Source organism: Aquitalea magnusonii, from assembly GCF_002217795.2.
GTDB classification, from domain to species: Bacteria; Pseudomonadota; Gammaproteobacteria; order Burkholderiales; family Chromobacteriaceae; genus Aquitalea; species Aquitalea magnusonii_B.
Genome location: NZ_AP018823.1, coordinates 1838234 through 1895339, shown reverse-complemented (window position 1 = coordinate 1895339; position 57106 = coordinate 1838234). Strand labels below are relative to the sequence as shown.

Annotated in this window: 55 protein-coding genes (2 of these 55 cut by a window edge); 32 read left to right on the top strand and 23 right to left on the bottom strand. The window is 57.5% G+C overall.

Going from position 1 to position 57106, the window contains the following annotated elements; genetic code table 11:
- Positions 1-34: the final stretch of a crotonase/enoyl-CoA hydratase family protein gene (locus tag DLM_RS09110; protein ID WP_089083368.1), read on the top strand. The gene continues 779 nt to the left of window position 1, outside the view; the window shows 34 of its 813 coding nt (coding positions 780-813); the start codon falls outside the window, past its left edge; the stop codon is at positions 32-34.
- 64 nt (positions 35-98) lie between these two features.
- Here DLM_RS09110 and DLM_RS09105 read toward each other — a convergent pair whose 3' ends face one another.
- Positions 99-806, bottom strand: a complete 708-nt coding sequence (locus tag DLM_RS09105) for a FadR/GntR family transcriptional regulator (RefSeq protein WP_089083369.1) — start codon at positions 804-806, stop codon at positions 99-101.
- Between the two features lie 243 nt (positions 807-1049).
- On the opposite strand from DLM_RS09105, the gene DLM_RS09100 reads away from it, so the two are divergent.
- Genes DLM_RS09100 through DLM_RS09090 form a run of 3 tightly spaced genes read left to right on the top strand, consistent with a single transcriptional unit; the run spans position 1050 to position 4075 of the window.
- A complete protein-coding gene (locus tag DLM_RS09100; RefSeq protein ID WP_197715543.1) occupies positions 1050-1703 on the top strand; it encodes an RraA family protein in 654 nt (217 codons plus the stop codon).
- Between the two features lie 32 nt (positions 1704-1735).
- Complete coding sequence (locus tag DLM_RS09095) at positions 1736-2995, top strand: MFS transporter (protein WP_089083370.1); 1260 nt, start codon at positions 1736-1738, stop codon at positions 2993-2995.
- A 12-nt stretch (positions 2996-3007) separates the two neighbouring features.
- The gene (locus tag DLM_RS09090) at positions 3008-4075 is read left to right on the top strand and encodes a mannonate dehydratase (RefSeq protein ID WP_089083371.1); all 1068 of its coding nucleotides are present in this window, start codon (positions 3008-3010) and stop codon (positions 4073-4075) included.
- Positions 4076-4205: 130 nt separating this feature from the next.
- Here the strand turns inward: DLM_RS09090 and DLM_RS09085 are convergent, their stop codons facing one another.
- The 6 genes from DLM_RS09085 to DLM_RS09060 all read right to left on the bottom strand — a co-directional run bounded on the left by DLM_RS09085 (position 4206) and on the right by DLM_RS09060 (position 13108).
- Complete coding sequence (locus tag DLM_RS09085; RefSeq protein WP_089083372.1) at positions 4206-5402, bottom strand: branched-chain amino acid ABC transporter substrate-binding protein; 1197 nt, start codon at positions 5400-5402, stop codon at positions 4206-4208.
- A 279-nt stretch (positions 5403-5681) separates the two neighbouring features.
- Positions 5682-6896, bottom strand: coding sequence for a branched-chain amino acid ABC transporter substrate-binding protein (locus tag DLM_RS09080; protein WP_089083373.1), 1215 nt, complete (start codon positions 6894-6896; stop codon positions 5682-5684).
- A gap of 193 nt (positions 6897-7089) precedes the next feature.
- The gene (gene hemH, locus DLM_RS09075; protein WP_089083374.1) at positions 7090-8178 is read right to left on the bottom strand and encodes a ferrochelatase; all 1089 of its coding nucleotides are present in this window, start codon (positions 8176-8178) and stop codon (positions 7090-7092) included.
- Positions 8179-8266: 88 nt separating this feature from the next.
- A complete protein-coding gene (locus tag DLM_RS09070; RefSeq protein ID WP_089083375.1) occupies positions 8267-10567 on the bottom strand; it encodes a DNA translocase FtsK in 2301 nt (766 codons plus the stop codon).
- 94 nt (positions 10568-10661) lie between these two features.
- Positions 10662-11762 (bottom strand): anhydro-N-acetylmuramic acid kinase, encoded by a 1101-nt coding sequence (locus DLM_RS09065; RefSeq protein WP_089083376.1) that lies wholly within the window; start codon positions 11760-11762, stop codon positions 10662-10664.
- A 14-nt stretch (positions 11763-11776) separates the two neighbouring features.
- A complete protein-coding gene (locus tag DLM_RS09060; RefSeq protein WP_089083377.1) occupies positions 11777-13108 on the bottom strand; it encodes a M23 family metallopeptidase in 1332 nt (443 codons plus the stop codon).
- 166 nt (positions 13109-13274) lie between these two features.
- Between DLM_RS09060 and DLM_RS09055 the strand changes: the two genes are divergently transcribed.
- Together DLM_RS09055 and recJ are read left to right on the top strand one after the other, a co-directional pair.
- The gene (locus tag DLM_RS09055) at positions 13275-14297 is read left to right on the top strand and encodes a hypothetical protein (RefSeq protein ID WP_089083378.1); all 1023 of its coding nucleotides are present in this window, start codon (positions 13275-13277) and stop codon (positions 14295-14297) included.
- An 8-nt stretch (positions 14298-14305) separates the two neighbouring features.
- A complete protein-coding gene (recJ, locus tag DLM_RS09050; protein WP_089083541.1) occupies positions 14306-15997 on the top strand; it encodes a single-stranded-DNA-specific exonuclease RecJ in 1692 nt (563 codons plus the stop codon).
- A 265-nt stretch (positions 15998-16262) separates the two neighbouring features.
- Here the strand turns inward: recJ and gdhA are convergent, their stop codons facing one another.
- The gene (gene gdhA / locus DLM_RS09045; RefSeq protein WP_089083379.1) at positions 16263-17600 is read right to left on the bottom strand and encodes an NADP-specific glutamate dehydrogenase; all 1338 of its coding nucleotides are present in this window, start codon (positions 17598-17600) and stop codon (positions 16263-16265) included.
- Positions 17601-17837: 237 nt separating this feature from the next.
- Between gdhA and rmuC the strand changes: the two genes are divergently transcribed.
- Together rmuC and DLM_RS09035 are read left to right on the top strand one after the other, a co-directional pair.
- Entirely contained in the window at positions 17838-19319 is a 1482-nt protein-coding gene (gene rmuC, locus DLM_RS09040) for a DNA recombination protein RmuC (RefSeq protein ID WP_089083380.1), read from the top strand.
- Between the two features lie 106 nt (positions 19320-19425).
- On the top strand, positions 19426-19680 hold the full coding sequence (locus DLM_RS09035; RefSeq protein ID WP_089083381.1) for a hypothetical protein: 255 nt from the start codon (positions 19426-19428) through the stop codon (positions 19678-19680).
- A 60-nt stretch (positions 19681-19740) separates the two neighbouring features.
- Here DLM_RS09035 and DLM_RS09030 read toward each other — a convergent pair whose 3' ends face one another.
- Both DLM_RS09030 and DLM_RS09025 read right to left on the bottom strand, forming a co-directional pair.
- A complete protein-coding gene (locus DLM_RS09030; protein WP_089083382.1) occupies positions 19741-20793 on the bottom strand; it encodes an NADP(H)-dependent aldo-keto reductase in 1053 nt (350 codons plus the stop codon).
- A 150-nt stretch (positions 20794-20943) separates the two neighbouring features.
- Positions 20944-21297, bottom strand: coding sequence for a hypothetical protein (locus DLM_RS09025; protein ID WP_089083383.1), 354 nt, complete (start codon positions 21295-21297; stop codon positions 20944-20946).
- A gap of 215 nt (positions 21298-21512) precedes the next feature.
- Between DLM_RS09025 and DLM_RS09020 the strand changes: the two genes are divergently transcribed.
- The 9 genes from DLM_RS09020 (at position 21513) to DLM_RS08980 (ending at position 27525) form a co-directional block, all read left to right on the top strand.
- Complete coding sequence (locus DLM_RS09020) at positions 21513-21794, top strand: hypothetical protein (protein WP_089083384.1); 282 nt, start codon at positions 21513-21515, stop codon at positions 21792-21794.
- Positions 21791-22162, top strand: a complete 372-nt coding sequence (locus tag DLM_RS09015) for a hypothetical protein (RefSeq protein ID WP_089083385.1) — start codon at positions 21791-21793, stop codon at positions 22160-22162. Before DLM_RS09020 ends, DLM_RS09015 begins: the two co-directional genes overlap by 4 nt.
- Positions 22159-24282 carry a replication endonuclease gene (locus tag DLM_RS09010; RefSeq protein ID WP_089083386.1) on the top strand — a complete coding sequence of 708 codons (2124 nt, stop codon included), beginning with the start codon at positions 22159-22161 and terminating at the stop codon, positions 24280-24282. The genes DLM_RS09015 and DLM_RS09010 overlap by 4 nt, the downstream gene beginning before the upstream one ends.
- Positions 24264-24527: a hypothetical protein gene (locus tag DLM_RS09005; protein WP_145985815.1), complete on the top strand. Its 264-nt coding sequence runs from the start codon at positions 24264-24266 to the stop codon at positions 24525-24527. Before DLM_RS09010 ends, DLM_RS09005 begins: the two co-directional genes overlap by 19 nt.
- Positions 24528-24696: 169 nt before the next feature.
- Positions 24697-25203, top strand: a complete 507-nt coding sequence (locus DLM_RS09000) for a hypothetical protein (RefSeq protein WP_089083388.1) — start codon at positions 24697-24699, stop codon at positions 25201-25203.
- Complete coding sequence (locus DLM_RS08995; protein WP_089083389.1) at positions 25203-25808, top strand: hypothetical protein; 606 nt, start codon at positions 25203-25205, stop codon at positions 25806-25808. The genes DLM_RS09000 and DLM_RS08995 overlap by 1 nt, the downstream gene beginning before the upstream one ends.
- Positions 25809-26125: 317 nt before the next feature.
- Complete coding sequence (locus tag DLM_RS08990; protein ID WP_089083390.1) at positions 26126-26956, top strand: major capsid protein P2; 831 nt, start codon at positions 26126-26128, stop codon at positions 26954-26956.
- Positions 26957-26965: 9 nt separating this feature from the next.
- Positions 26966-27274 (top strand): hypothetical protein, encoded by a 309-nt coding sequence (locus DLM_RS08985; RefSeq protein WP_089083391.1) that lies wholly within the window; start codon positions 26966-26968, stop codon positions 27272-27274.
- A gap of 2 nt (positions 27275-27276) precedes the next feature.
- Positions 27277-27525, top strand: coding sequence for a hypothetical protein (locus DLM_RS08980; protein WP_089083392.1), 249 nt, complete (start codon positions 27277-27279; stop codon positions 27523-27525).
- Between the two features lie 38 nt (positions 27526-27563).
- Here the strand turns inward: DLM_RS08980 and DLM_RS23025 are convergent, their stop codons facing one another.
- The gene (locus tag DLM_RS23025) at positions 27564-27947 is read right to left on the bottom strand and encodes a hypothetical protein (RefSeq protein WP_145985814.1); all 384 of its coding nucleotides are present in this window, start codon (positions 27945-27947) and stop codon (positions 27564-27566) included.
- A gap of 31 nt (positions 27948-27978) precedes the next feature.
- On the opposite strand from DLM_RS23025, the gene DLM_RS08970 reads away from it, so the two are divergent.
- The 9 genes from DLM_RS08970 (at position 27979) to DLM_RS08930 (ending at position 31946) form a co-directional block, all read left to right on the top strand.
- Positions 27979-28332, top strand: a complete 354-nt coding sequence (locus tag DLM_RS08970) for a hypothetical protein (RefSeq protein WP_145985813.1) — start codon at positions 27979-27981, stop codon at positions 28330-28332.
- 1 nt (position 28333) lies between these two features.
- Positions 28334-28897: a hypothetical protein gene (locus tag DLM_RS08965; protein WP_089083395.1), complete on the top strand. Its 564-nt coding sequence runs from the start codon at positions 28334-28336 to the stop codon at positions 28895-28897.
- On the top strand, positions 28897-29424 hold the full coding sequence (locus DLM_RS08960) for a tail fiber protein (RefSeq protein WP_089083396.1): 528 nt from the start codon (positions 28897-28899) through the stop codon (positions 29422-29424). Before DLM_RS08965 ends, DLM_RS08960 begins: the two co-directional genes overlap by 1 nt.
- Positions 29425-29435: 11 nt before the next feature.
- Positions 29436-29669 carry a hypothetical protein gene (locus DLM_RS08955; protein WP_089083397.1) on the top strand — a complete coding sequence of 78 codons (234 nt, stop codon included), beginning with the start codon at positions 29436-29438 and terminating at the stop codon, positions 29667-29669.
- A complete protein-coding gene (locus DLM_RS08950) occupies positions 29666-30190 on the top strand; it encodes a lytic transglycosylase domain-containing protein (RefSeq protein ID WP_089083398.1) in 525 nt (174 codons plus the stop codon). The genes DLM_RS08955 and DLM_RS08950 overlap by 4 nt, the downstream gene beginning before the upstream one ends.
- A gap of 52 nt (positions 30191-30242) precedes the next feature.
- Positions 30243-30626, top strand: coding sequence for a hypothetical protein (locus DLM_RS08945; protein ID WP_089083399.1), 384 nt, complete (start codon positions 30243-30245; stop codon positions 30624-30626).
- Positions 30616-31035: a hypothetical protein gene (locus DLM_RS08940; protein WP_089083400.1), complete on the top strand. Its 420-nt coding sequence runs from the start codon at positions 30616-30618 to the stop codon at positions 31033-31035. Before DLM_RS08945 ends, DLM_RS08940 begins: the two co-directional genes overlap by 11 nt.
- 362 nt (positions 31036-31397) lie before the next feature.
- Complete coding sequence (locus DLM_RS23335; protein ID WP_167467074.1) at positions 31398-31565, top strand: hypothetical protein; 168 nt, start codon at positions 31398-31400, stop codon at positions 31563-31565.
- Between the two features lie 165 nt (positions 31566-31730).
- On the top strand, positions 31731-31946 hold the full coding sequence (locus tag DLM_RS08930; protein WP_089083402.1) for a hypothetical protein: 216 nt from the start codon (positions 31731-31733) through the stop codon (positions 31944-31946).
- On the opposite strand, the gene DLM_RS08925 is transcribed toward DLM_RS08930, so the two are convergent.
- Both DLM_RS08925 and DLM_RS08915 read right to left on the bottom strand, forming a co-directional pair.
- The gene (locus DLM_RS08925; RefSeq protein ID WP_089083403.1) at positions 31943-32479 is read right to left on the bottom strand and encodes a hypothetical protein; all 537 of its coding nucleotides are present in this window, start codon (positions 32477-32479) and stop codon (positions 31943-31945) included. The genes DLM_RS08930 and DLM_RS08925 overlap by 4 nt on opposite strands.
- Positions 32480-32805: 326 nt before the next feature.
- Complete coding sequence (locus DLM_RS08915; RefSeq protein ID WP_089083405.1) at positions 32806-33108, bottom strand: hypothetical protein; 303 nt, start codon at positions 33106-33108, stop codon at positions 32806-32808.
- A gap of 236 nt (positions 33109-33344) precedes the next feature.
- Here DLM_RS08915 and DLM_RS08910 point away from each other — a divergent pair, with 236 nt between their 5' ends.
- A complete protein-coding gene (locus tag DLM_RS08910; protein WP_089083406.1) occupies positions 33345-34538 on the top strand; it encodes a tyrosine-type recombinase/integrase in 1194 nt (397 codons plus the stop codon).
- A gap of 63 nt (positions 34539-34601) precedes the next feature.
- Here the strand turns inward: DLM_RS08910 and DLM_RS08905 are convergent, their stop codons facing one another.
- From DLM_RS08905 to typA, 7 genes are all read right to left on the bottom strand, one after another.
- The gene (locus DLM_RS08905) at positions 34602-36005 is read right to left on the bottom strand and encodes an EAL and HDOD domain-containing protein (protein WP_089083407.1); all 1404 of its coding nucleotides are present in this window, start codon (positions 36003-36005) and stop codon (positions 34602-34604) included.
- A 161-nt stretch (positions 36006-36166) separates the two neighbouring features.
- A complete protein-coding gene (locus DLM_RS23330) occupies positions 36167-36814 on the bottom strand; it encodes a TetR family transcriptional regulator (RefSeq protein ID WP_089083408.1) in 648 nt (215 codons plus the stop codon).
- Between the two features lie 100 nt (positions 36815-36914).
- On the bottom strand, positions 36915-38363 hold the full coding sequence (locus DLM_RS08895; protein ID WP_089083409.1) for an efflux transporter outer membrane subunit: 1449 nt from the start codon (positions 38361-38363) through the stop codon (positions 36915-36917).
- Complete coding sequence (locus DLM_RS08890) at positions 38363-41506, bottom strand: efflux RND transporter permease subunit (protein ID WP_089083410.1); 3144 nt, start codon at positions 41504-41506, stop codon at positions 38363-38365. Before DLM_RS08890 ends, DLM_RS08895 begins: the two co-directional genes overlap by 1 nt.
- A 15-nt stretch (positions 41507-41521) precedes the next feature.
- On the bottom strand, positions 41522-42685 hold the full coding sequence (locus tag DLM_RS08885) for an efflux RND transporter periplasmic adaptor subunit (protein ID WP_089083411.1): 1164 nt from the start codon (positions 42683-42685) through the stop codon (positions 41522-41524).
- A gap of 613 nt (positions 42686-43298) precedes the next feature.
- Positions 43299-44876 (bottom strand): ABC transporter substrate-binding protein, encoded by a 1578-nt coding sequence (locus tag DLM_RS08880; RefSeq protein WP_089083412.1) that lies wholly within the window; start codon positions 44874-44876, stop codon positions 43299-43301.
- A 423-nt stretch (positions 44877-45299) separates the two neighbouring features.
- Positions 45300-47114 carry a translational GTPase TypA gene (gene typA, locus DLM_RS08875; protein ID WP_089083413.1) on the bottom strand — a complete coding sequence of 605 codons (1815 nt, stop codon included), beginning with the start codon at positions 47112-47114 and terminating at the stop codon, positions 45300-45302.
- Positions 47115-47265: 151 nt separating this feature from the next.
- Between typA and DLM_RS08870 the strand changes: the two genes are divergently transcribed.
- A complete protein-coding gene (locus tag DLM_RS08870) occupies positions 47266-48153 on the top strand; it encodes a hypothetical protein (protein ID WP_089083414.1) in 888 nt (295 codons plus the stop codon).
- A 164-nt stretch (positions 48154-48317) separates the two neighbouring features.
- Here the strand turns inward: DLM_RS08870 and DLM_RS08865 are convergent, their stop codons facing one another.
- On the bottom strand, positions 48318-49307 hold the full coding sequence (locus DLM_RS08865; RefSeq protein WP_231960137.1) for an NAD(P)H-quinone oxidoreductase: 990 nt from the start codon (positions 49305-49307) through the stop codon (positions 48318-48320).
- Positions 49308-49413: 106 nt separating this feature from the next.
- Between DLM_RS08865 and DLM_RS08860 the strand changes: the two genes are divergently transcribed.
- The 4 genes from DLM_RS08860 (at position 49414) to DLM_RS08845 (ending at position 54138) form a co-directional block, all read left to right on the top strand.
- A complete protein-coding gene (locus DLM_RS08860; protein WP_089083416.1) occupies positions 49414-51849 on the top strand; it encodes a heavy metal translocating P-type ATPase in 2436 nt (811 codons plus the stop codon).
- Positions 51849-52031, top strand: a complete 183-nt coding sequence (gene ccoS, locus DLM_RS08855) for a cbb3-type cytochrome oxidase assembly protein CcoS (RefSeq protein WP_089083417.1) — start codon at positions 51849-51851, stop codon at positions 52029-52031. The genes DLM_RS08860 and ccoS overlap by 1 nt, the downstream gene beginning before the upstream one ends.
- Before the next feature lie 79 nt (positions 52032-52110).
- The gene (locus tag DLM_RS08850; protein ID WP_089083418.1) at positions 52111-53427 is read left to right on the top strand and encodes an MFS transporter; all 1317 of its coding nucleotides are present in this window, start codon (positions 52111-52113) and stop codon (positions 53425-53427) included.
- Between the two features lie 252 nt (positions 53428-53679).
- Positions 53680-54138: a VOC family protein gene (locus tag DLM_RS08845; RefSeq protein ID WP_089083419.1), complete on the top strand. Its 459-nt coding sequence runs from the start codon at positions 53680-53682 to the stop codon at positions 54136-54138.
- Here the strand turns inward: DLM_RS08845 and DLM_RS08840 are convergent.
- Together DLM_RS08840 and DLM_RS08835 are read right to left on the bottom strand one after the other, a co-directional pair.
- Positions 54069-56138: a putative bifunctional diguanylate cyclase/phosphodiesterase gene (locus DLM_RS08840; protein WP_089083420.1), complete on the bottom strand. Its 2070-nt coding sequence runs from the start codon at positions 56136-56138 to the stop codon at positions 54069-54071. The genes DLM_RS08845 and DLM_RS08840 overlap by 70 nt on opposite strands.
- A 207-nt stretch (positions 56139-56345) precedes the next feature.
- Positions 56346-57106, bottom strand: partial view of a methyl-accepting chemotaxis protein gene (locus DLM_RS08835; RefSeq protein ID WP_089083421.1) — the 3' portion only. 1285 nt of this gene lie beyond the right edge of the window; 761 of the gene's 2046 nt are visible here — the last part of the coding sequence; the start codon falls outside the window, past its right edge; its stop codon occupies positions 56346-56348.

Genomic DNA, 57106 nt, shown 5'->3' with positions numbered 1-57106 from the left:
CATGACGCGGCAGACGGTGGTTTTTCGCGACTGAGCAGCCCGTCTTTGATCAAGCCGCCTGCAAACTGCTGCAGGTGGCTCTCCTGCATATATTAATACTACGGCGCAGTGTCGCTGCGGCATGCTGCATCCCGCAAGGCTTGCGTCGCTGATGCAAAATGACGGGCGACTGCCAGCTTGGCCGCTGCGGGGTCGCGGTCGCATATCGCATCGACAATATATTGATGCAATTGAATGATTGACTCCCAGTCAGGACTGACATCGCGCGCATCCAATCCAGCAGAAATGGAGCTGGCCAGCGGCGTGCGCAATGCTTCAATCATCAATGAATAGAGCGGATTGCCGGATGCTTTGGCAATTTGCAAGTGAAACAAACTGTCCTGCAGAATGAATTGTTCATGATCACCAAGCGTATGGCGCAGCATTTTCATCTGCTGTTGCAAGGTGAAGAAATCCTCTGCTGAACCGCACTGCGCCGCCTGTTCGGCACATCCCATCTCCAATGCACAACGAACATCAAGAATTTGTTGTGCCGATATCTGCTGTGTTGCCATCGCATTACGGAAAATCGTTTCCATGGCCGTCGGTTTGCATCTATCGACTCGTGGGCGCTTTCCGCTGCTGATCTCCAGAATCCCAAGAGTGGAAAGCGAGCAAAATGCTTCGCGAATCACGCCACGACTGACGCCCAAGGTATCAATCAACTGCATTTCGCTGGGTACTTCCATTCCTGGAATAAGCTGGCGCTTGTCAATGAGGTTGAGCAAATAATTGCTAACCTGTGCTGATAATGTTGTCTTTTCCATTTTTCAGAAGCGGGTTGAGAACGTTTTGCCATATAAATATGAGTAACCTTTTATGTTGCTTATATTTTACTTGTTTTAGCAACTGGCAAAATATTCAGCTCCGCGCAGTCTCTCCTTGATTGTTTATCTGTCCCATTAGCCAATTGCACCTTATTTTTCATGACCATAACCTGTCTTACAGGCGGACATGTTAAAGAGAGGATGCTGATGCCTTGGTCTACTGATATGGAATTATTTTCCCTGATGAAACAAGAATTATTCCCTGCCGTTGCTGGGGATATTCTGGATGAAATGGGCTATCGACATCAATTTCTGAGTCAGACACTCCGGCCACTGCATCCGGATATGGTTATTGCTGGGCGTGCGATGCCAGTGCTGGAGGCAGATTATCCGGCTGCCATGATGGCTGATTCACCTGGCCCGCTTGCTGGCAAGGACTTCGGCCTGATGTTTGAGGCATTGGATAGTCTTAAAGCCGGAGAGGTATATATCGCTGCCGGCGCTTCGCCCAAGTATGCCTTATGGGGTGGTTTGATGACGGCCCGTGCAAAGTACTTAAAGGCTGCCGGTGCCATTCTGAATGGTTACTCCCGTGATACGCAAGAAATATTATCCATGAATTTCCCTGTTTTTTCTTATGGTTCTTATGCGCAAGATCAAAAAGTACGGGGAAAGGTACTGGATTATCGTGTGTCAATTGAAGTTGATCATATTGTCATTCATCCAGGAGATTTGGTGTTTTCAGATCGTGATGGTGTATTACTTATACCGCAGACCATCGAACGCGAAGTCATTCATTTGGCTCTGGAAAAGGTTCGTGCTGAAAATCATGTTCGCAATGCAATTGATCAAGGCATGGCTACCGTTGAAGCATACCATCGCTTTGGGGTGATGTAGAACTGTGTAGCAAGAACGTCAATGGAGCAGTCATGACAAAAGTACGCTGGTACATTGTTTTTTTCTTATCCTTGGGCGGGGCAATCAATTATCTTGATCGATCTGCATTTGCAATTGCAGCCCCGATGTTTGCCAAGGAGTTGGCATTAACACCCAGCCAGCTTGGTCTGGTGTTTAGTAGTTTCTCAATTGGCTACGCCGTGTTTAATCTTGCGGGTGGTTATGCAGCAGATCGCTGGGGACCGAAATTGGTTCTGAGCGTGAGCATGGCATGCTGGTCAACATTTTGTGCATTGATTGGCGTGGCCACCGGTTTTATTTCCATGGTGGTGATTCGTATTTTATTCGGTGCGGGTGAAGGTCCATTTTCCACAACGGTCAATAAAATGATCAATAATTGGTTTCCCAAACGTGAAGTGGCCAGCGCCATTGGGATGGCTACCGTGGGCAATCCATTGGGTGGGGCAATTGCCGGCCCGGCGGTAGGTATGCTGGCAATTACATTTGGCTGGAGAGTATCGTTTTTTATTATTGCACTACTCGGATTTGTATGGCTACTTGGGTGGCGAGGCATTGCTACTGATAAACCACAAGAACATCCCATGATCGATGCTGATGAGCTTGACTATATTCGAAAATATCAATCACAGGATCAGGTATTCGCCGGTGCTTCACTGCCATTGTCTTTTTATCTTAAGCAGCCAACCATCCTTGCTACGGCATTTGCATTTTTTGGATTGAATTATATTCTTTTCTTTTTTATGTCCTGGTTTCCCAGTTTTCTGTCGTCAACACAACATCTTGATCTAAAGGAAATGAGTATTGTCAGCACCATTCCGTGGCTGCTCGGTTGTCTGGGCATGGGGCTGGGTGGGTTTCTTTGCGACCATATCATGCGAAAAACAGGGAAGCCATTATTGTCACGCAAAATTGTATTAGTCAGTTGTTTGGGGAGTGCTGCTGTTTTTGTCGCACTATCTGGTAGTGCGCAAAGCGCAGCGCAGGCAGTTGTTATGATGGCGTGCGGTCTATTCTTTATGTATTTATCCGCCACTACCTATTGGGCTATTTTGCAAGATACGGTTGCACAGGGGAATATAGGGATGGTAGGTGGTCTTGTGCATGCCCTTGCCAATATTGCTGGCATTTTGGGACCTGCCATTACTGGCTATTTGATTGAGTGGACGGGCTCTTATCATAGTGCTTTTTTCTTGGCAGCTGGCATTGCCATCGGCGGCGCACTGAGTGTTGCCTTTTTTGTCAAGCCGCTTGAGTTTACGACGCAGGAGTAGAGGAGATTAACGATGAAACTGGGTTTTGGACTATATCGGCATATGCTGGATGAAAAACATTTCGATTTTGCGCGGCAATGTGGCGCTACCCATATTGTTGTGCATATGGCGGATTATTTTCGCGGCAGTCAAACTTTTTCAAAAACTGATCAGCCAATAGGTGACCAGCAGGGCTGGGGGGTGTCCGAGCCTGTTATCTGGACTGTGGATGAGTTGCTGGCGATTCGGCAGCAAATTGAAAGCCATGGCCTGGTATTTTATGCAATTGAAAATTTTGAGCCGGCACATTGGCATCATATTTTATTCGATGGGCCGCGCAAGCTGGAGCAGATGGAAGTAGTCAAACAGATTATTCGTAACGTTGGAGAGGCAGGCATTCCGGTATTCGGTTACAACTTTAGTCTTTCTGGTGTCGCTGGGCGGGTTATTGGTAACAAGGCTCGCGGGGGAGCGCAAACGGTGGGTTTGGAGGGGCGCAGTAAACAAACAGATAGCCTTCTGCCGCGCAGCATGGCATGGAATATGCTGGTTGACCCGGAGGCGCAAGGCTTCTGGCCTGCAACCAGCCAGGAACAGCTATGGCAAAGGCTGGAGTACTTCTTGAGGGAAATTATACCTGTTGCCGAGCAGGCGGGCGTTCGACTGGCTGCTCATCCGGACGACCCTCCACTAGAGGAGGTGCGTGGTCAGCCGCGTCTGGTTTATCAACCATATCTTTATCAGAAATTGCTGGATATTTATCCAAGCAAAGCGAATGCCTTGGAATTTTGTCTAGGAACGGTAGCAGAAATGTCGGAAGGCGATATTTATCGCGCGGTAGAGCAGTATGTCAGCCAGGGTGCCATATGCTATATCCATTTTCGCAATGTGCATGGGCGGGTGCCGCATTACCATGAAACCTTTATTGATGAAGGTGATATTGATATGGCACGTGTGCTGCGTATTTTGCAGAAATACCAGTTTGATGGTGTTCTCATTCCCGATCATTCGCCGCAAATGAGTTGCGCTGCTCCGTGGCATGCAGGAATGGCGTTTGCCATGGGGTATATGCGGGCATTAATGCAGCAAGGCCTTGATTGACACCCTGTCAGCGGCAGAGTGCAAGGCGTATTTGGCCAGGGTATTAGGTTGACTTGTCCGCCATACGAACAAACGCCACGCGGGTGACACGTGGCGTTTGTTTCACTCACTCAGGGCGGATGCCCCTATGCTATTGTGCTGCGCTTGCGGCAGCCGGCTTGGCTACCGATTCCCACTTGCCGTTCTTCAGCTGATACAGCGAAACGGTACCGTTGACAATATTGCCTTTCGGGTCGAAGGCGATGTCGCCGGTCACGCCTTGCAGCTTGGTCTTGGCGATTTCCGGCAGGTACTTGGCCGGATCGGCAGAGCCGGCACGCTTCATGGCTTCAATCAGCACGCGGGTGGCGTCATAGGTGTAAGGCGCATAGGCCTGGATGTCGGCATTGAAGCGCTTCTTGAACTTGTCGTTGAATGCTGCAAAGCCGGGCATGCTTTCCTTGGGTGCGCCGGCGCTGGAGGCATAGCTGCCTTCGGCATCCTTGCCACCCAGTTTGGCGAATTCGGCGGTATTCACACCGTCAGCACCCATGTAGTCGGCGGTGATGCCCAGTTTGCGCATCTGTTTGACCATCGGGCCGGCTTGTGCGTCCATGCCGCCGTAGAATACCAAATCAGGCTTCTCACCCTTGATGGAGGTGAGAATGGCCATGAAGTCGGTGGCGCTGTTGGTGGTGAATTCGCGCTTGATTACCTTGCCGCCGGCAGCTTCTACCGATTTGGCAAAGTCATCCGCCAGGCCCTGACCATAGGTGGTGCGATCGTCAATGATGGCAATGCGGCTACGCTTCAGATCGCCCACGGCAAACTTGGCCAGCGCCTGTCCCTGCTGCTGGTCGTTGGCAATGATGCGGAAGGTGTTCTTGAAGCCTTGCTCAGTGAACTTGGGGCTGGTAACCGAACCGGCAATCATCGGAATGCCTGCGTCCGAATAGATTTTGGATGCCGGAATGGCTGCGCCTGAGGTCAGGTGGCCGATTACGCCGGCAACCTTGTTGTCCACAAAGCGTTGTGCCACCTGGGTGGCGGTTTTCGGGTCGGCCTGGTCATCTTCCGAAACCACTTCGAACTTGACCGGCTTGCCGTCCAGTTTCAGGTTTTCAGCGGTGGCTTCTTCGGCAGCCAGCTTGACGCCATTGTCGGCATCGCGGCCCCAGTGCGCAAACGGGCCGGTCAGCGGATTGGCAGAGCCGATCTTCACGACCACGGCATCGGTGCTGGCTGCGGCGGCAGAGGCGTTTTGTTGCGAAGTGGCAGCGTCCTGCTTGCCGCAGGCGGTCAGTGCCAGCACGGCGGCAGTGATAAGGGTAATACGTGGGAGATACATGGAAATGCCCTGGTCTAATTAGAATTTGATGAGGGTCATTCGCCACGAAAGCTTTTGGCATTTCATGTCAGCACACCCCGGGGGTGGTGGGGTCTGTTGATGGCACCGAATGGATACAATCGACGCCACTGACTTGCACATTTTTGTTGTTCTGCCGCATTTCGTCAACCTTTGTGGCTGATCCAGATCAGATCGCAGTCAATACGGCCGAGTCATTGTCATGTCGGAAATGAAAAAAAGCGCAGCCTAGGCTGCGCTTTTTCAGAGGTGGAGCAGAACTTACTGCGCTGCGCTGGCTGCTGCCGGTGCGCCGCCAACGGTGGAGACCACTTCCCACTTGCCGTTCTTGACTTGGTAAACGGTAACGGCACCGTTCTTGATGTCGCCCTTGTCGTCAAAGGAGATCTTGCCGGTAACGCCGGTGTAGTCGGTCTTGCCAACTTCCGGCAGGTATACCTTGGGATCGGTGGACTTGGCGCGCTTCATGGCATCAACCAGTACACGTACGGCATCGTACTCATACGGAGCGTAGATCTGTACTTCGGTGTTGAACTTGGCCTTGAACTTGTCGTTGAAGGCAGCAAAACCCGGCATCTTGTCACGCGGTACGCCGCAACTGGAGGACAGTTGACCTTCAGCGGCTTCGCCAGCCAGCTTGATGAATTCCGGAGTCTGCCAGCCATCGCCACCCATCAGTTTGGCCTTGATGCCCAGGCGGGACATTTGCTTGGCCAGCGGGCCGGCTTGTGCGTCCATGCCGCCGTAGAAGATGACGTCCGGCTTGGTGGCCTTGATGGAAGTCAGAATGGCGTTGAAGTCGGTAGCGGTGTTGGTGGTAAATTCACGCTTCACCACTTCCAGACCCTTGGCCTTGACGGCTTTTTCGAACTCGTCAGCCAAGCCCTGACCGTAGGCGGTACGGTCGTCAATAATGGCAACCTTCTTGGCTTTCAGGCCGTCAGCAGCAAATTGACCCAGCGCAGTACCTTGTTGTACGTCGTTGGCAATTACGCGGAAGGTGGTTTTGAAGCCTTGCTTGGTGTAGTCCGGGTTGGTGGCGGACGGGGAGATTTGCGGCAGGCCGGCGTCGGAGTAAATCTTGGAGGCCGGGATGGTGGTGCCGGAGTTCAAGTGACCCACTACACCGACAACACCGGCGTCAACCAGGCGTTGTGCAACCTGGGTGCCGATTTTCGGATCACCCTGGTCATCTTCGGAAACCAGTTCGAATTTGACTTTCTTGCCACCGATCTCAACGCCTTCGGCGTTCAGGTCTTCAATGGCCAGCTTGGCACCAAATTCATTATCCTTGCCCAGATGCGAGATCGGGCCAGACATCGGGGATACCTGACCGATCTTCACGGTTACGTCACCACCGGCAGCAGCGGCTGCAGGAGCGGAGGCGGCACCGGCAGCCGGTTGCTCTTGTTTGCCGCAGGCGGCCAGGGTCATGGCAGCAGCAGCGATGAGGCTCAGACGAGCATACTTATTCATATTTTATTTCCCCTGATCTTATCTATGTAGACTTGGCGATCTCTGCGAGTAGTCCGATTAAAATTCAGACTTTACCCATTACTGATTCAGTCCATTCTTTTGGAATGGCCATCAGTTGCGCTGATTATGGGGAGCAGTTTGCGCGGGTGTCAACGGGGTTTATTCGTTGCCCCGCAATTTATTTTTATCGCCCTTAACAAGAGGCTCCAAGGGCTTGTGCGCGCTGCTGGCGGAGTGTGGCATCTTGTTCTATAACTTCCTGCCAGCCTTGAAGATTTTTCTCCACCAGGTCGGCCAGTGCGGCAATCCAGTGCGGGCTGTCATTCAGGCAGGGGATGTATCGGAATTCACCACCGCCGGCATGCTGGAAGGTGTGTTTTCCCTCCATGGCAATTTCTTCCAGTGTTTCCAGGCAGTCCCCGACAAAGCCCGGGCATATCACGTCCAGCGATTGGCAGCCTTGCTTGCCCAGTTGCTCGAATGTGGCGCTGGTATAGGGTTGCAGCCATTCCGCACGACCAAAGCGGCTTTGAAAGCTGATGACGTATTGCTCCTTGGTCAGTCCCAGACGTTCTGCCAGCAGGCGACCGGTCTTCAGGCATTCGCAGTGATAAGGGTCCCCTTTGTCCAGGGTAAAGCGTGGCACGCCATGAAAGCTCATCAGCAACTTTTGCGCACGGCCATTTTGCTGCCAATGTGCTTGCACTTGCTGGGCGAGGGCGTCGATGTAGCCCGGATCGTCGTGGAAGTGACGCACCGTGCGCAGCGTGGGCATGTTGCGCAACTTCATCAGCACCCGGAACACTTCATCCAGCGCTGTGGCGCTGGATGAGCCGGCATATTGTGGATACAAGGGCAGCACCAGCAGTTTGTCCACGCCCTTGGCACGCATCTGCGTGATGACCGACTCCACGGAAGGGTTGCCATAGCGCATGGCGTAGTCCACCACCACATTCCGCAGTCCGCGCTCACCCAGCAGGCCCTTGAGCAGGGCGGTCTGCTTGCGGGTATTTACCAGCAGCGGTGAGCCGTCCTTGGTCCAGATGCTGGCGTATTTTTCTGCCGACTGTTTGGGCCGGGTATTGAGGATGATGCCATTGAGAATCAGCCACCAGATGGCTTTGGGGATTTCAATGACGCGGGTATCGGACAGGAACTGCTTGAGATACGGGCGCAGTGCCTTGCCGGTGGGGGCTTCGGGCGTACCCAGATTGATCAGCAGGATGCCGGTGCTGGCTTGGCTGTCATGAGAGAAAGGTGGTTCTGGAAGGTATCCGGACATGGGGTTCTCGCTACCTGTTCAGGTGAAAGCTGCCGGCACAGTGGCCGGCAGTCATGGTGTCGTTGAGTGATTTGCCGGGCGGGCCGTGTCAGTCATCCCTGGCGGGGGCCAGCACGGTCCGGTTGCCATTGGTTTCCATGGCGGAAACCAATCCGGCGCTTTCCATCTGTTCTATCAAGCGCGCGGCACGGTTGTAGCCGATGCGCAGGTGACGCTGTACCGAGGAAATCGAGGCTTTGCGGGTTTTCACCACAATGGCCACGGCTTCGTCATATAGCGGGTCGGCTTCACCGCTGCCATCGACATCGCCGCCAGCGGGCGTGCCGGCTTCATCGGCTTCGGCCTGGCCGCTAAGTATGCCGTCGATATAATCCGGCTCGCCGGTGGTTTTCAGGAATTCCACCACGTGATGCACTTCATCGTCAGCCACAAAGGCCCCATGCACGCGATTGGGGTAGCCGGAACCTGGTGGCAGGTAAAGCATGTCACCTTGTCCCAGCAGGGCTTCGGCCCCCATTTGGTCCAGAATGGTGCGGCTGTCGATCTTGCTGGATACCTGGAAGGCAATGCGGGTGGGGATGTTGGCCTTGATCAGGCCGGTAATCACATCCACCGACGGGCGCTGGGTGGCCAGAATCAAATGAATGCCGGCGGCGCGGGCCTTCTGTGCCAGACGGGCGATCAGCTCTTCAATTTTCTTGCCGGCCACCATCATCAGGTCGGCCAGCTCGTCGATAACCACCACGATCAGTGGCAGGGTGTCCAGTGGCTCCGGGGTTTCCGGCGTCAGGCTGAAGGGGTTGGGGATTTTCTCGCCGGTCTTTTCCGCGTCCTTGATCTTCTGGTTGTAGCCCGCCAGATTACGCACGCCCAGTTTGGACATCAGGCGGTAGCGCCGTTCCATCTCGCCCACGCACCAGTTAAGCGCGTTGGCGGCCTGTTTCATATCGGTGACTACCGGGGCCAGCAGGTGCGGAATGCCTTCATACACCGACAGTTCCAGCATCTTGGGGTCCACCATGATCAGCCGGACTTCGCGCGCGGTGGATTTGTACAGCAAGGACAGAATCATGGCATTGATGGCTACCGATTTGCCAGAGCCAGTCGTGCCCGCTACCAGCACATGCGGCATCTTGGCCAGATCAACGGTGACCGGTTGGCCGGCAATGTCCTTGCCCACGGCAATGGCCAGGCGGGAAGTCATGTTCTGGTAGCCATCCGAGCCGATGATTTCCGACAGCCGCACAATCTGGCGTTTGGGGTTGGGCAGCTCCAAGCCCATATAGGTCTTGCCCGGTATGGTTTCCACCACCCGTACCGACACCAGTGACAGTGCGCGTGCCAGGTCTTTCATCAGATTGACGATTTGCGCACCTTTGACACCGACGGCCGGTTCGATTTCATAGCGGGTAATCACCGGCCCCGGGTAGGCGGCAATCACTTTTACATCCACACCAAAGTCCGCCAGCTTGCGCTCAATCAGGCGCGAGGTGTACTCCACGGTTTCAGCAGAAACCGGTTCGTGCTGATCCTTGGGTGCCTCCAGCAAGCTCAGTCCCGGCAGCTCGCCACTGGCTGGATCTGCAAACAGCGATTGCTGCACCGGCTTTTGCGCCTTGGGCGAGAGCGGGACTTCACTGAGCGTGGCCTCGATGCGTACCGGGGTCTTGTCTTCCTGCTTTTTCTTTTCCGTGCTGACCTTGGCCTCACGCTGCTGGGCGGTTTCCCGGCCGATTTCCCGGTCCTTGCGCGCCTGCCAGCCATGCCACAACTTGAGTACGGCATCCTCCAGCGTGCCACCGATCTTTTCCATGATGTCCAGCCAGGACAGGCCGGTAAACAATGAAAAACCGATTGCTCCAGTCACTGACAGCAGCAGGTAGGCCCCGGACTGGCCCAGCCCGTGACTCAGCGCCTTACCCAGCCAGTGGCCCAGCATGCCGCCAGGTGCCAGCGGCAGGTTTAGCTGTTTGCCTGACAGAACGATGCCTTCCACGCTGGAGCTGGAAAGCAGCAGCAAAAAAAAGCCTCCCATGGCGGCCAGCGTCATCGGATTCAGGCGGAAGCCCAGTGTTTCCATGCGGCGATAGCCCCAGGCAATGGCAACCAGGCAAAACACCACCAGCCACCAGGCGGACAGGCCAAAAATATACAGCAGCATGTCTGACAGCCAGGCACCAAAGGCCCCGCCGTAGTTGCGCACGGTAGGGTCGGAGGAGCTGTGGGACCAGGAAGGGTCTTGTGCCGAATAGCTGGCCAGTACTAGCACCAGGTAGACCGCAGCCACTGCCATCAGCAGCCACCAGGCTTCACGCAGCAGACTGGCTAGTTTGGGCGGCAATGGCGTCTGGCTGTTCTTGACGACGGCCTTTCTTTTGAAAAGTCGCATTTTTCTCGTTATGGGCTATGACAGTGGGTGATTATAGCCTGACAAGCCTGTCTGGCGTGTCGGCAGTTGTCAGCGGCATGCTGCATTTGCATGTTTACGCCGGGTAGAGTGCGCCCAGCACCCGCAATCCGGCGGCACCCGTGACTTCCGGCAGGTTGGCCGGCAAGCGATGACAGAAGCGCCATGCCAGCCAGGCGAAGGCGGCGGCTTCCACCTGATTGGCCGGCAGGCCGATTTCTGCCGTGCTGTGAATGGCGATGGCCGGCAGTTGCTGTTGCAGTGCCTGCATCAAGGCCCGGTTCAGTGCGCCGCCACCGCACACATAAATACTGGCGGTATCCGGGCAGTAACGATGGATGTCATGCGCAATGCTGATGGCGGTGAGCTGCAGCAAGCTGTGTTGGACATCCTGCGGCGCAATGGGCGGCTGTGTTGCCAGTTGCTGCTGCAGCCATTCTAGGCTGAACAGATCCCTGCCCGTGCTCTTGGGGGGCTGCTGCCGGAAGTAGGCATCGGCCAACATCTGTTGCAGCAAGGCTGGATGCAACTGGCCGCTGGCAGCCCAATTGCCATCGGCATCATATGCCGCGCCAGTATGTAGCTGGCACCAGGCATCCAGCAGCATATTGCCCGGACCGCAATCAAAGCCGCATGTCGGCAAGTTCTTGGCCAGGCGGGTCAGGTTGCTGATGCCGCCAATGTTCAGGATGACCCGGTTTTCAGCATCACTGGCAAAGATGTCCTGATGAAATGCCGGCACCAGTGGTGCGCCATGTCCGCCGGCAGCCACATCGCGGCTGCGGAAATCAGCAATCACATCAATGCCGCTCAGTTCGGCGAGCAGTGCGGCGTTGCCGATCTGCAAGGTGTAGCCCTCGTGCGGGGCGTGGCGAATGGTCTGGCCATGGCAGCCGATGGCACGGATGGCGGCAGCAGGTAGCGCACAAGCAGCCAGCAGACGGGCCACCACTTCGGCATACAGTCGGGCCAGCGCATTGCCCAGTTGGGCGGCGCGGTCCAGTTCGTTATTGCCCACTGCCTGCAACGCCAGTACCTGCTGCTTGATCGAGTCGGGGAAGGGCAGGAAGCTGTCCGCTTCCACATGGGGGCGTCCGTGTTCATCCATGCACAGCAAAACGGCATCCACGCCATCCAGGCTGGTTCCCGACATCAATCCTATATAGCGTTCCGTCATTTCAGTAGGTCTTCTCAAGAATCCAATTGCGCAATATTGGCCGGCGTTGCTTGCAACAGCGCCAGCTTGGCCTGCCACTGCCTGCTGCTGGCGATGAAATCCGCCTTTTGTCGGCCAGCCAGCGCCGGTGCCGGCAAAATCGCAGTGGCCGGATCTACCGCCAAGCCATTCAGGCGGGTTTCAAAATGCAGATGCGGCCCCGTGCTGCGCCCGGTGTTGCCGACATAGGCCAGCAACTGGCCGGCCTGTACCTGCTGCCCAGCCCTGATGCCGGGTGCAAAGCGCTGCAGATGTGCATAAAGCGTGGTCAGCTTGGCATTATGGCGCAGGGTGAGGACCTTGCCATAGCCATTCTGCGTGTCGATGCTGACGATGGTGCCCACTGCTGGCGCCCGCACCGGGGTGCCGGATGCCGCGGCGTAATCGATGCCTTGATGCTGGCGGATGCTGTGCAGCAATGGATGGTAGCGGGTTCCGAAGCCGGAGCTGATGCGTGGATTGCTTAGTGGTGCCATGGCCAAACCCTGCTTCAATGCCATGCCGTTGGCGTCGTAATAGCTGCCGCTTTCGCTGTCGTGCGCAAAGCGGAAGGCTTGGTGGATCTTGCCGCGCTGCCGGATGTGGGCTGCCATGATATTGCCATTGGCAATCGGGCTGCCGGCATGCAGCAGGCTCTCATGCACCAGTGCAATGCTGTCGCCAGCCTGCAGCTCGGCGAGATTGACGCGATCGGCAAAAATATCCGCCAACTGGGCGATGATGTCCGGCCCCAGGCCGGCGGCCTTCAGTTCGGCAAGGGCATCATGGCGGATGGTCAATGCATGCAGACTGTCCATGGTTTCGGTCGCAGCAGGATCGGCACTGGCTTGCCAGCGACCATCACGCTGACGGGCCAGAACCAGTATTTTTTCGCCATTCTCATCATCATGCAGAAACTGCAGGCTGAATAATGCACCGGCGTCATTGGTCTCTACGGCAAGGGTGGCACCGGGCTGCAGGCGCAGCAGCTCGCGTGACAAGGTACTATTGGCCTGAAAATGCCGCGCATCGGTATCGCTGATGCCCAGCCGATTCAATACCCTGGCAATGCTGTCGCCGCGCCTGACGGTTTCGTGACGCCAGTAGCGGGTGTCGCTCTGGCTAAAGTTGAAGGTGGGCAGCGCCAACTGCTGCGTGATCAGCGGCTGTGAGACGGCGGGTGGTGTTGCCGTGCCTGGTGCCACGGCAAAGGCAGTGACCATGCCGAACAAGGGCAGGCTGGCAGCCAGCCCAAGCCAGCTAAGCTGATGATTGAACAGATGGCGCGCACAGTTTTGCGGTAACTGCAGCAGTTTGCGATAATTCATGACTCGATGCATGCCAACAGGTGGCATCGGAAGAAACAGGGTGGGTGGAAATCGGCAATTGCCCGGCCAGCTTGGGCGAGAGGCATTGTCATAAGTTCCGCCGCCATTCTTTTCAATCAGGGTCCCGGCCATGCCGCCAGGCCCCTGTCTGCATGACACTCATTCAATGAAGCTGACATTGCTGTTGCCTGGCCTTAATTGGCTGGACGCCCATGACGGGGCCGAAGTTTGCCGTGGCCTGACCTTGCCTGCGCTGTCGACATTGCTGGGACGTGGCCGACTGCTACGCCATGCCCCGACACTCACCACGCTGTACCAGCACGGCCTTGGGGTGGATGGCAAGGGCATGGCTGCCCGTTATGCCGCCACCGCCGCTCTGCCAGCAGGACACTGGCTGATGGCAGATCCGGTGCATGTCCGCATCGACCGTGACCGCGCCTTGCTGGCGGACGTGGGGGTCATGCGGGTGGCGCAGGACGAAGCGGCAGCCCTGACTGCCAGCCTCAATCAGCATTTTGCCGAAGACGGCCTGCGGTTTTATCCGGTAGAGCCAGGCCGTTGGCTATTGCAACTGTCGGCGGCGGCCGATGCCGTCTTTACGCCTCTGGCCGATGCGGTGGGGGAAAATGTCAACGCGCACCTGCCTGTTGGTCCGCGCGGCCTGCATTGGAGCCGTTTGCTCAATGAAATGCAGATGCTGCTTTATACCCACCCGGTCAATGATGCCCGCGAGTTAGGTGGCGAATTGCCGGTCAACAGTGTCTGGCTGTGGGGGGAGGGCAAGGCGAATGCTGAGGAGGCCGCCGTGCCGCGTGTGGACTTGCTGCTGACTGATGATGCCTTGCTCCAGTTGCAGGCCATGGCGGTGGGAGTGGCGACAGAGTCTGCTCCGTATGACTTTGCCGGCCTGCTGGAGCAGACTGCCAGTCTTGCCGGCAGCGGACACGTCCTGTTGTTGCAGGATCGCCTGCTGGCTGCCGCACAGTATCGTGATGCCTGGGGGTGGCGCGAACAATTGCAGCGCATGGAGTCAGACTGGTTCCAGCCCTTGTTGCAGGCCCTCAAGCAGGGACGGTTGCGCCAATTGCACATACTGAGCCATGGCCCGGCCGGGGTGGATGTCCGCATTGGCCGGCAAGATTTGTGGAAATTCTGGCAGCGGCCGCAGTCGCTGGCTGCCCTGTACTGAAAGTGAATATGTCGCGCATTGTTACCCGCAGTGTTCCTGCCGATTGCCACTCCACATTGCTGGCGCAAGGCTTGAGCCCGCTGATGGCCCGCCTGTACGCTGCCCGTGGCATTGCCGGCAGTGATGAGCTGGATTACGGCCTGAAGGCCCTGCTGCCATACCATGACATGAAAAACATCCAGGCAATGGCCCGCCGCCTGGCAGATGCAATTGCTGGCGGAGCGCGCATGCTGGTGGTGGCTGATTACGATGCCGATGGGGCCACGGCCTGCACGGTAGCGGTCAAGGGCCTGTCCATGCTGGGTGGCAAAGTCGATTTCATCGTCCCCAACCGTTTTGAATACGGTTATGGCCTGACCCCCGAGATTGTTGACCTGGCCGCGCAGAGCCGACCCGACATCATCGTCACCGTGGACAACGGCATTGCCAGTGTGGCTGGCGTAGAGCGTGCCCGCGCATTGGGCATCGAGGTGCTGATTACCGATCACCACCTGCCAGGAGACGAGCTGCCTGACGCGCTGATCGTCAACCCGAACCAACCCGGCTGTGGCTTTCCCTCCAAGAACCTGGCCGGTGTCGGCGTGATGTTCTACGTGCTGATGGCCTTGCGCGCAGAACAGCGCCAGCGCGGTATTTATGCCGGAAAAACCGAGCCCAATCTTGGCGAGTTGCTGGACTATGTGGCACTGGGTACGGTGGCCGACGTGGTACGGCTGGACCAGAACAACCGCATCCTGGTGGAAAACGGCCTGCGTCGCATGCGGGCGGGGCGCATGGCACCGGGCATTGCCGCCTTGTTCCGTATTGCGGGACGTGCGCATTACAAGGCCAATGCATTTGATCTGGGATTCACCTTAGGTCCGCGTCTGAATGCTGCCGGACGACTGGATGACATGAGCCTGGGCATCGCCTGCCTGCTGGCCAACAGTGAAACACAGGCCATGACCCTGGCGCAGGAGCTTGACCGGCTGAACCGCGAACGGCGCGTCATCGAGCATGGCATGCAGGATGAAGCACTGGCCGTGCTGGCCAGCATCGACCCGGCCGACCGCTACACCCTGGCACTGTACCGGGAAGACTGGCACCAGGGCGTGGTAGGCATTGTGGCATCGCGACTGAAAGAACGTTTTCACCGCCCCTCCATCGTGTTTGCGCCGGGTGACGAGGGCGAAATCAAGGGCTCAGGGCGTTCCATCCCCGGTTTTCACCTGCGGGATGCGCTGGATCTGGTGTACAAGCGCAATCCGGGGTTAATCCTGAAATTTGGCGGCCACGCCATGGCGGCCGGGCTTACCCTGGCCGCCGCACGCTTTGCTGAGTTCCTGCACGCCTTTGAACAAGTAGGGCGGGAATTACTGGATGAAAACCAGCTAACCCGTACCATCGAGACTGATGGCGGACTGGATGTAGGCGATCTGCATCTGCCCTTGGCCGAACAACTGGCTGCCGAGGTGTGGGGGCAGGGCTTCCCCGTGCCGTATTTTCATGATCGGTTTGCGGTCATGAGCCAGCGCGTGGTGGGTGACAAGCATCTGAAGCTGCGCATTGCCAAACAGGGGCAGGAGTTCGACGCCATGTTGTTTAATCAGGTGGACTGGCTGCCCGATAACATCAGCGCCGTCTACCAGTTGGTGGCCAATGAATGGCAGGGGCGCAAGGAGCTGCAGATCTACCTGCAGCATTGGGCGGCGGCTGAGTAGCCGCGGTATCGCGAATGATGAGTGGAGCAAACGGCCCGGCGGTGCCAACGCACTGGATACCGCTCAGGCCGTGCGTAAGCAGGTAAACGAGCTGTCCGCCCACCCCGCTGAAAACTGGCGACTGAGCGTGAGGGGATGGGCATGCATGATCCACGCCCTGCCGCAGTAATAAGCGTGGTGGCCAAACTGCACCGGCTATCCAGTCAGCAGTAGCTGCCAGGCCACGCACAATATTGCCCAGCCCAACCCGCCACCTCACACAGCGCTACAGCACGCCTTGGGCCAGCATGGCATCCGCCACTTTGACGAAGCCGGCAATATTGGCCCCGCGCACATAGCTGACCCGGCCATCCGCCCCGCGCCCGTGGTTGACACAAGCCTGGTGAATACCTTGCATGATGGCATGCAGGCGCGCATCCACTTCCCCGTGCGTCCAGTTCATGCGCGCCGCATTCTGGCTCATTTCCAGCCCGGAGGTTGCCACGCCACCAGCGTTGCTGGCCTTGCCCGGCGCGTACAGAATGTCGGCCTGCTCGAAGCACTGCACGGCTTGCCAAGTGGATGGCATATTGGCACCTTCGGCAACGCAGCACACGCCGTTTGCAATCAGGCTGCGTGCATCCGCCTCGTCCAGCTCATTCTGCGTGGCGCAGGGCAGGGCGACATCCACCGGCACATGCCAAGGCCGCACGCCGGGAAGGAAGGGCAGGCCAAGCCGGGCCGCGTAGTCGCTGATACGACCGTAATGGTGGTTTTTCACCTCCATCAATTCCGCCAGCTTGGCAGGGGTGAAGCCCTGTTCATCCAGCACCGTCCCGCTGGAGTCTGAAGCGGTCAGCACCTTGGCCCCCAGCTCCATCGCCTTGGCAATGGCGTACTGCGCCACATTGCCCGAGCCGGATACGCTCACCCGCATTCCCTCCATCGACAGGCCTCGGGTTTTCAGCATTTCCTGGGCAAAATACACCGTCCCGTAACCGGTAGCCTCTGGCCGCATCAGCGAACCACCAAAGCTCAGCCCCTTGCCGGTGAAGACACAATCCGCCCGATTGCTCAGTTTTTTGACCATGCCCGCCATGTAAGCCACTTCGCGACCGCCGACGCCGATATCACCGGCGGGTACGTCGGTATCGGCACCAATGTGTCGCTGCAACTCACTGGCAAAAGCCTGGCAAAAGCGCATCACTTCACCCGGACTCTTGCCTTTGGGATCAAAGTCGGCACCCCCCTTGGCACCGCCCATCGGCAGTGTGGTGAGTGCGTTTTTCAGAGTCTGTTCAAAGGCAAGGAACTTGAGTACCGACAGATTGACCGAGGGGTGAAAACGAATACCCCCCTTGTAGGGGCCGATCGCCATGCTGTGTTGCACCCGGTAGCCACGATTGAGCTGTACGCGGCCATGGTCATCGGTCCAGCAGACTCGAAACATGACAATGCGCTCCGGCTCAGCCATGCGCTCCAACAGGGCTTGCGCGGTATAGTGGCTGTGCTGGTGCAGGAAAGGTGTCAGGCTGTCGTATACCTCGGTGACAGCCTGAATGTATTCCGGTTGTCCGGGGTTGCGTTGCTGAAGTTGATCAAGCAGGCGTGACATGTCGAACATGGCGATATCTTCTTGCGTTGGTCGATGAAGGCATGAGTGTAGCCAGCTCGCACGCGACTGCAGCAGCCGCTACGGTCCATGGCAAGAAAATCGGAATTTGCCTGCTGCAGCAACGAAAATTCGACAGCGGTCTTACTGACGATGCACAAGGGAAGGAGCAGACCATCAGATGAATATGTACATATTCAAACATCTCCGCTATGCTCCGCCAACAACTTCGCGATGGTGCAGACAAGCATGATTGAACTGGCATTGGCCATACTGCTCAGCGGCGGCGCCTGCTATTTGCTCGCCCATTACCGTGCGCAACGCATGCACGCCATCCAGACGCAGCAGTGGTTGCAACAGGAAGCCAGCCTGCAGGCGCGGCTGGATGCGCTACAGGAAAATCTGCAATCAACCCGGCAACGGGAAAACGAACTGCAGCAAGACAATCTCAGCCTGCGCCAGCAACTTTCCGAAGCCCAGCAGCAGACCGCGGCACACTGGGCCAGCCGCCAGGAACAATCGCGCCAGTTAGAGCAGCTACGGGCCGATGCCCAATTGCAAGCCCGGCATCTACAGCAACAGGCTGGCGAACTGATTCGCCTGAGTGGCCGTGAACAGGAATTGCAAACCCAACTTCAGATGGAACGGCAGCAATCGGCAGAGAAACTGGCGCTGCTGAGCGAAGCACGCGAAGCGCTGGGCAATCAGTTCAAGGCGCTGGCCAGTGACATCCTGGAAGAAAAGTCCAGACGCTTCACCGAGCAGAATCAGCAAAATATCGGTGCGATGCTCGGTCCATTACATGAGCGCATTCAGGGTTTTGGCAAGCTGGTGCAGGACACCTACGACAAAGACTCAAAAGAACGCCTGACTCTGGAACAGGAATTGCGCCGGCTGCAAGAGATGAATACCCGGCTGAATCAGGATGCCATCGCGCTGACCCAGGCGCTGACCGGTGCCAGCAATAAAACCCAGGGCGGCTGGGGAGAAATGGTGCTGGAGAAAGTGCTGGAAACATCCGGCCTCAGCCGGGACCGCGAGTACCGTGTACAGGTATCGGATGTGCTGGAAACCGAAGACGGGCTCAAGCGCTACCAGCCAGACGTGGTGATCTACCTGCCGGAAGGCAAGCAACTGGTTGTGGATTCAAAAGTCAGTCTGAATGCCTATGTGCGTCATGTCGGCGCAAGCGATGATGCAAGCCGTGAGCAGGCGCTGAAAGCACATGTGGCAGCCATTCGCCAGCATATCCGCAGCCTGTCGGAAAAACGCTACCAGGATCTGTACAGCCTTAATACTGTGGACTTCGTGTTCATGTTCATTCCGGTTGAACCTGCGTACCTGCTGGCGGTACAGCATGATATGAGCCTGTTCAATGAGGCATTCGAACGCCGCATCATGATTGTCGGCCCATCCACCTTACTGGCCACGCTGCGCACAGTCGCCAGCATTTGGCGCTATGAGTACCAAAATCAAAACGCACAGGAAATCGCGCGCCAGAGTGGGGCCATGTATGACAAGCTGGCAGGTTTCGTTGGCAATATGGAAAAGCTGGGTAAACAGCTGGACGGTGCGCGCGATGTCTTCGGCGATGCCATGCGTCAACTCTCCACTGGCCGTGGCAATTTGTTGTCCAGCGCCGAACGCTTGCGCAAGATGGGCATCAAACATGGCAAACAACTGCCAGCCCACTTGCTGACCGACGAAGCAGAAGAGGGCGCTGAGCGTTGAGCCACGGCAGGGGTGAAGAATTTCTGCCAAATGGTTAAGATAGCGCCGGTAAAAGATGAAGCATGGTCGCAGCCTTGCGGCCTGCATAACAAACAGGAGTATCAGTATGGTGTTCTTCAAGGTTCCGATGCGCAATTCCAGCGAATGGGAAAAAATGTACGACTTCATCATTGTGGAAATGAAGTCTGCCGACGAGCTGGATGATGTGCTGTCTGCCACGCTGTATGACGTATTTGGCGAGTTCGATGACGAGCAGCCGGAAAACTGGCAACCGCAGCAGTTGACACTGGAGCAAGCGCTGGCATCCGGCTGGCCCATCTTCAGCTATGCCATGTACCAGCGTGAAAAAGACATCGCCTGATCGGTGTCAAATCAAAAAAAGCCCTGATGTGTCAGGGCTTTTTTTATTGGCGGCAACCGATCAAGGGCAGGGGTTGGGAATGCGCAGATGAATGGCTTCCAACTCCTGCAGGATGGCTTCATCAAGCTGGATGTGGATGCTGTCCAGATTTTCCTGCAACTGGGCGAGGGTAGTGGCACCGATAATATTGCTGGTCACGAAAGGGCGCGTGTTGACAAACGCCAGAGCCAACTGCGCGGGACGCAAACCATGGCGCTGCGCCAGATCCACGTAGGCACGGGTTGCTGCTTCTGCAGATGCGCTGCTGTATCGGCTGAAACGTTCAAACAGGGTCAGGCGGGCAGCGGCAGGGCGCTGCCCATCCAGATATTTGCCACTCAAGACACCGAAAGCCAATGGCGAATAAGCCAGCAGCCCCACATTTTCACGCCGACTGAATTCGGACAAGCCGATTTCAAACAGCCGATTGAGCAGGCTGTATGGATTCTGGATACTGACTACGCGTGGAAGGCCCAGATTTTCGGCAGCCTTCAGAAACTGTGCCACACCCCACGGGGTTTCGTTGGACAAGCCGATGGCGCGGATTTTCCCGGCGTCGATGAACTCCTTGAGAATGGACAGCGTTTCTTCTATCGGCGTGCTACCTTCGGGATCATCCTGCCAGGGAAAACCAAGTGTGCCAAAGGTATTAGCAGTACGATCCGGCCAGTGGAGCTGATAGAGATCGAGATAGTCGGTTTGCAAGCGGCGCAGGCTGTCGTCCAGTGCCTGGGTGAGATTCTTGCGATCAAAATGCGGTTTGCCATCACGGAAATGGCTAGGTCGCTTCGGATCAGTTGCCGGACCGACAGCCTTGCTGGCCAGTACGATGCGGTCACGCTGTCCGGTTTTCTTCAGCCAGCTACCAATATAGGACTCCGTCAAGCCCTGCGTCTCAGGCCGCGGTGGCACCGGGTACATTTCAGCAGCGTCCAGAAAGTTGACGCCATGCTCAAGTGCCAGGTCAATCTGGCTATGCGCCTCAGCCTCGGTATTCTGTTCCCCCCAGGTCATGGTTCCCAGGGCAATCACGCTCACCGACACATCAGTGTCGCCCAGCTTGCGATATTGCATGATTCTTGTCTTTCAATGCGGTGGATGGGGTAGTACATAGTACTGATGCGAACGATAACTGAGAAGCCACATATCGTTATATACAAAGCATTCTGGGCATTTCCTATAGTTCGCATAATATATATTTTAACGGCATAAAAACCACGCTTTTTATGCCATGCACCGCATCATCCGAACTGCTGGCATCAGCCATTTCGAATCAAGATTTTCCCTAATGTTTTCCTCAAGTTGCGGGCCTTCGATGGCCTCCCAAAGCGACATCCACACCTGCATTTCTTCGGGGCTTTGTGCCCGTTCGTAATGGGTCGAGACGTAAAGGTATTTCGGGTCAATTTCAATCAAAAAAGCGATGCGATTACACACTATTTTGTCAAGAAATGTTTTCCGCGTTCTGTAGCTGGATAAAGTTGCGGAGGAAACGCCCAATAATTTGGCAATTGCGTAATCAGACTGAACGGAAACCTTTGATTTCAGTACGGAAATCCATTCGATAGATGTAATCATTTTAAAATTTCCCACAAGTTTCCCTCCTACATATATAGGCCGATAAGCGTCGATCGGCAACGGTCAGACGCAGCAGAAACACTAGGGGAGCATTAGATATCATTGGCCCCAGCGGCACTGCTTCACCCTACGAATTCACCATAAAAATTCCGACAGCATGAAGTGGGCCGCGTTCCCTAAATTTCTAATCCGTTACCGTTACGGGGGAATGCGTCATGTGCCGCAATAAATCACAAGATTTATCCAAACATCATAATTTGAAAGCTCTAAAAGCAGCCTTCAAAAGTATTAACAAAGATTACAAAGATTTCAGTGAAAACAAACATTACTGGTTGGCTTTTGGAATGGCCGGTGAAATGTTTGGGTGGGACATTGCCAGCAATGTGCGGAAATGGTCAGACGCAAAAGTATCTGACGGTAAGTACGTTTGGACTGATATGGAGCGCGGATATAAATTCGCTATGCGTAAAAATGTAATTGCTGGATGGATTAAATGAACCATCCAGCAATGTCGGCTATCAGCCAAATTCTTGCCAAAGCCCTGCCGCCAGCCGGCACACCGCAAGCGGCAAGCCGCGACTACTTGCAGCCTGTCGAGCAGGTGCAAGCCCGCACGCTGACCCCTGGGCAGCTGGATGCGATAGCGCGGATTCAGGACGGGCTGCGCACCATCATGGAAATTGAACAGCAGATCAACCTGACCATGGCGGCAGAGCGCCTGCAGGTGGAACCGCTGAAAATCTATGCCTGCGGCGATCTGTGGCACCAGTTCGAGGGCTTGCTCTTTGGACATAACATTGCCTCCGCCAAGCTGCGCAATGGGGCGGCAGTGGTGGCAAAACAGAAGGCCGCGAAAGCTGCATGATGGCTGTGCAGTCATTTGCCAAGCGCTCTGATGTGCTACCGGTGGCCAGCTGGGTGCGGGATTACCTGCATCGTGCTGAATTGCCGGCGCTGACAGAAAAGGCCATCGCACGCGAATATCGCAAGCGGGCCGACAAGGGAACCGTGCAGGATGCTGACCTGTGGGTTACCCGGACGCTTGAATCAATCCCGACCGGGGTTGATCTGCGGGCAGATGATGAAACCCTGTGCCGTGATGCGGAATCGTTCGCCTCTGAGTGCTGGGCGCTCCGCCAGATTATGGAAAACGTCGATTCCGATGTTTTCCACCTGCTGCCACTGCTGGACTACTGCCAAGAAAAGGGATTTGACGCACCGGATGCGCAGCAGGCTGCTGGCATCTGGGCGCGTGCATGTGACCCACGGTGGTGGCGTCGTCGCCTTCGCCAGCGTCAGCGGCGGGCCGTCGAGCAGATCAATGTCGATCTGGGCCGGGTGCATCGTTATGCCGGGTTGTATTGCTCGGCTGACACGATGGCGGCCCGCAAGCGCCAGAAAGAACGAAACCGCAATCTGCTGGCTTCCATGCAGGCCGTCAACGAGATGGGCCAGGTATACACGCTGGAAGAGTTGGCAGCGGTTTCAAACAGCAATCCTGCAATCCGTCGTGCAGAACTGATGACCCGCATTGCAGGCTTTGAATTGATCGCCATTGGCATGGGTCATGCCGGCGAGTTCTACACGCTGACCACTCCGTCAAAATTCCATGCCCGCCATGGGCAAACCGGTCACGAAAATGAAAAGTGGGCGCGCAAATACGCGAGGGACGCGCAGCAGTACCTGTGCAAAGTCTGGGCGCGTATTCGTTCGGCACTGTCCCGCAATGGTCTGAAAATCTATGGTTTCCGCGTTGCGGAGCCGCACCACGATGGCACCGTTCACTGGCACATGCTGTTTTTCATGGAGCCGGGCGCTGTCGATAAGGTGCGCGAGATCATGCGCAAGTACGCGCTGGCTGAGGATGGCCACGAAAAAGGCGCGCAAGAAAACCGCTTTGAGGCAAAGGCCATCGACTGGAGCCAAGGCTCTGCTGTTGGCTACATCGCCAAATACATTTCCAAGAATATCGACGGTCTGCGCGCTGATGGCGTTGATTCTGGCGACGACCTAGAGGCCGAAGGGCCGATGTCTGGACAGGAAGGCGCTGCCCGTGTGGATGCCTGGGCATCGACTTGGGGCATTCGTCAGTTCCAGCAGATCGGCGGGCCACCGGTAACCATCTGGCGTGAACTGCGCCGGGCGCAGCTGACCGGTGACGACGCCAAACAAGAGCAACTTGCCTACGTGCTGTGGCGCGAGGTGCGTGGCCTGCCGGCTGGGCCGCAGTCGTTGCTGGATGAAGCGGTGGAAGCTGCTGACGGTGGCCACTGGAATACCTTTGTCCGCCTGCTGGGTGGCCCATTCGTTCCTCGCCAGGAATTGCCGCTGTCTGTTCATCGTGCCGACGTGGACGAGGATGCCCGTAACCGTTACGGGGAAATCATGCCGGGTCGTGTTCTTGGCGTTGTCGAATTTTCCACCGGCCAGATGGTAACCAGCCGTGTGCATCAGTGGGTTTTGCAGCGTAGCGGCGAAGCCGCGCAGCCTTGGAGCACTGTCAATAACTGTACGGATACGGAAAACCGCCGACTTTACCAAGCGGAAATTCCTGCCGAATGGCTGGAAAGAACACTGAACAGCGGCACGCCCATGCTGCCGCTGGACGAATACGAACAAATGCAGCCGCGTGCGCTTCGGCCTGATGAAGCCGAAGCCATCCGTGTTGCTGAGGAGGAAGCCCGCCAGCAAAAGGGGATTAGCTGGGGGCTATATCGAAGCCGCGAGACACTGCGCGGCTGGCGCTTTGCCGGCATTGCCGGGTTAGGAAACCGTGATGGACGAAAAATTGAAACAGCTGCAGCAAGCAGCCCAGGCACTGGCCACCGCCAACATGATGAACGCGCAGCAGCGGGCCGGGGCATTTGCCGCAGCCACGATGCAGGCAGTAACCGCCTTGCGGGAGGAAATTCACCAGCTGCGCGCGGAACTGCAGGGCTTGAAAACAGCATCGCAAGGGCGCAGTCATGGCTAAAGGCGATTTGATCGGTCACATGGATTGTCCGTGCTGCGGCATGGAAGCCGAAGTCAATGAAGACAAGAACGGAAAACCGCTGATGTTTTGCCGCAAGGGCTGCAAGGCGCAGATGTTCACCCGCAAGCCGGAACAGGTAGACGGGCTGCTGGCCCGGATTCGTCGCGCCATGGTGCAAGCCGTACCGAAGGCCGACGAACAGAAGCCGGAACCGGCCAAGTCCGGCTTCTGGGAAAACCTGACGGGGGTGGCATGAAGCTGCGCGATCTGAGCAAAGTCAACATGTGGCATCTGATGTCTAGTGCCGGCGTAGTGTCGCCGGCTTGGGATTTGGCTGGTATCCAGCCGGTTAACTCCCGGCCTGCGCCGGGTCGCCGTAGTGGTGTGGCTGCGGCCCGCCGTGCAAAGCATAAGGGGAAGAAGTGATGGCAGGAAAAGACGAACAGGCAGCGAACGTATCCGAAGAACTGGCCAGCCCGGAACTGGATGCCATCGTGGCGGCGCATGAGCCCGCCGCTGGTGCGGAATTCATTCCGGGCCAGCCGGAGCCGGCTGAAATGGGAAATGCCAAGTGCGTGGCCATGGGTCTGGAAATGGCTGTGGCCATGGGAAAGGCTTATTTCCCGTCGTTGGAGCGTACCGCTCCGCCTGAGAAATGCCAGGAAGTGGCGGCCAGCGTCGGCGCGGTGCTGGACAAGTACGGCGTAGCCGCTGGCGGCTGGATGACGCAGTACGCTGCAGAGCTGGGGGCGTTGGTGACTTGCTCCACATTCGGTTTCGGCGTCTATGCCGGCATCAAGGCCGACATTGCGGCCCGCGAGGCCGAAGCCAGCCAGCGCCCGGCACCGCCTCCGGCGAATGTGCCAGAAATGGCACCGGCAAAGCCCGCTGACGATGCCGCCAACCTGCCGGGCTGGAAAGACCTGCCCTGATGGCCGGCAGTGACAACAAGGCACACATTGAGGCCGTCATGGGTGCATCCGGCTGCGGCAAAAGCCATTACATCAAGGGCTGCATTAAAAAAGCCAAGCCGCACCGGCTGATTATCTGGGATGCCCGCGAAGAGTACGGCGACTTTGCCACGCCCACGGCCAGCCTGAATGATCTACTCAAGGGACTGCGTTCCGGCAAGCGGCTGCGCCTGGCATACCGTCCAAAGACCATGGATGAAAAGCTGCTGAAATCCAAGTTTGAGGCGGTATGCAAGCTGGTTTTTGCTGCTGGCAATCTGACCTTCATTGCAGAGGAACTGTCTGACGTGACTTCCGCTTCATGGGCTCCGGGGCCGTGGCGGCAGATCAGTACACAGGGCCGGCACCGTGGCCTTACCGTGTACGGCACCAGCCAGCGCCCGGCCAGCATCGACAAGCATTTTCTGGGCAATGCCACGCATGTTAGAACACACCGACTTAACTATCAGACTGACCGCCAGGTATTGGCACAGTTTTTGGACATCCCGCTGGAAAAGGTAGTGGCCTTGCGTGAGTACGGTTGGATCATGCGGGACATGGGAAAAGGTGAAATTTCGACCGGCTAGGCATTGCCGATAAGTACGCTAATCGGAAAAATTCAGGAAATACGTGTCATAACCGCAACAGAAACCGGCCTCGCGCCGGTTTTTTTTCGACCTATTTCCCGTAACCGTTACGGGAATGGGGGGATTGAGGCCGTTACGGGGGCTGGATACGCTGGGCGCTCAATTTGATTGTTCAACCACCCATAGGGGAAAAGAGTATGCCGAGTGTGAAACAGATTACCGCCATGGCCGTTCCGGTCGCGCTGATTATGGCGCTGGTTTGGCGCGTTCAGCCCGTCCGCAAAATCGTCATTGGCCAGTAACGGTAAGGGGCTGGCATGACCAAATACGTTCAGAAGTGCAACCCGTTCAGCAATGTGACCGCTAACGGCGTGGCCACTGTCAGCCTGCAAACCGGGCCGACTTACAAGCGCATCATCATGGCGCTGGGTGGCACTACTTTCCTGAAATCCAACATCGTGGATATCAAGGTAAAAATCCAGGGCAAAACCATCATCCAAGCTTCCGGCTCGGACTTGGACACCATCAACAAGTTCAAGGGCATTTTCGATGATCCGGGTTTCCTGACAATCGACTTTTCCGAGATCCGGGCGCGCACCATCAACGGTGAAATGCTGGGTGCGCTGGATACCAGCCGTATCAGTTCCTTCACGCTGGAAATCAAGATTGCCGGTGCAACTGCCCCGACGCTGGATGCCTGGGCGGAACTGGATGACCCGCAAGCCGGCAGCGCTGACCGTGGCGTTGAATTCATCGTTCACAAGCTGCTGCAGTATCCGGTTTCCGCAGCCACTTCCGGCCTGTTCAATATCGACAGCCTGCCGAAGGGTGACACCGGTACGCTGTTCAAGCGTATCCACATCATCGGCCAGGGTGGCGCGAACATCGTCACGGATTCCACCGTGAAAATGAATGGCCTTGTCATTCATGAAACCAGCGACAAGCTCAACCGCTTCCGCCAGCAGGAATACCGTCGTGTGCCGCAAGCTGCCATGCACACCATTGATTGGGTGCTGGACGGCAATCAGTCCAACATGCTGGACACTCGCGGCAACAGCGTGCGCAACCTGCAATTGCTGCTGAACCTGTCTGCCGCTGGCCAGATGTACGTCTATGTAGAAGCCATTGACGCCATCGGCAACCTGTAAGGGGGCCAAATGGATACGGATAGCTTCATGGGCGTGACTGACGGCTTGATGGGCGGTAGCGGTGATAGCGGCGGCTCCATGTGGGATGGCTGGGGTGATGTTCTCAAACAGACGGTCGGCTATGCCGCGAAGTCTGCAATTGATGCTGAATACAACTACCCGCATGAAATCGCACAGCGACAACTCGCGCTGCAAGGCCAGGACGGCGAAACCTACACGGCGGGCGATGTCACGAAACCGGGCGGTCTGGCCAAGATGATGCCGCTGCTGCTGATGGCTGGCGGTGCTGTCCTGCTCGTTTACCTGCTGAAAGACTGATTATGTGGGGAATGGTAGCAGGGCAGGCAATTGGCGCAGCCGGCAAGGCCATGCAGGCACCAGGGGCCGGCCCGTCGTCGGCCTCCAACAAATCCAGCAGCGACAACAGTAGCGCCCAAAAAGGCGTCATGGATGGCAGCAACTGGACGGTCAACTACGGAAACATGGCGCAGTCCAGCCCGGCCAATCTGCTGATTTATGCCGGCGTGGCCTTTGTCGGACTGTTGATCTGGAAGAAGTTTGCAAAATGATCATCAGGCTGACTAACGGGGATGAATCCCCGCACTTGCTACCCATGCTGGAAAAGGCAGTGCGGCATGACCCGACTGTTGATGATGTCCGGCAGCTGCTGCCGGGCTGCAAGCTGTTTGCCGTCGAACACGATGGCGCAGACGTTGCGGCCTTCCTGCTGCGGTGGGAGTCCAGCGAATGCGTCATTGTGGCGGCGGGCGGCAGTTTGCCGGGCGTCAGCCTGCTGGATGTGATCGTGCCGCACATTGAGCGCAATTGCCGGGCTGATTTCGTACGCATTCACTCGGCCCGCCCAGGCATTGCCCGCAAGTTGGCGCGGCATGGTTACGGGGTGGCCGAAGTGGTTTACAGAAAAGAGGTGTGGCATGGGCGGTAAAAGCTCGTCCAGTAGTTCCAGCAGCACGCAGAACACGACGAACAACAGTTACACCAGTACCAGCAAAGACAATCGCTTGTCGATGCAAAACGGTGTCGGCGTCACGGATTCCAGCGGAAACACTATCAACGTACTGGATGGCGGCGCAGTAGCCGGGGCCATTGATCTGGCCAAGAGTGGCCGGGACTTGGCCAGCAAGGATTTTTCCGAGGTCGTGAATGCCGGGAAATACCTGCTGGACAAGGCTTATGCCGAAGTGGATGCCGGTCGTGGTGCAGTCAAGGAAACGCTGTCCAGCGTGGGCCAGATGTACCAGACGGCGCGAGAAACGGAGTTATCGAAAGATGCGCAACCGACTAAGCAAATTTTGGCCGTCGCCGGTTTTACCGTGGTGGGGCTGGCTGCTCTGGCAGCAATGAAAAAGGGCTGACATGCAGACGACAAGCCAAATTCTCAACGCTGGCCAGACGCTGGCCATTGCCGAAGTGGGCGCGTACTTCCAGATATTCGAAAGCTACGCGCCGGTAACGGTGCGTTTCATGATCAACGGCAAGGTACTGATGACTGCCGAAGACATGGAAGCCGGATTCTATGCGTCGCCAGGTGATGGCTTTGATCGTGTCGAACTGACAAGCGCGACGCAGCAAAAGGTCAAGATCGGCATTTCCGACGGCAGCGGCGGCACGAATCGCATGACCGGCAATGTCAATGCCACCATCCAAACAGCATCCAGCGTGCTGAATCGCGCCATTGTGAACGTCGGGACGGTGGAAACACCGCTGATGGCACAGCGCTCTGACCGCTACGGCTTCCGCGTACTGAATAGCGGGGCAACCAACATCGCCATTGGCGGGCCGGGTGTGACATATGCCACAGCGGTCATCGTGCTTGCCGCTGGTGAAGTGTGGAATGAAGAGACTGCACCGGGGGCGGCATGGGTGGCCATTAGCGATGCGGCCGGCGGCGTGCTGAAAGCCATGGAACTGATTGCGTGATGCGGTCGGCAAGAATAAAGCGCAAGACTGGCACGGCTGGTCTTGTCAACGTGGAGGGAACGATTTTCATGGCAGGTGAAATTGTCCACTTTGCCGGGGCATCGGCCCCGGTGGGCTGGCTGAAATGTAATGGGGCGGCGGTGAGCCGTTCAACATATGCCGTGCTGTTTGCGGCACTGGGGACGCAGTACGGCGCAGGCGATGGCACAACGACATTCAACCTGCCGGACTATCGCGGAGAGTTCCTGAGGGGGCTGGATGATGGCAGGGGGGTTGACGCGGGGAGAGCACTAGGTACTGCACAGACTGACGCATTGCAAAATATCACTGGCAATTTTGGGGTCTATTCCAGTACGTCGAATGCAGGGGCCACCGGGGCATTTAGTGGTTCTATGTCTTCAACTGCGCTATCGGGGGGCGCGTCTGTCTACTCAGTAAGCGTGGGTATTGATGCGTCACGAGTGGCCAGGACGGCGGCAGAGACACGCCCGCGCAACGTCGCGGCGCTAGTGCTCATCAAATACTAAAGGGGCCGTTGATGAAAACCATCTATCACTATGACCCGGTGACCGGCCGCTATCTGTGCACCGGCACTGCTGACGAATGTGCGCTTGAGCCCGGCACTTTCATCGTGCCGGCTGACAGTACCTTCGACCAACCGCCCGCCGTCGAGGCTGGCCAGGTCGCAATTTATCAACCCGACTACTGGGAAACCGGCATTGCAAAAGAGCAGGGCGGCCAGTGGCGTATTGAACAGGATCAACAGCAATGAGCGGTAAATTCGTAGACGTGAAAAAAGCAGCATCGGACGGCGTAGGCGCAGGCTTGCCAATCATTGGCGGTGGCGGTCGCGTGCCGACCGACAAGGGCTATAACGCCATGATTGCCAAGGCGGCACAAAAATGGGGCGTTCCGGTAGATCTGGCGTTGCGCCAGGCACAGCAGGAATCCGGCAACTTTGACCCCAATGTAATCAGCGGCAAGAAAAAGTCCGGTGCGGGTGCAGTAGGCCTGTTCCAGTTCATGCCGCTGACGGCCAAGGCGTTGGGCGTTGACCCGACCAACCCGACCCAGTCGGCCGACAAGGCCATGGGCTATCTGGCGCAGTTGTTCAAGAAATTCGGCGACTGGAAGAAAGCCGTCTGGGCTTACAACTGGGGCGAGGGCAACGTAGCAAAATATCTGGCTGGCCAGAAGAAGGCGCTGCCCGGTGAAACCCGCAAGTACGGCTTGATTGTGGTGGACGGCTACACAAATGAAGAAGCCAGCCAAACCGGCGCTGACGTGCTGTAAGCTACGCGTTTTGCGTAATTGATGGCTGATAAAAATGGCAAATAGCAAACAGATGGAAACCCTGCTGGTGGTCGCTGGACTGGCGTTCGTAGGCTTTATGGTGGCCAAGCGACTGCAACAGGATGGCGGGCCGGTCAACGATCTGTTGGACGGGCTGTCTGCGCCGCTGCATGGCATTTTGCAGAGCGGAGACGCCAAGGACTCTGACCGCATTGATACTGCTAAAAAGCGGTTCGCAATTCAAGCGGGGGCTACGTGGGATCAGATTCAAAACATGTTTGCCGATGACATTGGCGATGATGGCGTTTTGCATGACTACGCGAACTCGGATAACACGGGTGCAGCCGGCGTATTTGCCAATGCAGGGGGGCCAAGCGGGCCGGCATATACAGTGATCAATGATGAACCGTACTGGAACGTAGGCAATGGCCGCTGACAACATCATGAAAGCCATCCCGCCGATTGGCTGGCTGGCGCTGGCCGGTGGCATTGTCGCCGTCTACGTCCTCAAAAAGACCGCTGAAACCGTGCCGGTCGTCATTGATGCCGTGAGTCAGGCACTGGACAACGGGGCCGTCAACCCGACCAGCTCGAACAATGTCGCCTATGGCATTGCCAACCGTGTAGACAAGTGGTTCGGCATCCAGGACAAGGGCGAGACTGTTGGGACGCAGATCTACAAGTGGATGCACCCGAGCGAAGATCAGGCCATCGCCGATTGGCTGGCCGGTAAAAACTCGACGTTCGGCAATGTGAAGCCAAGCAAGGCGGATGCGGCAAAGACGGCTAATGCCCAGGTCAACAAAACAAAAGCGCTGTACGGCGGCGCGGGGGGTAGCTGGTGAGCAACGAGCAATGGCTGCTGGTGGCAGCGATGGCGTTTGTGTGGTGGAAGTTTGGCACTCAGCAGCAGGCAGCGGCGGCAGCGCCAGCGGCCGGGCAGGGTGGTAGTGCTGGGGGCATTGCTTCCAGTAGTGCGGGGCAACCCGCTGCAAGTGGGCCGGCGCTTGCCGGCTGGCAAAATATCAACTTCAAACTGTAGGGGTAATCATGGGTTTTCTGAATCGACTGAAAGAGCCGTCTAGCGCGGCAGGTCTGGCAGCAGTGATCAGCAATGCGGCGGGTCTTGCCGCTGGCCAACCGGCTTCCGTAGCCGTCCCGGCCATTCTGGCGGGTCTGTTCGCAGTTCTCATGCCGGAACGTGCAAATGGCTGAACTACTGCCCGTTCTGCTGACTGGCGTGGTTTCCGGGCTGGTGGCGTGGGGTGGTGTGCGTGTGGAACTGCGTTGGATTCGCCAGGACACCAACCGGGCGCAGAAAGATGCAGACAGAGCGCACAGAAGGATTGATCGTCTGCAAGGGGTGGTGGCATGAAAGGCGCGGTGAAGACCGTCCTGCTTGCCGTGGTGGCCACTGTCGTCGGGGGATTGATCTTGCAGCGGCTGCAACCGCCGTCCAAGTGGGACAAATACGGACTGTAGAAATGAAAATGGCCCGCGTGGGAGCGCGAGCCGGGTATTAATCAAACTCATAGAAAAGATGAAAAATATGAATCCAACTAATGATCGGCACTATGCGGTAGATTACCTGTCGTGTCAATACAAGGGGTTGAAAATGGAAGCAAATATGGATAAGAGCAACACGCCATTCGTGGTGGATTGTGTCGTTCGTGGTGCGAAGTTTTCCGTTGTGGCGTTGTGCATTGCTCAAGTGGTCAAAGCGGCAATACAGGTACTGCCGCACATGCTGCACTAGATAGGTAGCGGTATCACGTCAGCAATCGGCTTAGTCGATTCGTTGGCTGCAGGTTGCAGTAAATGGTGGGCAGGGACAGCAGGAAGCGCGGCACGGGGCATTTTACGATGCAGTGACCGGGTAATAATCTGTCTGAGCAGCCACCAGTTTCTTACTTCTCGGGCAGAAATGCCGTCTTTCCAGTGTGCGCCAGGTGGAACCAACACGGCTCCGTAGTGGCCACGCATCACAGTGAAATCCGCGAATTCCTCAAAAGCCCCAGGCAATGACATGCCGCGTTGTTGGCGCATGATTTCCATGGCCATCCATGGGATTGGCGCAGTGCCACGTCGCCAGCGGCTGACGGTGGACGGCGCGACGCGCAGTGTGTGCGCAATGACTTCATCGGACATTCCCCAGGTCACGATTTGCCATTCTGACAAGTAAACAGCGGCACGGCGGCGCAGTTTGTCGGCTTCGCGTTGCTTGGATGCAACGGTTTTCTTGGTGGTTTTGGGCGGTTTTGCGCCGTCTTTAGATTGTTTTGTGTTCATTACGGTGTTTCACATTCGTTATGGTTATATGCACAGCCTATGGTGGCGGCGGGGATAATTTTAAATGTGAGGGTGTTTTCGTAATTCATTTTGCAAGCCCGTCTGGGTACGTCGGCTAGTTCGCATAATATATATTATGTCAAATAAACAATTTGATACCAACCACACCAACCACACCAACCACACCAACCACACCAACCACACCAACCACACCAACCACACCAACCACACCAACCACACCAACCACACCAACCACACCGGGTCATTTTGCTGCAGGCGATTGTCTGTTGGCCACAAGCATCCGCCTGCACGGGAAATGCGGGATGTTAGTCAGAGCGCTGTGAGGACAGATGATCCATGGCCGCCATGACGGCCTGGCGGTATGACAGTGATGGATTGTTACGCTGCGCTTCCTGTACCAGCCGTGTTGCCCGAGCTGAGTCGCCCATGCAAGCGGATACCAGTTTGCTGAAGCCTGCGCCACCTTGGCCTTGGCTGGATGGTGTTGCCACGATGAAGCCCTTGCTGCGGAGCGTGGCACGGAGTTGACGTGCTCTGCGCCGCTTGGCAATGCGGTACAACAAAAGCCAGATGGCGACGAGGAGGACAACAAGCCAGACTGCTTTCATGCGCAGATCGTATCTTTCATGGTTTGCAAGGGCCGACTGCTGCCCTTTTGATTGCAAGTGAGGGGTCACAATGAAAGATCATGCTGCCTGGATAAGGTTCCGGATGCAGGGCGTCAGACGATGCATTTAGCGGTATAATTCACCATTATCCACATAATGTTGATATTTATTTCAATGAATATTGATAAATTTGCAGATTTCTTTACCGCGGCCGGAAACATTCATGGAGCCTTTGCATGTCATTTCCTGTACTGATTGGCTTTCCGTCGTCGCCCGGTGATGAAGATACGACCATCGTCCAGTGGCAATCTGCTACTGGCGGCTGGAACCGGCAGCAAGGCCAATGCCTGATTGATGCAAGTTCCGATGTCGAGGCGGTACAAACCTGGCTTAAAGAATATCGTGACCGGCCACGTACCTTGGACTCATATCGCAAGGAGGCCGAACGCTTCCTGTTGTGGTCTGCCATGAAGCGCGGCAAGAATTTGTCCGACATCAATCGCGATGATGTGCTGGAATATGGCCAGTTTCTGCGAAATCCGGATCATAGCTGGTGCGGGCCAACCCGGCCACGCCAGCACCCGGAATGGAAGCCATTTGCCAGTTGGTCTGGCGGAAAACATGGCCTTGCCGAGTCTTCCTGCGCACAGGCACATGTGATTTTATCCAACCTGTTCAATTATCTGGTGGAGGCTGGTTATCTGAGCCGCAATCCTTTTGCGCTAAAGCGTGGGCGCCCGGTGACGGCACGTTCCATTCATGATGAGCGGCTGTTGGAAAAGGAAACCATCGATTACCTGTTTCAATGGCTGGAGTCCCTGCCTGCCGAGACCGCGCGCGAAAAACAGCATGCGGAACGCGCCTTGTGGATTATCTCGCTGTACTACTATACGGCCGCCCGCTTGCGGGAAATTCCTGCGGCACGCATGGCGGACATCCGGCTGATCAGGGGCAACTGGTGGTTCCGTGTGATGGGCAAGGGTGAGAAAGAAGGGTTGGTGCCGGTGCCGCAAGCCTTGCTGGATGCATTGCAGCGCTACCGCCGCTTTCTGGGGCTGACTGCCCTGCCCTCGCCTGGCGAAACCACACCGTTGGTGTGCAGTGTTTATGGTGTACTCAGCCCGATCAGTGCGGCATCCCTGCACAAAATCATCAAGGCCATCATGAAGGCGGCGGCGGACGATGCACGCGCAACGATGCGCCCGCAAGTGGCGGCCAACCTGGAGTACGCCACAACCCACTGGCTACGCCACAGCGCCGCCTCGCACCAGTTGGAGGCTGGCCTGCCCTTGCTGACGGTAAGCCAGAACCTGCGGCATGCTCAGATTGAAACCACGCGCCGCTATCTGCACACCGAGGATGATGACCGCCATCAGGCAACGGTCAACTGGCATGCTCCACGGACATCCCGCGGCGATGATTCTGTGTAAGGATATGCCGGAAAAAGAACAGGCCCTGACGGGCCTTGGCTGCAGTGCAATGGCCGGACGGGCTCAGATGCTTTCCACATTGCTCTGCACTTCGCTCTCGCTCAGAATTTCCTGCGCCCACACCACGGCTTCCATATAGATGCTGTTGACCTGATCCAGATCCACAGACATCGCTTCGGACAAGCGAGTAATGGCATCGTTGTCGTCCTGTTCGCAGGCCTGCGCCAGTTGCAAGGGCGCAGCAAACAAGCCTTTCTGATGCAAAAGCGCGTCGGAAATCATGAATGGCAGATCCAGCGGCTCCAGCGCCGTGGCCAGAGGCATGCTGAGCAAGTCGCCCAGCAAGGAGAACATGCCGGTGAGAAACAGGTGTTCTGCTTCCAGCTTGTTCCCGCGAATGATGCCCAGCTCTTCCATGAAGTGCGCACGGATGAGCGACTTTTCCAGCAGCGATAGCGTGGCCCCGCTTTCGCTTTCCGAGGTGAACAGCAAGAGAGACAGCCATTTGAACAAGGCGCTGCGACCCAGCAGCATCAGGCCATCTTCGATGGTCTGGATTTTGCGGGATAGCCCATTGACGGGTGAATTGACGAAGCGCAGCAATTTGAACAGCAGCAAGGAGTCCAGCTTGAACTGTGCCTCGATCTCTGCCGTGGCTGCATTGGCACGCAGCAGGCGCATGATTTCCAGTACCCTGCCCTGATTGGCACCTTCTTGCTGGCTTACCCTGTTTTGCGCAACGGAAAGATAAGAGCCATGAAACAGGGCAAAACGGTCGCTGTCCTGGCTGCGGCGACACAGGGCCAGTTCTTCTGCGGTATTGATGTTGCGGGCCAGCCAGCGCAGTTGTGGAAAGCGCTGGGGCAGTTGCTCAAGCAAGGGAAAGAGCGCACGGGTATTGGGTGCGGCAAAGTCCAGCACCAGGTAATCCATGCGCTGATACAGCGCCAGTGCGCTTGGGCTGCTGCCATAGCGTGCCGGCTCTACGGCAAAGCGCAAACCGGCTGCGCGCAAAGCATCCACCTGCGGCAGCAAGTCCTCGGTCAGTTGTTCGCCATCCAGCAAATCCAGCAGGTAAATGGCGCTGCCGACCGGGAGTTGCTGCGCCAGCAGATCATCCAGCGAGGCCAGGGAGACATGGATGAAGGCGCGACGGAAAGTCAGCAAGCGGAAGATATTCATATTCTTCAGCGTACTGAACAGCAAGCGATCGAAGGTGCGGCGGCTGGCCGGGTTGCGATTGCCACTGACGCCGTCTTTCACTGTGAATTCGTAGGCGACAATGCGTTGATTTCTGTCCTGGATGGGCTGGTGGGAAACAAAACCCAAGGTTTGCGGCAGATCCAGCGGCGCAGCCGCAAGCTGCTGATCGTCAACAACGACGGGTGCCTCGGCTGTGACGGTTTGTACGGATGCTGCTGCCTGCTCACCCCGATTAAGCAGTCCGCCAAATATTTTTTTTAACATGCTTAGCTCTCTGACTTGCCGACTTGTTCTGTTTCAGACTGGCCGTGACGGCGCTTGTGTCTTGATCAGGACAGTGTAGTCAGTTATGCCCCTGGCGGACAATCACATCGGTCGCCCATGCACGTTTTTTTACCGCAGACCACGGCTGTTGTTGATGCGGCTCAAACTGTCGGCAGCCAGCAGCGCTCAACAAACAGGCCGGCAAAAAACGGCGTCAGCAATAGCTCGGCGTCGCGCTCTAGATTCACCAGTTGCGGACTGAGCAGCCAGTTGTCAATCAGCCCGCAAATCATGGAATGTAAACCGCCGGAGACGCAATGCAGATCAAGGCCGGGACGTACCTGTCCCATATCGGCGGCCTGGGCAAGAATGGCCTGCAAATTACCCAGCTTTTCTATCAGCCAGGTTCGGTCCATCAGATGGGAATTCTGCATTTCACCGACGTACTCGCAGCGCAGGTTGATGATGCCGATCACCCGGGCAATGCGCGGTGTGGTAGTGACCAGACGCAAAACGCCGCAACTGTGTTGCCACAGGCGTTGTGCCGGACTCAGCCCCGGACTGTGGCCCTCCTCCAGCAGCACTTTCATCATTTCTTCAAACGGCGGGAACATGCGGTCGCACATGGCATTGAACAAGTCGGCCTTGTTATCGAAATGCCAGTAAATGGCACCACGGGTAAGTCCGGCGTGCTCGGCGATACCGGCCAGCGTGGTCTTGCTGACGCCCTGCTCCCAGAACAGGTGTTCTGCGGCATCCAGTAACAGGTGTCGCGTTTTGTCAGCTTCTTCTTTAGTCTTGCGTGCCATCGTGTCATCAATCCAGAAAGATGGCCGGGTACATTGCCCGGCCATTCAGCTTGGCCGGCATGATTACATGTGCATTGCAATCATGCCGGTCTCAAGCGGTTTAGCTGCTTTTCTTATCTTGCTCCAGAGGCTGCCAGCCGCCTCCCAACACCTTGTACAGGGTTACCAGATTGGAAGCTTGCGACAGTTGCGTGCTGATGAGGTTTTGCTGCGCCGAATACAGCGAGCGCTGCGCAACCAGCAGGGTCAGATAACTGTCAACACCCACTTTGAAGCGCGCTTCGGATAGCTGCAGGCTGCGCTGGCTGGACTGCACCAGTGCCTGCTGTGCCCGCAACTGGGTACTGACGGTGCCGCGCACGGCCAGGGCATTCGAAACCTCGCTGAAGGCGGTCTGGATTGCCTTTTCGTACTTGGCCACCGAGATGTCGCGTGCCACCTTGGCGGATTCAAGATTGGCACTCAGGCTGCCGGCATTGAAGATGGGCAGATTGATGGACGGGCTGAACGACCAGGTGCCGCTGCCGGCCTTGAACAGGTCGGACAGATTGCTGGAGCTGGCTCCGGCACTGGCGGTCAGGCTGATGCTGGGGAAGAACTTGGCCCGTGCTGCGCCGATATTGGCATTGGCTGCTTTCAGGTCATGCTCGGCCGCCAGGATGTCCGGGCGGCGCTGCAGCAGCTCCGAGGGCAGACCTGCCGGAAGATCGGCCAGCTTGCCCTGGGTGGAGAGTTCACCGCCCTGCAGGATGTCGGCAGGTATTGTGGTTCCTACCAGCAGAGTCAGCGCATTCTCGTCCTGTGCCACCTGGCTGAGATAAGCCGCCTGATCGGAAAGTGCGGATTGCACGGTCGATTCGGCATCGCTCAGGTCAAGCTCGGTAGCGGCACCCACCTCCATCTTGCGGCGCGTCAGCTCCAGCGAAGCTTGCTGCGACTTGACGGTCGCCTCGGCTACCTTTAGATGCTGACGATCTGCCAGCAAGGTCAGGTAGGCATTGGCCACCTCGGCCACCAGCGAGATCTGGGTGCTGCGGCGCGTTTCTTCCAGCGAGAAGAAGTTTTCCAACGCCTGCTGCTTCAGGCTGGATAGCCGGCCAAAGACATCCAGCTCGTAAGCGCTAAAGCCGATGCCTGCGCTATAGCTGTGGCTGAGGGTGGCGCTGCCGGTGGAGCTGGAGTTGGCAGAGATACGCTGGTTGGTACCGCTGCCACTGGCGCTGATGGACGGGAACAGATCGGCCTTGGTGATCTGGTACTGCGCCCGCGCGGTTTCGATGTTCAGCGCTGCCACGCGCAGATCACGGTTGTTTTCCAGCGCCAGACGGATCAGGCGCTGCATGGCCGGATCAGTAAAAAACTGCTGCCAGGCCAATTGGTCTGCCGTGGTGCTGTCGGCCTTGGCCGCCGGCACGCCCTGATAGGCCGGGCCGGTAGGCCATTGTGCCGACACCGGGGATGCCGGCTGCTGATAAACCGGAATCAACGAGCAGCCGGCCAGCGCGCTGGCCAGCGCGCCGATGCTGAACAGATTGATAATACGGGACATTACAGGCCCTCCTTGCTGATGCCGTGCATATCATCCGCCAGTTTCTTGGGCGGGAAGCGACGGCGGACGACCACGAAGAATACCGGAACCAGGAAAATAGCCAGCACGGTGGCGGAGATCATGCCGCCCATCACGCCGGTACCAATGGCGTTCTGGCTGCCGGAACCCGCGCCATGGCTGATCACCAGCGGCAAGATACCCAGAATGAATGCCAGCGAGGTCATCAGGATGGGGCGCAGACGCATGCGGACCGCTTCCATGGTGGCTGCAATCAGTTCCTTGCCATGTTCTTGCTGCTCCTTGGCAAATTCCACGATCAAAATGGCGTTTTTCGCGGCCAGACCAATCGTAGTCAGCAAGCCCACCTGGAAGTACACGTCATTGGTCAGACCACGCATGCTGGCGGCCAGCAAGGCACCAATCACGCCCAAGGGCACCACCATCATCACCGAGAACGGAATCGACCAGCTCTCATACAGTGCGGCCAGGCAGAGGAACACGATCAGCAGCGAGATGGCATACAGTGCCGGGGCCTGCGAACCGGACAGACGTTCTTCGTAGGACAGACCGGTCCATTCATAGCCAATGCCTGCCGGCAATTGCTTGATCAGGTTTTCCATTTCGGCCATGGCAGTACCGGTGCTGACTCCGGGCGCGGGTGCGCCAAGAATTTCTACCGAGGACTGACCGTTGTAACGCTCCAGACGCGGCGAACCAAAGCCCCAATGCGAGCTGGCAAAGGCAGAGAACGGCACCATGGTGCCCGTGGCGTTACGCACATACCAGTTGTTCAGGTCCTCCGGCGACATCCGGAATGGCGCATCGCCTTGCACATACACCTTCTTGATCCGGCCACGGTCAATGAAGTCATTGACATAGCTGGAACCAATGGCCGTACTCAGCGTGGTATTGATGTCAGAAACCGACACGCCCAGTGCATTGGCCTTTTCGTGATCGACATCCAGCAGATACTGCGGATTGTCACTCAGGCCATTGGGGCGCACCCCCACCAGCATGGGATTCTTGGCGGCCATGCCCAGCAATTGGTTACGCGCAGCCATCAGCTTGTCATGCCCCAGACCGGCACGGTCCTGCAGTTGCAGGTCGAAACCGGAGGCATTACCCAGCTCCATCACGGCTGGAGGCGCAAAGGCAAAGATCATGGCGTCACGAATCTGGCTGAACGCACCCATGGCGCGGCCTGCCACTGCCTTGACGCTCAAGTCGGGACGATTGCGCTCATCCCACGGTTTGAGCTGGACAAAACCCAGGCCCATGTTCTGGCCGCTACCGGCAAAACCGAAGCCCGATACGGTAAACAGCGAGCTGACCGCCGGGTCGTTCATGAAATGCTTTTGCACTTGCAGCAATGCCGCATCAGTACGTTCCTGCGTGGCACCCGGCGGCAATTGCACCTGGGCGAACAGAATGCCCTGGTCTTCTTCCGGCAGGAAGGAGGTGGGCAGGCGCATGAACAGCACCGCCATGGCAATGATGATGCCGGTGTAGATCACCATGTAGCGGAAGGTCTTGTTCAGCATGCGCGACACGATGCTCTGGTAGCGCTCGTTGTTGCGGTCGAAGGTGCGGTTGAACCAGCCAAACACGCCACTGTATTCGTGACCGACGCCATGGCCTTTTTCAACCGGCTTGAGCAAGGTGGCGCACAAGGCCGGGGTCAGCACCAGTGCCACCAGCACCGACAGTGCCATGGAGGACACCACGGTAATGGAGAACTGACGGTAGATGACGCCAGTGGAGCCGCCAAAGAAGGCCATGGGTACAAACACGGCAGCCAGCACCAGCGCAATGCCGATCAGTGCGCCGGTAATCTGGCCCATGGATTTGCGCGTCGCTTCACGCGGCGGCAAGCCCTCCTCGCTCATCACCCGCTCCACGTTTTCCACCACCACGATGGCATCGTCCACCAGCAGGCCGATGGCCAGCACCAGGCCGAACATGGTCAGGGTATTGATGGAGAAGCCAGTGGCCGCCATCACGCCAAAAGTACCCAGCAGCACCACAGGTACGGCAATAGTGGGAATCAGGGTGGCGCGGAAGTTTTGCAGGAAAACGTACATCACCACGAATACCAGACCGATGGCTTCCACCAGGGTCTTCACCACTTCCTCGATGGAGATCTTCACGAAGGGGGTGGTGTCGTACGGGTAAACCGCCTTCACGCCCTTGGGGAAGTAAGCGGACAGCTCGTTTACCTTGTTACGCACTGCTTGCGCGGTATCCAGCGCGTTGGCACCGCTGGCCAGCTTGATGGCCACACCGGTAGCCGGCTTGCCATTGAACAAGGCCTTGGTGCGGTAGGTTTCCGCGCCCAGTTCGATGCGCGCAACGTCTTTGAGCAACACGCGCGAACCGTCGGTATTCACCTTCAGCAGGATCTTGCCAAACTGCTCGGCGCTGGACAAACGGGTTTGCGCCACGATGGTTGCATTGAGTTGCTGACCCGGCTTGGCAGGCAGACCACCCAGTTGACCAGCAGAAACCTGGGCATTCTGTGCGGTAATGGCGGAGGAAACATCCGAGGCGGTCAGGCTATAGCTGTTGAGCTTGTTCGGATCCAGCCAGACGCGCATGGCGTATTGCGAACCGAACAGCGACACCTCACCCACACCGTTTACCCGGCTGAGCGAGTCCTGCAGGTTACTGGCCACATAGTCGCCCAGGTCGGTGCCGGTCATGCTGCCGTCTTCGGACACAAAACCCACCACCATCAGGAAGTTACGTGCCGATTTGGTGACGGTGATGCCCTGCTGCTGCACCACGGTGGGCAAGGTGGCCATGGCAGATTGCAGCTTGTTCTGCACCTGGACTTGCGCGGTATCCGGATTGGTGCCGGCATCGAAAGTCATGGTAATGGTGACCGCACCGGTGTCATCACTGGTGGAGTTCATGTAACGCAGGTGGTCGATACCCTGCATTTTCTGCTCGATCACCTGGGTGACACTGTCTTCAACGGTCTTGGCCGAGGCCCCCGGGTAGGTGGCGTTGATGGCGATCTGCGGCGGGGCAATGGCCGGATACTGAGATACCGGCAGGCTGCGGATCGACAGCAAGCCCGCCAGCATGATCACGATGGCGATCACCCAGGCAAAGATTGGCCGGTCGATAAAAAATTTGGACATGAATCTTTTCCTGATTTACTTGGCGGCGGAGGCGTTGGTTTTCAGCGGTTCGGCTTTGACGGTTGCACCATCCTGCACCTTCATCAAGCCTTCCACCACGATGCGCTCGCCGCTTTGCAGGCCGCCATCCACCAGCCACTTATCGCCGATGGTCTGACTGGTCTTGATGACGCGGGCATGTACCTTATTATCCTGCCCCACCACCATCACCACAGGTTCACCTTTCTGGTTGCGGCTGACCGCAGGCTGGGGAACCAGCAGTGCGTTATGGCGCACACCCTGCTCCAGTCTTGCCCGGACAAACATGCCCGGCAGCAATTCACCCTTCGGGTTATCGAAGACGGCGCGCAGTGTCACCATGCCGGTGGTGGAATCAACGGTAATGTCGGAGAACTGCAGTTCGCCTGGCTGGGCATACTCGCTGCCGTCTTCCAGAATCAGCTTCACTTTGGCCTTGCCCTGCTGGTTCTGCAGCGTGCCGGCAGCAAAGTCACGGCGCAGGTGCAGCAACTCGGTGCTGGACTGCGTCATGTCCACATAAGCAGTGGACACCTGCTGTACGGTAGACAAGGCCGTGGTTTGGTTGGCAGTGACCAGGGCGCCAGCAGTCACCGAGGATTTGCCGATCCGGCCACTCACCGGAGCGGTGATGCGGGTGTAGGCCAGATTGATGCGCGCGGTTTCTACCGATGCCTTGGCGGTGGCAACGTCGGCACGCGCCTGCAGCAGTGCTGCACGGGCATCGTCGTTGTCCTGGCTGCTGATGGCCTTGATTTCCGCCAGTTGGGCATAGCGCTTGGCTTTCAGCTCTGCCGATGTCAGCGTAGCTTCTGCCTTGGCCAGGCTGGCGGTAGCTGTTTGATAGGCTGCCTGATAAGTATCCGGGTTGATCTGATACAGCACCTGGCCGGCCTTGACATCACTGCCTTCGGTAAACAGGCGCTTCTGAATGATGCCGCCAACTTGCGGGCGGATTTCGGCTACGGTAAACGCGGATACGCGGGCTGGCAGTTCGCGGCTGATTACAGTGTCCTGCGGCTGCAGTGTCACTACGCCGACACTGGCCGGGCCTGCGGCCGGCATTGCAGCATTTTGCGACTGGCCACAACTGCTCAATGTGGCAGTCAGGAGCAAAGCGGCAACAGCCTTGAGTGCGGGTGAGGCTTGCTTGATGTGCATAAACATTCCAGAGCTTGATTTTATGGGAACTGCGCTGAGCCAGTGCAAGGCTGCTCATTGGGCAGTGCTGACATTTTAAATACATACGCGACTGTATGCTTGACTATTTAACGGTAAAGACTGGTAAAGCATAGTCATTTTTCTGATCAGCCATGCAGAAGCTAGCTGAGCCAAGTGTATTAATTAAGTATTTGATGGTCTTATCTATTAATAAATGTTAATAAAAATGACATTTACACCACACTAAGTAGGTATACTTAGTATATTTCCGTCATTTTTACGTAAAAAGACTAGCCAGAAAAAATGCAGGCGATAAGATGAAATCGTCAGACGGCAACAAGCAGGCCAACATAGATCAGCCGCTGTTATCAGCCTGATGTGGCACATCGACGCCACACCAAGAACAGCATCGGGGAAGGTGCTTAAGACGGGAAGTAAGCAGGGGGAAGGCTGGACCGAATGCTCTGGATGCCGGGTGGGACCGCAACTGGAGCAAGGACCGCCAGTACAACAACAAAAGCCAAAACAGCCAGAAATGGCACATGTTGACGGGGAGTACTCACAAGGCCGCTGCAGCGGCCTTGTTCTTTTGTGGCGCAGGGTGGAATGCCGCCTACTTCAGATAGACATCCTCAAAGGCAAACGAGCCATTGGGGTTCATGATGAAACCCTGCACCTCCTTGCGCATCGGAATGTAAATGCGCGAGTGCGCCATGGTGATCCAGGGGCGCTCGCGCTTGAAGATTTCCTGCGCCTGCATGTAGTAGGCAGCACGCTGCCGACGGTCGTTACTCTGCCGGGCTTTGAGCAGCAGTTGGTCAAAATCGGCATTGCAAAAGCGCTGCCCCTGCTTGCTGACCGCACAGGAAAGTGATGTGGAAAGAAAATCATCCGGATCGCCAGAGTCGCTGGTGACGCCACTCATATAGACATCGTGCTCGCCCTGCCCTGCCCGGCGCAGGTACTCACCCCATTCATAGCTCTGGATCGTGGCCTTGACGCCAATTTTTGCCCAGTCCTGCTGGATCATCTGCGCCATCAGCTTGCCATTGGGGTTGGTGGGCCGCTGCACAGGCAAGGCCCACAAGGTGAGAGCAAAACCATTGGGATAACCAGCCTTGGCCAATAGCTGTCGTGCCCTGGCCGGGTTGTATTCGTTGCGATTGTGCGCATTCCACCCCCACACCGAGGGCGGATAAGGATTCACCGCTTGAATCGCCCCGCCCTTGGGGAACATGGCCTTGAACAAGGTATTGCGATCGATGGCAATATCCAGCGCCGTGCGTACATCCCTGCTGGCTAGCTGTGGCCGTTTCAGATTGAACGCCAGGTAAGAAATATTCATGGCACCGGTACTGGCCACCTTGAGCGCCGGGTCGGCTTGCAAACCGTCCAGATCGGCCTCACGCACCGCGGCTGCCAGTTGGCATTCATTGCCTTTCAGTTTCTGGATGCGCACTTGCGGATCGGTCACGATGGCAAAAATCAGGCTGCTGCTTAGTTGCGGACGCCCCCAGTAATGCGGGTTTGCCACAAAGCGCACGGCAGAATCCTTGGCGTAGCTCTTGAACTGGTAAGGACCGGTTCCCACCGGAAACTGGTTGATATCTGCCGGACGGTGCTGCTGCAATAGTTGATTTGCATACTCGGCGGATTGCATGCCGGCAAAGCCCATTGCCAGGAGGGTCAGAAAAGTGGCGTTGCGCTGTTTCAGCCGGATACGAACCGTATAAGGGTCCAGCTTTTCAAGCTGCTGCACGGCCTGGGCCAGGCCATAATTGGCAGGCCCAAGCAACTGGGTCTTGAATGCCTTGTTGAAGGGCAAGTCGGGATCGATCCAGCGCTGGATGGTGAACAGCACGTCATCGGCATCAAACTGCCGGCTTGGCTTGAAGTATTCCGTACTGTGAAAGCTGACACCCTTGCGCAAATGAAAGGTGTAACTCAGCCCGTCGGGCGATAGCTCCCACTTGCTGGCCAATGACGGGACAATATCCGTCCCGCCCCGCTTGAAAGCCACCAGGCCCTGAAAGATCTGGCGCGTGACATTATAAGTGGAGGCACTATCCCACAAGGCCGGATCAAAACCTTCCGGTGCGGTTTCGGCACAAAACACCAGGGGGCGTGTAGCAAGAGCAGACTGGGATAGACCGGCCAGCATGGCCGTCAGCAATAGGCAGGGCAGTTTCATTCTTGTTCCGGGCTACGTTCCAGGCCAGGGCCGGGTTGAGGTAAGTGGATGACTGAGCATGATCATAGGGCAAGTTGTAGCAATCGGCTTGCCGTAGCCGCCTTTGTCTGATAAAAAACAACTTCGCCACATGCAAACTGGTTGCCAGGCCAGTGATTTTACGCAGTTGCTGGCTTGCCCATCGGCCAGGATGCGCCGACAGTCACTTGTTTCGCCCTTGCGCGCCCATATTCTTCGCAGGCAAAAAAAATCCCGGCGGGAACCGGGATTAAACGTTTAGCGGGGATAGATGCGAGGCGGGAAACCTCGCATTTGTATTTATATCTATCAAATAACCCCCAGTCAAATAAATATTTGCTTACATATAAAAAGTGACGCAAAAAAAAGGCAGCCGAAGCTGCCTGTTGTCACCTGACTGTAAGATCAGGAAGCTTGCTTGTTCATCTTGCGACGCTCGTGCTCTTGCAGGTAGCGCTTGCGAATGCGAATGGACTTGGGCGTGATTTCAACCAGCTCGTCGTCGTCGATGAATTCAACGGCAGACTCCAGGGTCATCTTCACCGGGGTGGTCAGGCGTACGGCTTCGTCAGTACCGGAGGCGCGCACGTTGGTCAGCTGCTTGCCCTTGACCGGGTTTACCACCAGGTCGTTGTCGCGGCTGTGGATGCCGATGATCATTCCTTCATACAGCTTGTCGCCCGGAGAAACAAACATGCGGCCGCGATCTTCCAGCTTCCACAGTGCGTAGGCAACGGCTTCGCCGTTTTCCTGGGAGATCAGCACGCCGTTATGGCGACCCGGCATATCCGGCTTCACCGGTGCGTAGTCGTCAAATACGTGGCTCATCAGGCCGGTACCGCGGGTCATGGTCATGAAGTCGGACTGGAAGCCGATCAGGCCACGGGCCGGAATATGGTATTCCAGGCGGGTGCGACCCATGCCGTCGGATTCCATATTGGTCAGTTCGCCACGGCGACGACCGATTTCTTCCATGATGGCGCCCTGGTGATCATCTTCCAGGTCGATGGTCAGGTTTTCATACGGCTCGCACTTCTCGCCGTTGATTTCCTTGAATACCACGCGCGGCTTGGCAACGGCCATTTCAAAGCCTTCACGACGCATGTTTTCCAGCAGGATGGTCAGGTGCAATTCACCACGACCGGACACGCGGAACACGTCGGAGTCTTCGGTTTCTTCCACACGCAGGGCTACGTTGGTCAGCAGCTCCTTGGTTAGGCGGTCGCGGATCTGACGCGAGGTCACGAACTTGCCTTCAGTGCCAGCCAGCGGCGAGGAGTTCACCATGAAGTCCATGGTCAGGGTCGGCTCGTCCACCGACAGCACCGGCAGGCCAACCGGTTGATCCTTGTCACAGATGGTCACGCCGATACCGATGTCTTCGATACCGGAAATGATCACGATGTCACCGGCTTCGGCTTCGGCCACTTCCACGCGCTCCAGGCCCTTGAAGCCCAGCAGCTGGTTGATACGACCGGCAGCAACCTGCTCTTCGTGATTCATCACCACCACTTGCTGACCCGGCTTGATGCGGCCGTTCAGGATGCGACCCAGACCCAGACGACCGGTGTAGGTGGAGTAGTCCAGTGCGGAGATTTGCAGTTGCAGCGGTGCGTCTGCGCTACCGTTCGGCAGCGGAACATGCTTCAGCACCGTGTCGAACAGCGGACGCATATTGTCGGATTCCTGATCCAGTTCCAGCTTGGCAAAGCCGTTCAGGCCGGAAGCATAGATGATGGGGAAGTCCAGTTGTTCGTCGGTAGCGCCCAGCTTGTCGAACAGGTCGAAGGTTTGGTCCACCACCCAGTCCGGACGTGCGCCCGGACGGTCAACCTTGTTGATCACCACGATGGGGCGCAGGCCCAGGGCCAGCGCTTTCTTGGTTACAAAACGGGTTTGCGGCATCGGGCCTTCAACGGCATCCACCAGCAGCAGCACGCCGTCCACCATGCCCAGTACACGCTCCACTTCACCGCCGAAGTCGGCGTGTCCCGGCGTGTCCACGATGTTGATATGCACGCCTTCGTAATCGATGGCGGTGTTCTTGGCCAGAATGGTAATGCCACGCTCTTTTTCAAGATCGTTGCTGTCCATTACGCGTTCATCTACCTGCTGGTTCTCGCGGAAGGTGCCGGACTGGCGCAGCAACTGGTCAACGAGGGTGGTTTTGCCATGGTCCACGTGGGCAATAATGGCAATATTACGAATCTGTCGTGTCATGTTTCGGAATTCGGTCGGTTGAAGCGGAAAAATCGTAAGATTCTATCACGGACAGCGGCAACTACCCAAAGCATTATCGCGACAAGGCATGATGATTTGGTTACACTGCGCGCCAAAATCCGCGCAAACACCGATTATCAAGGAGTCGACCATGTATGACTGGGACGCCCTGTGGCATGAACATGAAGGCTATCGCACCGGCTTTGCCGTGCATCATAACGACGCCAACCTGCTGGCAGACGAGCTGTCGGCCAAGCTGATGAAGCCGGCGCAGCATCCTACCGACGTGGCGGTGTACGAAACGCCGGACAAGTTCATCCTGGCCGGTCACGACGATGGCCTGCAGTTGCTGGAGGTGTTCAAGCACGGCCTGTTTGACATCACGCTGCGCCTGGTGACTGAAGATGAAGGACTGGACGAACCTGCCCTGCCCTATGTGGAAATCCATGTCGACAACCTGGCCACCGAGGAGCAGTCGGTATGGCGCGGCGCGGTGAGCCGTGACGAAGAAGGCCGCATCTGGGTGGGCAATCGCACGCTGGAAGAGCAAGTCATGCCGGCCATGCCGTTTGACGAGCTGTCCTTTACCGATAACGCCCATTTTCGCGATGAGCTGCATCGCGTGTGGCAGGAGGACTTGCCGCAGCTGAAGCCCTTGATTGATGCCTGGTTTGATCACACCGACCTGAGCGGCGCAGCCGAACCGCATCATTATGGTGACGAAGCGCGGGTACAGCAGATTTGCGACCGCTACGCGGAAATCGTGCGTCGTGAACAAGCCGTGCTGTCGCGCCAGTTTAGCGACGCCGAGCTGCAATTGATTGCCCACGTGCTGAAGAATGTCCGCTTTGAAGAAGCAGCCTCCTGCCGCGGGGTATGGCTGGCAGTAGAAACCTGCATGATAGACGAGGAACTGGACCAGCACTTCAAGGTGGATGGCGAAGCCCTGCTGCTCAAGATGAAGAACCTGTCTTACTCTCAGGAAGTGGCACTGATCGAAGCGCTGTCGCCCTTGCCGGCCAGCTCCACCGCCGCCTGATCAATCCACATAAAGTCAAAGCCTGCCGAAACATGAGGGCAGGCTTTTTTCATGGTGTCCGCGGCAGGCAAAAAAAAGGGGGCGATAGCCGCATCGCCCCGAATCCCATCCATACCAGTCAGAGGTGAAACACCTCCCACGGGGCACACAGTACGTGTTGCAGATTACGCGGTCATGACAGGCGCAAAGGTGAGCACCACCTTGCCCAGATTGGCATTGCGCTCCATATAGGCATGCGCATCCGCCGCCTGCTGCCAGGGATAGCAGCTATCCACCGTGGTATTCAGCTTGCCCGCCATGATGGCCGGCAGAATGGTGTCGGCCAGTGCCTGCGCCAGCGGGGCTTTTTTCGTCAGCGGCTGGGGACGCAGGGTGGAGCCAATCACTGACAGGCGCTTCATCAGCACCAGTCCCAGATTGAGCTCGGCCTTGCCACCACCCATGATGCCGATATTCACCAGGCGGCCATCTTGCTTCAGGCAGGCCAGGTTTTCCGCCAGATGAGATGCCCCGACCGGGTCCAGAATCATCTCCACACCACCCCAGTCCTTCACCAAACCTGAAAAGGCGGGGGTTTCCTTGTAATTGAAGACTTGCTCGGCACCCATCTCGCGGCAGAATTGCAGCTTGTCCGCGCTGCCGGCACTGGCGAAAGCATGCGCGCCCAACAGTCGGGCCAGTTGGATGGCGCAGGCACCCACGCCACTGGCGCCGGCATGGATCAGCACATTGTCCCCGGCCTTGACCTGCCCCACTTGCACCAGATTCAGCCAAGCCGTCATCCATGCCTCCGGCAGGCTGGCGGCTTCCACCCAGGACATTGCATCCGGCTTGGCGATGGCCAGCACTTCATCCAGCAGGGCAAACTCGGCATAGGCACCGCCGGCCACCAGGCCAAACACGGCATCGCCCGGCTGATGGCGGCTATTGTCGTCCGCCTCGACCACCACCCCGGCAATTTCCAGTCCCAGAATGCTGCTGGCACCGGGCGGCGGTGGATAGTGTCCATCACGCTGGACGATATCCGCCCGGTTAACTCCCGCTGCCATGACTTGCACCAGCAACTGGCCCGCCTGCCGCTGCGGCAGCGCGGTATCCGCTACGTAAAGAGTATCCGCACCACCTGGTGCATCCTGCAAAATCGCCTGCATCATGCTGCTTTACCTTTCTTTATGCCGCCCCGGATCAGACGGAAATCGCACTGCATGAAACTGAGCCAGATCAAGCAATGCATTCGAGTATTGTTTACAATGGCGCGCCATGACTGATAACTGCTTTCACTGCGGCCTGCCCATCCCTGAATCTGTCGACTTCCCGGTGCGTTACCGGGAGCAGACCGAGGCCACCTGCTGCGCAGGCTGCCAGGCCGTCGCCCAGACCATCATCGACTCCGGCCTGGCCGAGTACTATGCCCACCGCACCCAAGGCGCACGCCAGGCAGAGGCGCTGCCAGCTGATATTTTGCAGCAGATCAGGCTATACGACTCGGAAGAACTGCAAAAAAGCTTTGTACACCAGCACGATGAAAACAGCCGCGAGGCCGCGCTGATTCTGGAAGGCATTAGCTGTGCCGCCTGTGTCTGGTTGAACGAGCAGCACATTCGCCAATTGCCCGGCGTGCTGTCGGTGGACATCAACTACACCAATCACCGGGCTCGGGTGTGTTGGGATAACAGCCGCATCAGGCTGTCGCAGATTCTGGAAGCGATTTCCGCCATTGGCTACCGCGCCCATCCTTACGATGCCGAGCGGCAGGAAGCGCTGGCGCAAAAGCAACGCAAGCAGGCCATCAGCAGGTTATGGGCCGCCGGGCTGTCCATGATGCAGGTGATGATGTATGCAGTACCGATCTATCTGGCACCAGATGGCGATATCGACCCCGACTTTCTGTGGTTGCTGCACTGGGCCAGCCTGATCCTGACCCTGCCAGTGATGCTTTACTCCGCCGTTCCCTTCTATCAGAACACCTGGCGCGATCTCAAAGCAGGCCGTGTCGGCATGGACACCCCGGTCACCATCGGCATTTTCACCGCCTTCTTTGCCAGCCTGTGGGCCTTGATCCACAAAATTCCGCATGGCGTGTATTTCGACTCGGTATCGATGTTTGTCTTCCTGCTGCTGGGCGGGCGCTATCTGGAAGGGATTGCCCGCCGCAAGGCCGGCGAGGCAACCGAGAGCCTGGTCAAGCTGATTCCCGCCTTCGCCCATCGCGCGGCCAACTGGCCGGATAGTCGCGAAACCGTGGAAGCTACCGTGGCCATGCTTAATCCTGGCGACGTGATTCTGGTTAAACCGGGCGAAACCATTCCCGGTGACGGCGTGGTGCTGGATGGCAGCAGTGCCGCCAATGAGTCATTGATCAGTGGCGAGAGCAAGCCTGTTGCCAAAGGCGTTGGCGACAGCGTGATTGCCGGCAGTGTGAATACCAGTAGCCCGCTTTATATAGAAATCAGCCAAACCGGCCAGCAAACCCGCCTGGCCAGCATTGTGCGCCTGCTGGACAAGGCACTGGCGGAAAAACCGCGCCTGGCCGTGGCGGCAGACCGCTTTGCCAGCTGGTTTGTTGCCCTGCTGCTGCTGGCCGCCGCTGGCAGCTATCTGGCCTGGCACTTCATCGAACCTGCGCGTGCGCTGTGGATTATGGTGGCGGTGCTGGTGGTGTCCTGCCCCTGCGCGCTGTCCTTGGCCACCCCGGCAGCACTCACCGCCGCCACCGGCCATCTGGCGGCACTGGGCTTGCTCACCACCCGTGGCCATGCACTGGAAACCCTGGCGCGGGTCAGCGATGTGGTATTTGACAAGACCGGCACCCTGACGCATGGCGACATGCGCCTGCGCGCACAAATGCAACTGGGCGGGCAGACGGCAGCACAGTCACTGGCGATTGCCGCCGCACTGGAGCAGGCATCCGAACACCCGGTGGCCCACGCCATCCGCTTGGCCGCGGCAGACCTGGCCTGCCCGGCCAGTGCGCGGCTGGACAGCGTTGCCGGCAAGGGGGTGGAGGGTGAGATTGATGGTATGGCGTGGCGTCTGGGCTCGCTGGAGTTCATCAATCAATGGCTGGATGCGCCGCTTGCGCTGCCCGATGACTGGCATGCCGACTGCACCCTGGTGGTACTGGCCAATCAACAGAGCGCACAGGCAGTATTTGCCGTTGGCGACACCGTGCGCGCGGATGCGGCGGACATGGTCAGGCAGCTGCAGCAGCACGGCAGCAGCGTGCATTTGCTTAGCGGCGACGGTGCCAGCGCCGTCCAAAGCCTGGCGGGCAGCCTGGGCATTGCCGACTGGCACGCCCGCGCCACCCCGGAAGACAAGCTGGCCTTTGTCGGTCAACTGCAACAGGCAGGCAAGCGGGTGTTGATGGTGGGTGATGGCATCAATGATGCGCCGGTACTGGCTCGGGCCGATGTCTCCCTGGCCATGGGAGGCGGCACGGATGTGGCGCGCGCCAGTGGTGATATGGTGCTGATGGGAGACCAATTGGCGCTGATTCCGTATGCCTTGACGCTATCCAGAAAGGCGCTGGGCGTAATCAGGCAAAACCTGTGGTGGGCAGCCGGGTATAATCTGTTGGCCCTACCCCTGGCCATGAGTGGTCATCTGACTCCCTGGCTGGCCAGTCTGGGCATGGCTGCCAGTTCGCTCATCGTGGTGAGCAACGCCCTGCGACTCGTCAAACGGAAATCCTGATGGAAAGTCTTTACCTGCTCATCCCGCTTAGCATCGTGCTGGCCTTTGTCATCGCCGTGGTGTTCTGGTGGGCCACCCGCTCCGGCCAGTTCGACGATATGGAAGGGCCGGCACACCGCATCCTGATGGATGACGACCGCCCGGTAGAAGACAAGCCTGCGGCAAAGCCGGACCAACACTGAAACGCAGCCCCAAGCATGGCTGACAGTACACCGGGAAATACGATAGCATGCCCTTCCCGCCACCCCGTGCTGACCCACCGTGAAAACAGACTTCAGTTTCTTTGGCTCGCGCCGCTTCCTGCCTTTGTTCGGCACACAGTTTCTGGGTGCCTTCAATGACAACCTGCTGAAAACCGCCATCGTGGTGCTGATCAGCTATCACGGCCTTACCCTCAACGGCATGTCGCCGGAGCTGCTGGTGAATATGGCGGCCGGGGTGTTCATCCTGCCGTTTTTCCTGTTTTCCGCCACTGCCGGCAAAGTATCGGAGCGTTTTGACAAGGCGGTGATTGCCCGTGGGGTCAAGCTGGCTGAAATCGGTATCATGCTGCTGGCGGGGGCCGGCTTCTTCCTGCACTCAGCCGGTTTGTTGCTGGCGGCGCTGTTCCTGATGGGATGTCACTCTGCCTTTTTCGGGCCACTCAAATATGCAGTCCTGCCGCAATACCTGAACGAACACGAGCTGGTGGGCGGCAACGGCATGATAGAGATGGGCACCTTCCTGGCCATTCTCATCGGCCAGATCATCGGCAGCCTGATGACCGAAGGCGGCCCGCTGCTGATTGTTTCCCTGCTGTTGGCAACGGCGGTTTGCGGCTGGTGGTTCAGCCGCGGCATGCCACCGGCACCGCCCGGCGCACCGCATCTGCAACTGTCTTTCAACTTTATCGGCGATTCGGTCCGGCTGATTGGCGAGGCCTGGCGCATCCGCGATGTCCGCTGCGCCATCCTGGGCATTTCCTGGTTCTGGCTGATGGGTGCCGTCTACACCACCCAGCTTCCCACCTTTACCCGCTTGCATCTGGGGGGCGACGCGCAGGTGTATACCGTGATGCTGGCGCTGTTTTCCATTGGCATCGGTCTGGGATCGGTCATCTGCGCCAAACTGTCACATGGCCGCCTGCAACTGGGGCTGGTATTGCTGGGCAGCATTGGCATGACGCTGTTTGGCGGCGATCTGGCATTGGGTGCCATGCCGCACTACCAGGGCGCACTGATGTCGCTCGGCCAGTTTATGGCGCAGGCGGCCAGTTGGCGTCACATGCTGGATGTCGCCTTGCTGGGCTTTTTTGGCGGCTTTTTCACTGTCCCGCTCTACACCTGGCTGCAGGTTTCCAGTCCGGACAGCTTCCGTTCGCAGGCGATTGCCGCCAACAACATCATCAATGGCTTCTACATGGTGGCGGCAGCATTGGCCAGCGTGATGGTGCTCAAGCAGTTTGGCAGCATTGCCTATCTGCTGCTGGGTACGGCCCTGCTGAACATCCTGGCCACTCTGCATCTGCTGTGGCAGGCCCCTGTCATCTGGCAGCAACGCACCAGCTGGCTCAAGGCGGTATTGGGAAATCAGCAATAAAAAAGACCGGTGCCACTTGCGTGGCACCGGCTCCAAGAGCATTCGGCGGCGTCAAGGCCCGAAACCACCGAAAGCGGGAGGGTTGCCGACATGTCCTTGCAACAGCAAGGCCATGCCAACAATGGAAGCAAATCCGGGGTAGGTTTTGCTTCAGCGGGTACTGAGTGTCAGTCAGTGGCGCCATTGTCGCGCCGGTTGTCTCATGCGTCCAATTGATTGATATTTTAATCTTGATATAAATTTTCTATTGCCATGCGCGCATCCGCCCTGCCCATTATTGGCATTCACCATCTTGCCATCATCACTGCCGACTACCCTCGCGCACGGGATTTCTATCATCGCATTCTGGGCCTGCCCATCATCAGTGAAACCTGGCGTGCGGCACGGGCATCGTGGAAGCTGAACCTGGCACTGCCGGATGGCAGTCAACTGGAGCTGTTCAGCTTCCCCGCCCCGCCGGCGCGACCAAGCCAGCCGGAGGCCTGCGGCTTGCGCCACCTGGCCCTGGCCACCGATGCGCTGCAGGACTTGCGTGCCGCCTTGCTGCAACAGGGCGTGCCATGTGAGGAAATCCGGCTGGATGAACTGACCGGGCAACACTTTTTCTTTTGCCAGGATCCGGACCAGTTACCAATCGAGTTTTACGCGCACCCGCCCTGCCGCAAGAAGGCCAGAAAGGCCTCCCGTGGCAATGGCCGTGCCAACAGATAACCCTGCACATAATCGCAGCCAGCCTCGCGCAGCAGCTCCAGTTGCGCCGGGGTTTCCACACCTTCGGCAATCACGCGCATGCCCAGTTTATGAGCCATGGCGATGATGGCTTCGGCAATGGCGCGGTCGGTATTGTCCGTGGCCAGGCCCTGTATGAAGCTGCGGTCTATCTTCAGATAGTCGATGTTGAATTTTTTCAGGTAGGACATCGCCGAGTAGCCAGTGCCAAAGTCATCGATACTCACTTCCACCCCAGCCTGATGAAAGCCCAGCAGGGTATTGACCACCAAGGGACGCTCGTCCAGCAGCAAGCCTTCTGTGATTTCCACCGCCAGGCAGGATGCCGGCAACTGGCGCTCCAGCAACTCCTGCGGCCAATGCCGGCAATCGCCACTGATGAACTGGCGCGGCGAGATATTCACGCTTATCTGGCCTGTCGGCCAATGTTCCAGCACATCCAGCGTCTGTTGGAACACCAGGTTGCCGATATCGCCGATCAGGCCGATTTCCTCGGCCACCGCAATGAAATCGCCCGGCGCGATGGTGCCAAGCTCGGGGTGCTGCCAGCGCAGCAGCGCCTCGGCCTTGACCACGCGGCCACTGGCCAGCTCGATGATGGGCTGGAACCAGGCTTCGAACTGCTGCGCCACCAGCGCCCGGCGCAGGCGGTTGGCCACGTCTTGCCGCCGCAGTGCTTCCTCTTGCAGGCAAGGGGTAAAGTAACTGAAGCAGTTACGCCCACTGGCCTTGGCCGCATACATGGCCTGATCGGCATAACTGAGCAGGGTTTCCAGTTGCTTGCTATCGTCCGGAAACAAGGCAATGCCCACACTGGCCGACACGTAAACCTGATTGTCACCCAGCAGAAAAGGCAGGCTTAAAAGACGGATGATCTTGCCGGCTATCTGGCCGGCCGACTGCGCATCGCTGATGTCTGGCAGGATGACAACAAATTCATCGCCACCCTGGCGGTAAACCGTATCGCTCTTGCGCACGGCGGCATGGATGCGTTCGGCAGCCTGGCGTAGCAACTGGTCACCGATATGGTGGCCCAGCGTATCATTGACCTCCTTGAAACGGTCCAGGTCGATAAACAGCACGGCCAGCACTTCGGCCGTGCGCCGGGTGCGTTCCAGGTCTTCGGCCAGACGGCCACGCAGCAAACGCAGATTGGGCAGGCCGGTCAAAGCATCATAATTGGCTTCGTGCCAGATGGCCTGTTCCATGCGCTTGCGCTCGCTGATATCCAGTATCACGCCGACCAGTCCGCCCAGGCTGCCATCTGCCTTGTCAAAAGTGGCTTTGTAGAACATGACATCGTGGCGCTGGCCATCCGCGTATTCAACCTGCGCCTCGTACACCTGGGTGCCGCCGGCATCAAACAGTGCCTGGTCGGCGGCGTGGTAACGCGCTGCCAGATCCGGCGCAGACATATCAAACACCGATAAACCAATCAGTTGCGCGCGCGATCTGCCGATGAATTGTTCGAATGCGACATTGCAGCCGATGTAGCGACCAGCCTCATCCTTGTAGAAAACCGGACTGGGTATGGTATCGATCAGGCGGGTAATGAACTGGAGCTGATCCTTGACCGCACGCTCGGCCTTGTTGCGCTTGGAAACATCCAGCAGCATGCCGATGATGGCGGCACGACCGCCAAAGCTGGTGCTGACGCCAAACACTTCTGCATCAAACTGGCTGCCATCCTTGCGGATGCCACGGAAGGCATAGTGACTGCTCTGGCAGGCACCGGAGAGCCGACGGTCGATTTCCGCACGCACCAGGGGGCAATCCCCCGCTGCGGTCAGTTGTTGCGGCCCCATGCCAGCGCACAGCTCCTGCTGCGTGTAGCCAAATAGCGCGGCCAGGCGCGCGTTGACAAAAACGAAGCGCTCGTCCTGGATCACATACACCCCGATCAAGGCATTGCTGCACAGGCCGCGCAGCAAGGGCGCAGCTTCGTCCAGCAATCCGTCGAGGATTTTATCGATATCAATCATGGTGTCGGCAGGGGTTACGGCGCCGCAATCATTTACTGCGCTTTATCATTTATAGCGCGCAGGATACCGCAGCCGACAAGATTATGCCGGGTGCCGGGCGGACACCCATGCTTTAGCGCCGTAATCCGGGATGCCGCAAAAAAAATGACCAGGCCCGGTCTGGCCGGGCCTGGTCTGCTGGAATCCACGCAATGAGCTGCTAAGCAGCTATAGCTTGAAGCGACTGATGCTGGCGCGCAGCGCATCGGCCAGACCGGCCAGCGTGGTGGCAGACTTGGCCGCCTCCCGCGCCTTGCCATGATTGCCATCAGCCTGATGGGCGATTTTCTCCACATTCAGCGCAATGTCACGGCTGGCGGCATCCTGCTCACTCAGCGCATCAGAGATGCCGCTGACGGCCTGCCCCACCTGGCCGGCACCATCACGAATGGCTTGCAAGCTGCTGGCGGCATCGTTGGCACTGCTGACTCCGCTGTCCACCTGCTCCACACCGCTTTCCATGTGCTCCACCGCCAGGCGGGCACCTTGCTGAATCTTGCTCACCGTATCGGTAATCTGCAGGGTGGACTGGGTGGTGCGCTCGGCCAGCTTACGCACTTCATCGGCCACCACGGCAAAGCCGCGACCGGCCTCCCCCGCCCGAGCGGCCTCAATGGCAGCATTGAGGGCCAGCAGATTGGTTTGGTCGGCAATGTCACGAATGACTGTAACCACTTCGGCAATCCGTTCTGACAAGCCATCCAACTGACGTACTGTCTGGCCTGCCTGTCTCACGGCCACGGCAATCTGCCCCATGGTGTCGGTGGCCTGCCCCACCACGTGGGCGCCATTTTCCGAGCGTGCGCTGGCATCCACCGCCATCTGGCGCGCCAGTTCGGCATGGCGTGCCACCTGGTTGATACTGCTGCTCATTTCTTCCACGCAGGCAGCCATGGCACTGGCGGCCGCGTTCTGATCACCCGAGGCGG

Bases quoted from the DNA above. Each gene is read 5' to 3' on its own strand.
- DLM_RS08930 (WP_089083402.1), top strand. From the start codon at position 31,731: ATGAAAAATATGAATCCAACTAATGATCGGCACTATGCGGTAGATTAC.
- recJ (WP_089083541.1), top strand. From the start codon at position 14,306: ATGTCGCGCATTGTTACCCGCAGTGTTCCTGCCGATTGCCACTCCACA.
- DLM_RS09080 (WP_089083373.1), bottom strand. From the start codon at position 6,896: ATGAATAAGTATGCTCGTCTGAGCCTCATCGCTGCTGCTGCCATGACC.
- DLM_RS08905 (WP_089083407.1), bottom strand. From the start codon at position 36,005: ATGTTAAAAAAAATATTTGGCGGACTGCTTAATCGGGGTGAGCAGGCA.
- DLM_RS09090 (WP_089083371.1), top strand. From the start codon at position 3,008: ATGAAACTGGGTTTTGGACTATATCGGCATATGCTGGATGAAAAACAT.
- DLM_RS08995 (WP_089083389.1), top strand. From the start codon at position 25,203: ATGGCCGGCAGTGACAACAAGGCACACATTGAGGCCGTCATGGGTGCA.
- DLM_RS08865 (WP_231960137.1), bottom strand. From the start codon at position 49,307: ATGATGCAGGCGATTTTGCAGGATGCACCAGGTGGTGCGGATACTCTT.
- DLM_RS08965 (WP_089083395.1), top strand. From the start codon at position 28,334: ATGCAGACGACAAGCCAAATTCTCAACGCTGGCCAGACGCTGGCCATT.
- DLM_RS09055 (WP_089083378.1), top strand. From the start codon at position 13,275: ATGAAGCTGACATTGCTGTTGCCTGGCCTTAATTGGCTGGACGCCCAT.
- DLM_RS09020 (WP_089083384.1), top strand. From the start codon at position 21,513: ATGTGCCGCAATAAATCACAAGATTTATCCAAACATCATAATTTGAAA.
- DLM_RS08955 (WP_089083397.1), top strand. From the start codon at position 29,436: ATGAAAACCATCTATCACTATGACCCGGTGACCGGCCGCTATCTGTGC.
- DLM_RS08845 (WP_089083419.1), top strand. From the start codon at position 53,680: ATGCGCGCATCCGCCCTGCCCATTATTGGCATTCACCATCTTGCCATC.
- DLM_RS08980 (WP_089083392.1), top strand. From the start codon at position 27,277: ATGTGGGGAATGGTAGCAGGGCAGGCAATTGGCGCAGCCGGCAAGGCC.
- DLM_RS09025 (WP_089083383.1), bottom strand. From the start codon at position 21,297: ATGATTACATCTATCGAATGGATTTCCGTACTGAAATCAAAGGTTTCC.
- rmuC (WP_089083380.1), top strand. From the start codon at position 17,838: ATGATTGAACTGGCATTGGCCATACTGCTCAGCGGCGGCGCCTGCTAT.
- DLM_RS09065 (WP_089083376.1), bottom strand. From the start codon at position 11,762: ATGACGGAACGCTATATAGGATTGATGTCGGGAACCAGCCTGGATGGC.
- hemH (WP_089083374.1), bottom strand. From the start codon at position 8,178: ATGTCCGGATACCTTCCAGAACCACCTTTCTCTCATGACAGCCAAGCC.
- DLM_RS09010 (WP_089083386.1), top strand. From the start codon at position 22,159: ATGATGGCTGTGCAGTCATTTGCCAAGCGCTCTGATGTGCTACCGGTG.
- DLM_RS08885 (WP_089083411.1), bottom strand. From the start codon at position 42,685: ATGCACATCAAGCAAGCCTCACCCGCACTCAAGGCTGTTGCCGCTTTG.
- DLM_RS09100 (WP_197715543.1), top strand. From the start codon at position 1,050: ATGAAACAAGAATTATTCCCTGCCGTTGCTGGGGATATTCTGGATGAA.
- DLM_RS08880 (WP_089083412.1), bottom strand. From the start codon at position 44,876: ATGAAACTGCCCTGCCTATTGCTGACGGCCATGCTGGCCGGTCTATCC.
- DLM_RS23335 (WP_167467074.1), top strand. From the start codon at position 31,398: ATGGCTGAACTACTGCCCGTTCTGCTGACTGGCGTGGTTTCCGGGCTG.
- DLM_RS09030 (WP_089083382.1), bottom strand. From the start codon at position 20,793: ATGCAATATCGCAAGCTGGGCGACACTGATGTGTCGGTGAGCGTGATT.
- DLM_RS08840 (WP_089083420.1), bottom strand. From the start codon at position 56,138: ATGATTGATATCGATAAAATCCTCGACGGATTGCTGGACGAAGCTGCG.
- DLM_RS08960 (WP_089083396.1), top strand. From the start codon at position 28,897: ATGCGGTCGGCAAGAATAAAGCGCAAGACTGGCACGGCTGGTCTTGTC.
- DLM_RS08860 (WP_089083416.1), top strand. From the start codon at position 49,414: ATGACTGATAACTGCTTTCACTGCGGCCTGCCCATCCCTGAATCTGTC.
- DLM_RS09005 (WP_145985815.1), top strand. From the start codon at position 24,264: ATGGCTAAAGGCGATTTGATCGGTCACATGGATTGTCCGTGCTGCGGC.
- DLM_RS08985 (WP_089083391.1), top strand. From the start codon at position 26,966: ATGGATACGGATAGCTTCATGGGCGTGACTGACGGCTTGATGGGCGGT.
- DLM_RS08945 (WP_089083399.1), top strand. From the start codon at position 30,243: ATGGAAACCCTGCTGGTGGTCGCTGGACTGGCGTTCGTAGGCTTTATG.
- DLM_RS09035 (WP_089083381.1), top strand. From the start codon at position 19,426: ATGGTGTTCTTCAAGGTTCCGATGCGCAATTCCAGCGAATGGGAAAAA.
- gdhA (WP_089083379.1), bottom strand. From the start codon at position 17,600: ATGTTCGACATGTCACGCCTGCTTGATCAACTTCAGCAACGCAACCCC.
- DLM_RS09000 (WP_089083388.1), top strand. From the start codon at position 24,697: ATGGCAGGAAAAGACGAACAGGCAGCGAACGTATCCGAAGAACTGGCC.
- DLM_RS08940 (WP_089083400.1), top strand. From the start codon at position 30,616: ATGGCCGCTGACAACATCATGAAAGCCATCCCGCCGATTGGCTGGCTG.
- DLM_RS09015 (WP_089083385.1), top strand. From the start codon at position 21,791: ATGAACCATCCAGCAATGTCGGCTATCAGCCAAATTCTTGCCAAAGCC.
- DLM_RS08890 (WP_089083410.1), bottom strand. From the start codon at position 41,506: ATGTCCAAATTTTTTATCGACCGGCCAATCTTTGCCTGGGTGATCGCC.
- DLM_RS09070 (WP_089083375.1), bottom strand. From the start codon at position 10,567: ATGCGACTTTTCAAAAGAAAGGCCGTCGTCAAGAACAGCCAGACGCCA.
- DLM_RS08950 (WP_089083398.1), top strand. From the start codon at position 29,666: ATGAGCGGTAAATTCGTAGACGTGAAAAAAGCAGCATCGGACGGCGTA.
- typA (WP_089083413.1), bottom strand. From the start codon at position 47,114: ATGACACGACAGATTCGTAATATTGCCATTATTGCCCACGTGGACCAT.
- DLM_RS08925 (WP_089083403.1), bottom strand. From the start codon at position 32,479: ATGAACACAAAACAATCTAAAGACGGCGCAAAACCGCCCAAAACCACC.
- DLM_RS09105 (WP_089083369.1), bottom strand. From the start codon at position 806: ATGGAAAAGACAACATTATCAGCACAGGTTAGCAATTATTTGCTCAAC.
- DLM_RS08870 (WP_089083414.1), top strand. From the start codon at position 47,266: ATGTATGACTGGGACGCCCTGTGGCATGAACATGAAGGCTATCGCACC.
- DLM_RS09060 (WP_089083377.1), bottom strand. From the start codon at position 13,108: ATGAATTATCGCAAACTGCTGCAGTTACCGCAAAACTGTGCGCGCCAT.
- DLM_RS08915 (WP_089083405.1), bottom strand. From the start codon at position 33,108: ATGAAAGCAGTCTGGCTTGTTGTCCTCCTCGTCGCCATCTGGCTTTTG.
- DLM_RS08990 (WP_089083390.1), top strand. From the start codon at position 26,126: ATGACCAAATACGTTCAGAAGTGCAACCCGTTCAGCAATGTGACCGCT.
- DLM_RS23330 (WP_089083408.1), bottom strand. From the start codon at position 36,814: ATGGCACGCAAGACTAAAGAAGAAGCTGACAAAACGCGACACCTGTTA.
- ccoS (WP_089083417.1), top strand. From the start codon at position 51,849: ATGGAAAGTCTTTACCTGCTCATCCCGCTTAGCATCGTGCTGGCCTTT.
- DLM_RS09095 (WP_089083370.1), top strand. From the start codon at position 1,736: ATGACAAAAGTACGCTGGTACATTGTTTTTTTCTTATCCTTGGGCGGG.
- DLM_RS08895 (WP_089083409.1), bottom strand. From the start codon at position 38,363: ATGTCCCGTATTATCAATCTGTTCAGCATCGGCGCGCTGGCCAGCGCG.
- DLM_RS08910 (WP_089083406.1), top strand. From the start codon at position 33,345: ATGTCATTTCCTGTACTGATTGGCTTTCCGTCGTCGCCCGGTGATGAA.
- DLM_RS09085 (WP_089083372.1), bottom strand. From the start codon at position 5,402: ATGTATCTCCCACGTATTACCCTTATCACTGCCGCCGTGCTGGCACTG.